35 protein-coding genes (1 of these 35 cut by a window edge) are annotated in these 57671 nt (G+C 47.1%); 21 read left to right on the top strand and 14 right to left on the bottom strand.

Annotated features, from left to right (window positions below):
- The 6 genes from HF312_13365 to ygiD all read right to left on the bottom strand — a co-directional run.
- Positions 1-172, bottom strand: the 5' portion of a protein-coding gene (locus tag HF312_13365; protein MCU7521203.1) for a hypothetical protein. Its footprint begins 113 nt before the window's first position; the window shows 172 of its 285 coding nt (coding positions 1-172); the start codon lies at positions 170-172; its stop codon lies beyond the left edge, outside the window.
- A gap of 222 nt (positions 173-394) precedes the next feature.
- Complete coding sequence (locus tag HF312_13360) at positions 395-616, bottom strand: hypothetical protein (protein MCU7521202.1); 222 nt, start codon at positions 614-616, stop codon at positions 395-397.
- A gap of 229 nt (positions 617-845) precedes the next feature.
- Positions 846-1451, bottom strand: coding sequence for a hypothetical protein (locus tag HF312_13355; protein MCU7521201.1), 606 nt, complete (start codon positions 1449-1451; stop codon positions 846-848).
- A gap of 356 nt (positions 1452-1807) precedes the next feature.
- Positions 1808-2134: a HigA family addiction module antidote protein gene (locus HF312_13350; protein ID MCU7521200.1), complete on the bottom strand. Its 327-nt coding sequence runs from the start codon at positions 2132-2134 to the stop codon at positions 1808-1810.
- A gap of 51 nt (positions 2135-2185) precedes the next feature.
- Positions 2186-2467, bottom strand: a complete 282-nt coding sequence (locus HF312_13345) for a type II toxin-antitoxin system RelE/ParE family toxin (GenBank protein ID MCU7521199.1) — start codon at positions 2465-2467, stop codon at positions 2186-2188.
- A 110-nt stretch (positions 2468-2577) separates the two neighbouring features.
- On the bottom strand, positions 2578-3426 hold the full coding sequence (ygiD, locus tag HF312_13340) for a 4,5-DOPA dioxygenase extradiol (protein MCU7521198.1): 849 nt from the start codon (positions 3424-3426) through the stop codon (positions 2578-2580).
- 136 nt (positions 3427-3562) lie between these two features.
- On the opposite strand from ygiD, the gene HF312_13335 reads away from it, so the two are divergent.
- A complete protein-coding gene (locus tag HF312_13335; protein ID MCU7521197.1) occupies positions 3563-3787 on the top strand; it encodes a hypothetical protein in 225 nt (74 codons plus the stop codon).
- A gap of 68 nt (positions 3788-3855) precedes the next feature.
- Here the strand turns inward: HF312_13335 and HF312_13330 are convergent, their stop codons facing one another.
- Positions 3856-6282, bottom strand: a complete 2427-nt coding sequence (locus HF312_13330) for a hypothetical protein (protein MCU7521196.1) — start codon at positions 6280-6282, stop codon at positions 3856-3858.
- A gap of 239 nt (positions 6283-6521) precedes the next feature.
- Between HF312_13330 and HF312_13325 the strand changes: the two genes are divergently transcribed.
- Positions 6522-7214, top strand: coding sequence for a DsbA family oxidoreductase (locus HF312_13325; protein MCU7521195.1), 693 nt, complete (start codon positions 6522-6524; stop codon positions 7212-7214).
- A 10-nt stretch (positions 7215-7224) separates the two neighbouring features.
- Here the strand turns inward: HF312_13325 and HF312_13320 are convergent, their stop codons facing one another.
- The 5 genes from HF312_13320 to HF312_13300 all read right to left on the bottom strand — a co-directional run bounded on the left by HF312_13320 (position 7225) and on the right by HF312_13300 (position 12319).
- Positions 7225-8205, bottom strand: coding sequence for a HipA domain-containing protein (locus HF312_13320; GenBank protein MCU7521194.1), 981 nt, complete (start codon positions 8203-8205; stop codon positions 7225-7227).
- Entirely contained in the window at positions 8202-8525 is a 324-nt protein-coding gene (locus tag HF312_13315; GenBank protein MCU7521193.1) for a phosphatidylinositol kinase, read from the bottom strand. Before HF312_13315 ends, HF312_13320 begins: the two co-directional genes overlap by 4 nt.
- Positions 8518-8724: a helix-turn-helix transcriptional regulator gene (locus tag HF312_13310; protein MCU7521192.1), complete on the bottom strand. Its 207-nt coding sequence runs from the start codon at positions 8722-8724 to the stop codon at positions 8518-8520. The genes HF312_13315 and HF312_13310 overlap by 8 nt, the downstream gene beginning before the upstream one ends.
- A 146-nt stretch (positions 8725-8870) precedes the next feature.
- Positions 8871-10133, bottom strand: a complete 1263-nt coding sequence (locus HF312_13305) for a T9SS type A sorting domain-containing protein (protein ID MCU7521191.1) — start codon at positions 10131-10133, stop codon at positions 8871-8873.
- Positions 10134-10759: 626 nt separating this feature from the next.
- Entirely contained in the window at positions 10760-12319 is a 1560-nt protein-coding gene (locus tag HF312_13300; GenBank protein ID MCU7521190.1) for a T9SS type A sorting domain-containing protein, read from the bottom strand.
- Positions 12320-13045: 726 nt separating this feature from the next.
- On the opposite strand from HF312_13300, the gene HF312_13295 reads away from it, so the two are divergent.
- The 17 genes from HF312_13295 to HF312_13215 all read left to right on the top strand — a co-directional run bounded on the left by HF312_13295 (position 13046) and on the right by HF312_13215 (position 50025).
- The gene (locus HF312_13295; protein ID MCU7521189.1) at positions 13046-15712 is read left to right on the top strand and encodes a TonB-dependent receptor; all 2667 of its coding nucleotides are present in this window, start codon (positions 13046-13048) and stop codon (positions 15710-15712) included.
- A gap of 49 nt (positions 15713-15761) precedes the next feature.
- A complete protein-coding gene (locus HF312_13290; protein MCU7521188.1) occupies positions 15762-18974 on the top strand; it encodes a hypothetical protein in 3213 nt (1070 codons plus the stop codon).
- 55 nt (positions 18975-19029) lie between these two features.
- Complete coding sequence (locus HF312_13285; protein MCU7521187.1) at positions 19030-20037, top strand: PorV/PorQ family protein; 1008 nt, start codon at positions 19030-19032, stop codon at positions 20035-20037.
- A gap of 109 nt (positions 20038-20146) precedes the next feature.
- The gene (locus tag HF312_13280) at positions 20147-23116 is read left to right on the top strand and encodes a T9SS type A sorting domain-containing protein (protein MCU7521186.1); all 2970 of its coding nucleotides are present in this window, start codon (positions 20147-20149) and stop codon (positions 23114-23116) included.
- A 60-nt stretch (positions 23117-23176) separates the two neighbouring features.
- Positions 23177-24343 carry a hypothetical protein gene (locus HF312_13275; GenBank protein ID MCU7521185.1) on the top strand — a complete coding sequence of 389 codons (1167 nt, stop codon included), beginning with the start codon at positions 23177-23179 and terminating at the stop codon, positions 24341-24343.
- A 79-nt stretch (positions 24344-24422) separates the two neighbouring features.
- Positions 24423-26489: a T9SS type A sorting domain-containing protein gene (locus tag HF312_13270; protein MCU7521184.1), complete on the top strand. Its 2067-nt coding sequence runs from the start codon at positions 24423-24425 to the stop codon at positions 26487-26489.
- Between the two features lie 88 nt (positions 26490-26577).
- Positions 26578-28602, top strand: a complete 2025-nt coding sequence (locus HF312_13265) for a sodium:solute symporter (GenBank protein MCU7521183.1) — start codon at positions 26578-26580, stop codon at positions 28600-28602.
- Between the two features lie 61 nt (positions 28603-28663).
- On the top strand, positions 28664-29740 hold the full coding sequence (locus tag HF312_13260; GenBank protein MCU7521182.1) for a GntR family transcriptional regulator: 1077 nt from the start codon (positions 28664-28666) through the stop codon (positions 29738-29740).
- A gap of 26 nt (positions 29741-29766) precedes the next feature.
- Positions 29767-31644: a peptidyl-prolyl cis-trans isomerase gene (locus tag HF312_13255; GenBank protein MCU7521181.1), complete on the top strand. Its 1878-nt coding sequence runs from the start codon at positions 29767-29769 to the stop codon at positions 31642-31644.
- 36 nt (positions 31645-31680) lie between these two features.
- Entirely contained in the window at positions 31681-32874 is a 1194-nt protein-coding gene (locus tag HF312_13250) for a sugar MFS transporter (protein MCU7521180.1), read from the top strand.
- Complete coding sequence (locus HF312_13245; protein MCU7521179.1) at positions 32864-33982, top strand: ROK family protein; 1119 nt, start codon at positions 32864-32866, stop codon at positions 33980-33982. Before HF312_13250 ends, HF312_13245 begins: the two co-directional genes overlap by 11 nt.
- 90 nt (positions 33983-34072) lie before the next feature.
- A complete protein-coding gene (locus HF312_13240; GenBank protein MCU7521178.1) occupies positions 34073-36349 on the top strand; it encodes a glycoside hydrolase family 92 protein in 2277 nt (758 codons plus the stop codon).
- A 133-nt stretch (positions 36350-36482) separates the two neighbouring features.
- Complete coding sequence (locus HF312_13235) at positions 36483-38612, top strand: DNRLRE domain-containing protein (GenBank protein MCU7521177.1); 2130 nt, start codon at positions 36483-36485, stop codon at positions 38610-38612.
- A gap of 43 nt (positions 38613-38655) precedes the next feature.
- Positions 38656-41133, top strand: a complete 2478-nt coding sequence (locus HF312_13230; GenBank protein ID MCU7521176.1) for a DNRLRE domain-containing protein — start codon at positions 38656-38658, stop codon at positions 41131-41133.
- 32 nt (positions 41134-41165) lie between these two features.
- Positions 41166-43730: a DNRLRE domain-containing protein gene (locus HF312_13225; protein MCU7521175.1), complete on the top strand. Its 2565-nt coding sequence runs from the start codon at positions 41166-41168 to the stop codon at positions 43728-43730.
- An 81-nt stretch (positions 43731-43811) separates the two neighbouring features.
- A complete protein-coding gene (locus tag HF312_13220) occupies positions 43812-45170 on the top strand; it encodes a sugar porter family MFS transporter (GenBank protein MCU7521174.1) in 1359 nt (452 codons plus the stop codon).
- A 352-nt stretch (positions 45171-45522) separates the two neighbouring features.
- A complete protein-coding gene (locus HF312_13215; GenBank protein ID MCU7521173.1) occupies positions 45523-50025 on the top strand; it encodes a T9SS type A sorting domain-containing protein in 4503 nt (1500 codons plus the stop codon).
- 85 nt (positions 50026-50110) lie between these two features.
- Here HF312_13215 and mgrA read toward each other — a convergent pair whose 3' ends face one another.
- Positions 50111-51103 carry an L-glyceraldehyde 3-phosphate reductase gene (mgrA, locus tag HF312_13210; GenBank protein ID MCU7521172.1) on the bottom strand — a complete coding sequence of 331 codons (993 nt, stop codon included), beginning with the start codon at positions 51101-51103 and terminating at the stop codon, positions 50111-50113.
- 384 nt (positions 51104-51487) lie between these two features.
- On the opposite strand from mgrA, the gene HF312_13205 reads away from it, so the two are divergent.
- Together HF312_13205 and HF312_13200 are read left to right on the top strand one after the other, a co-directional pair.
- Positions 51488-53767, top strand: coding sequence for a glycoside hydrolase family 92 protein (locus tag HF312_13205; GenBank protein ID MCU7521171.1), 2280 nt, complete (start codon positions 51488-51490; stop codon positions 53765-53767).
- A gap of 466 nt (positions 53768-54233) precedes the next feature.
- Complete coding sequence (locus tag HF312_13200) at positions 54234-56633, top strand: beta-glucosidase (protein ID MCU7521170.1); 2400 nt, start codon at positions 54234-54236, stop codon at positions 56631-56633.
- 127 nt (positions 56634-56760) lie between these two features.
- Here the strand turns inward: HF312_13200 and HF312_13195 are convergent.
- The coding region (locus tag HF312_13195) for a hypothetical protein (protein MCU7521169.1) at positions 56761-57671 on the bottom strand (911 nt) is incomplete at its 5' end.

Here is a 57671-nt window from a genome sequence, read left to right as displayed (position 1 = left end):
TCGCTTTGTTTGCATTTACTCCGCCTCCGAAGGCCCAGACAAATAACATCACTATGCCTACAACCGGTATGGCTGTTATCAGAATCGTTATAAACCAGTCGCCTGTGCTGATAGGATAATTTGAGGCTGAAACACCTGACTCTCTTCTTTCTTCTGTGTAAACTTCATTCATACCCATGCTCCTAAGTGTTTGTTTTATTTGATGTTAATGAAAACAAAATCTATATAAATGTTGTTATATCAGCAGAAGCGGACCTTTAGAATCGACCAGGGCAAGTTAATACATTAAATATTAAGAGTAAATGAAATGTTTGTAAGGCTAAATATTATTGAAGTATGGTATTATTGAGTGGAATTAAGAGGCGGAAACATTGTATCTCCGCCTCAGCTTATTTTACATGTCCCATGAGTAACGGTGAGTGTAGGCTTTGTATACTACGTAGGCAAGTATGCCGGCTATAACGCCAAGTATCAATACCCATATAAGCATAGCCTTAGCCCAGCTGCTCTTGTTCTCGTTCGCCCCGCCGCCAAATGCCCATACAAAAAGCATTATTAAACCGATCAGCGGTATGGCTGTTATTAATATGGTTAAAAACCAGTCTCCTGTTGTCACACTAGGATTTGCACCTGTATTACCTGCAGATGTAGCATTCGAAGCGGCAGCATTTGATGTCTCCTGTCTTTCCTGAATATCAGTATCGTTCATATCCTGTATGTCCGTATATTTGTTTTAAGTTGTCTGTGCGGTAAAAATGATAAAAATCAAAATTTACCCCGTTTAAAATAACAAAGCTCCGCGTAAAATCCTCGGAGCTTTGCCATTTTTCATCCTCCGGAACCGCTTAATACCTGCATACCTCGCCGCATAAGAACCTGTGGAAGAAATAAAACTTCACTGCGTCAAAATCATCACGGTCCAGGTAATCTATTATGCTGTAGTATATCTCCCTTATCTCAAGCTCCAGCGCCTCACGGCTCGAGGTGTATAATATGTTGGTGGGGTAGTAATTGCCCGCTACGGGATTGTATAATATGTCGTCGTACCTGTCCTTCTTCCAGATGCTTACCCCAACAACGGGCTCACTGCCGATGGCGTAAATGGACGATTCGAACGATATGTACGTGGAGGGATTTACTTCGTAACCGGGATAGCGGATCTCCCGCTCGGGATGCGTGTCGGGACAAAACCTGAACTCAATGCCACGCATGGCGTTGATGTCCCTTATCACGCTTAGGGGACCCGTGGGGTAATTGCACAGTATCTCCTTTAAGATGTTGTTCATCGCTATGTTTAAGTACCGCCTCTGCTCCGGAAGAAAGGAACATTCACGTACCATATACAATTCCAGGAATGCATTGACAAGCCGGTTCTCATCGGTTTTCATTGTGACCTCCTTTATGTTGATGTCGTAATCCATATCCAATTTTGCAGATGGCGTATTCTGCATTAATTACCCCTATAGGCAGAGCGTCCCTTCGGGACTTGCTGATTGCGTAATTAAAAATGCTCTCCCTGGCCCTGCCTTTGGGTTTTACAGTTGAACGTCGAACGTAGCACGTTGAACCTGTAGAGATTTACGATATTTTCTCTGCTCCAATTGGATTGGAATTTGAAGGTTTACATGAGGATTTTGTTCTTTGAACCATTACCATACTTCCTTATGATAAATTAAGGCTCCAATGAACACTTGCGGTAAGTGTAAGTTTGTAAATTGTTTTAATTTTTGTTGTGCTCTGGAGCAACAAAAACGTTCGATGTGCAAAGTCCAACGGGAAGAAATGGCGATAGTAAATTCTGCTTCCCTTATGATGCTTTCTGCATCCCGGAATAGGAATGAATGCTTCTCAATACATCCTGCAGCTGATCTTTCAGAACTTCAACATCATAAAGGTTCTGCAGGTTCAGCCAGAATGTCTCGGACATTCCGAAAAACTTTGCAAGCCTTAAGGAGGTATCGGGCGTAATTCCCCTTTCTCCATGCACTATCTCATTAATACGCCTTGCCGGAACATTAATCTCCTTGGCAAGCCTGTACTGTGTGATTTCCATTGGCTCCAGAAACTCTTCAAGCAGTATCTTCCCTGGATGTACCGGGGCGAATTTCTTAACTGTTTCTTTTCCGGTTTTCATATAAATAACCTTTCTTTATTATAGCAGAAAGCTTCTGCATTCTTTGCAAAACTAATGATAATCAGTTACTTCAACATCAAAGGCATTAGAATCCTGCCAGTAAAAACAAATACGGTATTTCTGATTTATTCTGATGCTGAATTGCCCTTCACGGTCCCCGCTCAGTTTTTCCAGCTTATTGCCAGGAGGAACTCTTAAATCTTCCAATCTCACAGCAGCATGAATCATTGCTAATTTTACCCATGCTTTTTCAAGGAGATTTGCCGGGACCGCCCGTGAGTGTTCCCGGTTGAATATCTTCTCGGAATCCGAGTTCTTAAATGAGCGTATCATATAATGCAATAATAACGCTTTCCGTTATTATTAGCAAGTCAATTGGAAGGGATATTTTGTAATTAAACCGGCCTTTAATCACGGTTTGTGCTTATCCGTTCCCCCTGCCTTCACTTTTTAATTTTTAATTGAGATTCTATCCTTACGCACGTCATAGTAAGCGACCCTCCCACGGGAGCGTCATTAAAGAAGGTTACGTTTTCATCCTCTTCCTTCAATGCCAGCGCGTAGAGTAACGGCAGGTAATGCTCGGGCGTGGGAACGGCCAGGTGTATTGCCGTGCCCTGCTGCTTGTAGTTTATAAGATGAGCGTGATCGCCCTGCATTATATATCCTTTCATCTTGTCACTCGCCTCCAGCGCCCAGTCGTATGCGTAGCCCGGTTGGGTCAGCTTGTCCCACGCCACCATCCCCAGGTTATGCACCATGTTGCCGCTTCCCATAATTAAAACACCCTTTTTCCTGAGCGGCGCAAGCTCTTTTGCAAGCTCGTAGTGGTACTGCGGCCCCTGATTATGATCCAGACTCAGCTGCACTACCGGAACGTCCGCTTCGGGATACATGTGCTTTACCACGCTCCAGCAGCCGTGGTCCAAACCCCATTTGCTCTCAAACTCAACATCCGTCTTTGTAATAATTTCCCTCGTGTCGTGCGCAAGGGCGGGACTCCCGGGCGCGGGATACTCCACGCTGTACAGCTCCCTGGGGAAACCCCCGAAGTCGTGTATAGTTATGGGCTTTTCCACGGCCGTTACATACGTCCCCCTCGTTTCCCAGTGCGCCGAGATGCACAGTATGGCATTGGGGCGGGGAAGCGTACGCCCGGCCTCGCGCCAGCCTTCAACAAATTCGTTCTCCTCAATTGCATTCATGGGCGATCCGTGCCCTACAAAAAGCACCGGCATCTTCTCCGTTTTCGTGAACCGGTCCGTCATTTTTATAAATTCTTTTGTATTCATGGCAATTCCCTTCAATAAGCGGCTTTATTATTATACTTATTTTTGTTAAATATGTCCTGCCGGTTTAACACGGGCCGGCAGGTCTTTATCTTAATATAACAAGTCTTACCTTAATATATAATATGAGAGGAAATCTTTGAGAAAGCCAAATAAAATTCTTAGCCTCGGCATGCTTCTGATAGGAATTACTTATATACTGAAACATTTTTACGCCGGACTGCCGGATTTTCTTGAGGGATTTATGATCGGACTGGGACTGGCGCTGGAACTGGCGGGAATTTTTGGCGCATCACCGGCCTATCCCAAGCTTCACAGCCTCAAAACCAGGCTTTTAAAAAAGCTCTTCAGGCAGAACGCCTGACAGTATGGCGGTTATAAAAAAGCCCCGGACCTTATTAAAGGCCGGGGCTTTTTTAATGCGTGAAAATCTTAGTATGTCCTTATTACAAAATCATCGAACCATGCTTCCGTAAGCGTGTTGAACGCATAGATAATCGGTCCGGCACTCCTGTCCTTTATTGCCTCAAGTGCAAATCCGGCCATTTTGCCATTAATATAGAAATACATAAGTCCGTTTACCTCGCATTCCACTTTCAGGCGGTAGATCTTTGTGCCCGGCTTTGTATCGTCTTTAAAGGGCTGAGGCTCCTTTATGTCCATTACATAATTTCCATCGGCATCAACCAGAAAGTCGCTGCCTCCTATTCTAAGCCCTGCGCCCCTGCTGTGCGCGCTGCTCATAAGGCCCACAGTAACCTCCACGCTGAAGGCTTTTGAAGGCCTTCCCTGATCGTCGAAAGAAGGAAGCACATCGTTGTTTGCCTGGTAGAAAGGCTGGTTGGGATACCTTGTGCTCGACCTTGTTTCAGTATACAGCATGTTGCCCGACGTATACTGCGACACGTCCGAGCCGGTATATGCCTGAAGCTCGGGGAAGCGGGCCGCAAGGTGAAGCTTTCCCTTGTCTGTAAGAAGGATCTGGTTTCCCGACCTGTCCATCCCCTGCAGCGAGGGTTTGTCCAGATTATAGTCTTCCTTAAAGGTTATTTTGTTTAGTTCAAATACCGGCTTCGAAACCTTAAGCTCTTTAATTGTCAGGTTCTCAATGCCTGCGGTCTGCTTGCCGAATACCAAAAGTCCCGTTGAATACCCGAAGACTCCGTAGAAGGGAAGTATATCCACAAGCTGGTTGTCTATATAATACTCCACAAAGCTTCCGCATTTTTTCACCATAAGCGTATTCTCAGTGCTCTTAAGGAACCAGGGCGCCTTCTTCCAGCCGGTTGTAATTGTATTGTCATCAATGAAGCTGATACATTTGAAATAGCCGTCGCGGCTGATCAGAAACTCATTTGCATGCTTCCAGTCCCTCTGCCCCCATACAATTCCATAACCCTGCGTGGTATCGCCGCTCACCCATTTAATTTTCTCGCTGATAATAAAATCCTCTTTGGGATCTATATAGAACTCGTCCCACACGGCATGGCCGTCACCGGTGCTGTGTGTGCATTCAAGAATGCCGGGTTTCCAGAGCTTGGTAAAGCCGTTCTGTGTGTTTTTATCGGAGAAAGGGCCCTCGTTCTTCTGCAGTGTCTCTTCGGCAGTTGTAACTTCCTGCAGCACTTTGGGATATGTTCTTGCCTGGGTTATCTTCAGGTTGTCGAATAATACCTTCTGCTTATTGTAAACTATAAATCCCGCCTCGCTGCCTGCAGGACTTATGTTTTGTGCCTTAAGGGCCAGTGTGCCGTTAACATAAAAATAAAGTGAATCCCTTACTTTTGATATCTTTATGAGGTTTTCTGCCCCGGGCTGATAACTGGCGGAGACTGCGGTTTCCTTTCCTGAAACTGCATTCAGGTAGCGGCAGCTTCCTTTTTGATTAAGAGAAAACTCCTGGTATCCTTTCCAGTTAAAGTATCCCCATAAAATGCCGTAGTAGCTGCTGTCTGTACCGCTTACCCATTTTGCAGTGCACTGTATTTCATAATCGCCGCCTTCGGAAAGGAATACGTTTTTGGAAGACTTAAAAGCATCTTTGCTTCTGCTTTCAAATGAATATACACCGTCTTTTACGCCTTTTACAGAACTGGAATCTTTATCGCTGCCGGCCCAGTTGTTCCTGTTGTCGCTGAAGTCGTCCGAAAGCAAAGTAACAAGCCTCGTCCCGGCTGCCTTCTGGTTCACCTGATCCATATACACTGCAGCGTCAGCGTCCCCAAGCTCGGTAACTACCAGCTTGTCATATTTTACCTTCATCTTTGCGTTAAGCACAAGTCCTATCTGTTTTCCTGCAAAGCCGTCCGCTCTGATGGCATCCACAAAAGAAGGAACCAGCTTATCCTTCAGGTCATCAATAAAAGTATCGTTCAGGTAAAAGCCTATCCAGTCGTTAATCTTCACGATCCTGATCTTGTTGGAATAGTCCCGTGCGTAAACGCTCTGGTTTTTTACCCATCCTGTGCTTTCAATAATGCCCTGGTAAACGTGTGTTATTTTATAGAAGCGGGTGGGAGTAACCAGAAACTGGTAATAGTTGTTCCAGTTCTTATAGCCGAAGATTATGCCGTAGCTGTAGTTGTCCTCACCCTCAACGAGCTGGCATTCGGTTTCAATGGAAAAGTTCTTTGAATAGTCGAGCGCTGTCTCCCTGAAAATCTCGGTGCCGTTATCGTTGGAAGTTTCAATTATGTAGCAGCCTTCGTCAATTGAGGTCTCAACCTTATCCTCATCAAGCATGGGCCAGTTGTTGCTGTTGTCATAAAACGATTCGTCAAGAATAACCTTTGAGCTCTGCGCGCATATTGGAGCAGAAAGGACAAGTGCAAGAAATAGCAGTCCGGAAAGTTTTTTCATTAGTATCCCCCTAATATATTTGAAATAAGAATTTGCCTTCGGGCTGGAGAGAAAGAGTAAATGTTCAGGTCCAATAATAACATAAAAAGATCTTTTTGGCCACAATTATCTTCTTCTTCCTTCAGTTTAATGAAACTATTGCTGCATTAAATCCGTTTAAGTTGAAAAGAAAAACTGCTTTAAAAAGCATTTGCTGTTAAGGATATTTTTAAGAGGATTTAATGAATACAGATAATAAAATGAAGGTGGAAGTCTGGAGCGACATAGTCTGCCCGTTCTGCTATATGGGTAAACGCAAGTTTGAAATGGCGCTTGAACAGTTCCCATATAAAGATAAGGTACAGGTGGAGTGGAAAAGCTTCCTCCTTAACCCCGATGCCAAAACCGATACTTCAATAAACGTATACGACTATCTTGCGCGCCAGAAAGGCTGGAGCATGGAAAAGGCCCGTGAGATTAACCGCCAGGTTACAGAAGCCGCCGCCGGGGTTGGACTTGAATATAATTTTGATAAGGCGGTTGTTGCAAATACGCTTAAAGCCCACGCCTTCCTGCAGTTCGCAAAGAAAAAGGGAATGCAGAATGAAGCCGGAGAAAAACTCTTTAAGGCTTATTTTACGGAAGGGAAGAATGTGGACGACATACCCGTACTGGTTGAAATAGCCGGTGAACTGGGTCTCGATACCACGGGACTTCATGAGGCACTTGAGAATGGAACCTACATGGATAATGTGCGCGCGGACCTATATGAGGCTCACCAGTTCGATATCCACAGCGTCCCTTTTTTCCTCTTCGATGAGAAGATAGGCGTAATAGGCGCCCAGCCTGCTGAGTACTTCCTGGACGTCCTCCAAAAGGTGTATAACCGCTGGATAAAGCATAACCCTGAAAGCAATAATGGCTTCAGCTGCTCCTCGGACGGAAACTGCTGAGCAATAAATTTCAGGACAGGAGCCTCTCCCTTCTTAACTCCAGGGATGCCAGATAGAGCGTCTTCATATCATCAGGAAGAAAGGACCTTTGAATCAGATCCTTAATTCCTTCTTCGTGCGAAACTATCTCTTTCAGGATTTTATCTATCCGGCTTTTGACGGGAGGGGCCATTATCTTCAGCGCAAATTCATAAAAATCAGCGCGCGTATATTTGCTTCCCGCCTCATAGGCTTCAGTTGTATAATCCCCTGAAAAAAGCTTAAGAGCTGTATCCGATTCACCAGGAACGTGAAGGGAAGTATTCATTAGGTCGTAAGCGGGCGTAAGAAGATAATCCCCGAATTCACTGTTTCTTTGGAGAGAGAAATTTTTAAGGTGTGCATCTCCGTTCGAGACGAGATAATTAAACAATACAAGCCTGAAAAATTTTTCCGCCTCAATGGCATAAGCCCCTATATGCTTTTTCATGTGAAAGGCTATATCTTCGTATGAAGACTCGTATTTGTAGTTCCGCCCATGTGTCTCCTGAGTCCTCTGCATTATCTGTGCAAAATCTTCCTGCAGAAGCCGGTGTCCGCTTTCAGTCACATCAAACCTTTTTGTAATATAGGCCATCTCGCCGTCCGAAAAAAATATTAAGGCATTGGCGGCAGTTTTGATCTTAAAGACCTGGGAGGCAGTCTGCATGGTTACATGCTCATTTGCAGGAACAGCTGAAAGGTTCAGGTATGTCCCGCGGGGAACCGGCTTAAGTATATATTCCCCCATCTCTTCAGTCAGGCTGAGCCTGTTTCCTTCCAGCCTCAGTGAATGCTTAACCTGTATGCCTGAAATTGATAGCCTTCCGCTTTGGCTGAGTTTTGCCAGATCAAAATCAGGACGGCTGAAGGGGAGGATATGGTCAACTTTCTTTCCGCCAAATAGTATCCTCCTGCATGGGCCGCAGTAGGTGGTGTGGCCTTCTCTTAAACATCCGGGACAGTAGTTCATTCCATCTCCCTTACAGTTACCGCGCCAATGGTGTCGCTGCCGGCGGTCTTAATTAAAAGTGTGAAATGATCATTTTCATCAATTTTCAACCTGCGGCATTGAATAATCTTATTTTCTCCTTCTGAAAGCAGCCCATAAAAGAAAGGGAATAGAACCTGCGCGGTAAAGGCTTCCTTTTGCTTTGGAAAACTGAGGCTTATTGCAGGAAGTCCTGCATCCTTTAGATATGTATCTTCATATTCAAAGGTATATACGTTTTCACCCTGAGTGAGCCTGCCCGCTGGAATATCATTATAATATACCAGGGCTGTTCTATCCATTGTTTACCTCCAGACTGATATGAAGACCCAGAGGCCCTAAAATTTTTTTCAGCTGCTCCAGCGTGGGATTTCCCTTACCAGTTTCAATATCCTTCAGACTGCGAATGGAAATGCCTGCTATTTCAGCAAGATCATTCTGCGAAATTCCCAGAATGCTTCGCCTGGCCTTGATGTATTTGCCTAATTCTTCTTTATCCATAGTGTATTATAATGCACTTTTAAGTAAAATTACCTCTCTTTAATGTAAAAGTCAAGGGCAAAGTGCAATATATTGCACATCCGCCAACAAAAAAGCCCCGCATCCATAAATGCCGGGGCTTTCTGTTATCTTTATATTATGTGAAACTATTTCAGCAGCAGCAGCTTTTTATATGCCGTAAACTTTCCTGCCTCCAGCCTGTAGAGGTAAATTCCGCTTGTGAGGCCTTCTGCATTGAAATTAACTGTGTGAACACTTGCAGCCTGGTATTCATCGGCAAGCACCGCTACTTCTTTTCCCAAAAGGTTGTAAACAGCCAGCCTTACGTGCCCCGCCTCGGGAAGTGAATACGTAATTGTGGTTGTGGGGTTGAAAGGATTAGGGTAATTCTGCCTTAGCTCAAACTTTTCAGGGCGCGTGCCCGCGGCGGTTTCCACATCTGTTGCTCCCAGCTCCGAAGTTGCAATCCTGTAAATGCCGTTTTTATCGGTTCCTGCGGCGTTGTTCTTTACCGCGGCAAACATGTACTTGCCGGTATTTAAAGCCTTAGTTATAATTGCCGACTGCGGCAGCCCGCTGTTCATCGGAGTAAGGGTTGTGTCTCCCAGCTTAAACCTGAAAACGCCCCACTGTTTTCCTCCATCTGCATACCCGAAGGCAAAATAATTCCCGCCTTCATAGACAATATCATTTGCAACCAGATCTTTCCTCAGTGATGGCCATGTCTGCCCGTTATCTGTGGAATAAAAAAATCCCTTTCCATATGCAAAAAGGAAAGGCAGGTTATTGCAGGATACAAGTGTGAAAACAATCGGATTGGGGTTTCCTAGCTGTACGATCTTCCACGTCTGCCCCTGATCGGAGCTGCTGTAGGCGTCCTTTAAATACTGGGCGGTATAAAGTGTATTGCCGCAGGCTATAAGCTGATTGAGCGAACTGAACTCGGCAAGTCCGCCTGTAAGCTTGGTCCAGCTGGCTCCCTTGTCGGTGGAGCGGTAGATGCCGTCGCTGAGGACCAGGGCAAAAAGGTTCCCGCCGCACAGGACCGTGGTGGAGGTATTCATTACGTTCAGGCCGTTGTTTACATCCTTCCACGTAGCACCCAGATCGGTCGTATAATGCACGCCCGCGCCGCCCACTGTGCAGAAGATCTTGCCGTCAAGAGATTCAAAGCCTCCGTATGAGAGGACCTTATGCTCCTGACACTGCGTCCACGTCATGCCGTTGTCTTTTGAAATATAGAGCCCTGAGGTTTTTGTGCCGGCAAAAACTGTGCTTCCATCAGCAAAAATATCGAGAATGTCCGCATTGGAGGGCAGATTGGTCTGCACCCACTGCGCCTGCAGTGTAAGAGGAATTAAAGTAAAAAGAATAAGAAAGCAGTTCTTAATTGTACGGAATGTTGTCATGTGTTTCCCCTCGGATGTTATTGGTTAATCCGGTGAAGCGCGGCATAGTAAATGCATGCACAGCTGTTCGGGTAAAGCTGATATTAGTAAAGCTGCTTTATGCCCTGCACCGGAGCTGGTGTTTATTTATCTGTGTAACTTTTATAAACCGAGAAACTTCAGGCGACGGGGGAGTCCGCCCTTACAAAAAGAATTGTGAATCACCGAACCAGGCCAAAAAACCGGAAAGCCTCTAAAAGAACATGATCAAGCTACAACATTAAACCGACTAAATCAAGATACCGGTGTCCTTATTATGTGCACTATATCCCCTGATTATACTCCTGCGGTGTATACACAGGAATTCAGAAAACCCGTGAAATTAAGAGCATTTAGAAAGACGCAGTTACTAAGCCCCGGATGGGGCGCTTTGTTTGTAGCCGGGGGTGACCAAATTCACCGAAGGTGAATGCGGGAACCCCCGGGGAAAACGATCCCAACCACCCCCCGGAGCCGCGGCAGCCGCGACATATTCCTCCGGGGTAAAACAGCCGGCGGGGAAGGGCTGAAAAAGCATGCCGGACAAAAAAAAGCCCCGGGATCATGCTGCCCGGGGCTTTTGATTAACTAATATTCTGTTTTTAAGATTACTTCATCAGAATAAGCTTTTTGTATGCGCTGAAATTACCCGACTCCAGCCTGTAGAGGTAAATTCCGCTTGCAAGACCGCGGCCGTCAAACTGCACTGAATACTGGCCTGCCGGCTTGTATTCGCTTACCAGGGTTGCAACTTTGCTGCCTATAAGATTATAAACCGTAAGGCTTACAAAACCTTCCTTTGCAACCGAGTACTTAATTGTTGTAACCGGGTTGAAAGGATTGGGATAGTTCTGCGAAAGCCTGAATTCTGAAGGTGCGGCAGGCGTCTCGTTGTTTACATCTGATGTTGTTGAAATACTAAGAACCAGGCCGCTCTGTCCCGGATGAGCCGTAAGCGGCGTAAAGAAGTAATTTTGTCCGCCGTTCATATAGTCAATTACCGGGTAGATAGTATAATTGAAAACTTTTGATGTGACGTTTGCTGTAAAGTTTCCCTCGTTATCTGTCAATAAATTTGTAAACAGCGAATCTGAGTTCAGGCATGATAAATTCATCATGAAGCCCGGGGCATGTCCGTCAAGTGTAACTTTGCCCTTGATTGTGGCGTTCGGCCTGAATAAAATCAGGTCGCGTGTAATGTTGTTCCCTGCAGATACGGAGCCTACCTTGGTGTAGGCATTTAAGACATTACCTTCACCGCGTGAATGGGATTCAAGCACAATAACCTCCTGCGGCACTTCGCTTGGGAGGAGCCCCAGGTGATATACCCCTGCCGTGTCAGTTGGAGCATAGCGGTAAAAAGCTCCTTCGCCGGCCACAAGGCTCACATCGCTGCCAATGACAGAGTTTCCGTTGTCGTCCTTAAGAGTTCCTGTAATTGTCGCGCTTGGTGCCGTAAAGGTAAAGTTGTTTCCTGTGTATGAGGTCTGCTTTGGTGAAATGACCAGCTGTTTCTCATTCTTGTCAAGAACGGCTGCACCCATTATGAAGGTGTTGTCCGGTCTGACAACCCAGGGGTTGCCAGATGTATCAGCGCTCATTTCAATTGTGTAGTTCCCGTTTTCATCCGTAGCGGCATCCCAGAAGAGGTTTGTCCCGTTTTCACCTTCGGCATTAAGCGAAAGAACTATGTTCTTTTTGCTCATCCCGGCAGGCACACTGACAGTCCCTGAAATCGTGTAGACGGGTGAATTCATATGGTTTACAACACCGGTGAAAGTGGTGTAGTGTCTGTGATTCCTGAAAAGCATTATGTAATGAGCAGGTGCAAGCCCAAGCGGACTTTCAAATGCCACAGACTTATTTGCCGTGTAGTCAATATCCGGGGGCCCGTTCTGCCCGCGTGAATCGCCGTCAATCTGGTTGAAGAATGTCCACAGCACATCAACTGCGGGATTAAGCACCCCGTTCTGGTCGGCATCAATCCAGATCTGTACAAGCGTCGTATCGCCCGCGTTGGGCACATTGTAGCTCCAGCCGAAATTATCACCCGATCTTACCGAAAAGCTCGCGGTGCTGCCAACGACTGTTAAGTTTGTTATCTGGCTGTATGAAGAGCTTACAAACAGAACAAACAGAAATAAGGACAAAAATAGCATTTTCTTCATAAAAACTTCCTGAAAAATAATTGTTTGAAAAGTTAATTAATTTGCAAGAAACAGTTTAATGAAATAGCCTGAAAAGGGATTTTTTTGTCGAAAATTATCTGCCGCTGCAGCGCAGTATTATAAGCAGGAATGTTGGAGAATGGTTATTGCGCTTAAGAAAATCCATATGTCAGGCCGTCTGAAAAAGATAGCTGATCTGAAAGTTTCCCCCGAAAGCAGGAACCCCCGGCTTAAATAGCCTCTGTTAAAGATTCAGCAGCAAAATAGTTTATATTATTAAAACAAGCAACCTGATTTTAGAAAAAAATGGGAGCTTCTCCTTATTAATTCCCCCCCCGGTGTTTTGAAAATATATTGTGCCCGCCTTCTGAATTTTTATGGCAGAACAATATTGGCCTGAAAATTATCTGTATATATACAATGTGGATTTTAGGCGTTTTAAGGCTGGTTCGTAGTGTATATTTTGGTACCTCTTTATCCTGTTATATTATTTTGAATTTATTTTAAAAACTATTTGCTTTTAAAAATCGGGAAATATATATTTCCGTCAACATTTTGATGCAATTGTATATATACATTGACCGTGTAAAGAAACAAAGCTTACGCTGCTCGTCTCAAGACCAAACTTTAAGTGGTTCTCTTATAATTTTATCTTCCTCCGGCTGAAAAAATTAATTTAATAGATCGGCACAGTTAAAGTTTTTAACAAATTTGAGGCACCTTTCCATGAAAAAGACAATAGTCCATTGGCTATTTGCTATTCTTTTATTCAATTCTGCACTGCAGGCCGGAACTACCGGAAAAATTTCGGGCAGACTTAAAGATGCCGACACTGGTGAGCCCTTGATCGGTGCTACAATTCTTGTGACGGGAACTGCACTCGGGGCAGTCTCCGATGCAGAAGGCTACTATTCTATCATTAATGTCCTTCCGGGTACTTGGGAGGTTAAGGCTTCCTTTATCGGCTATAATACAGTCATACAGAAAAATATATCCGTGAGCGCCGACAGAACTACGCGCCTGGACTTTAATATGAAATCTTCTCTCGTCAGCACTAACACCGTCGAGGTAATCGCTCAGAAGGATGTCATTATACACGACCTTACTTCTTCTCAGTCGGTAGTCGGTTCAGACCAGATTAAAACACTTCCTGTTGAAAATATTGGCGACATCCTCTCTCTCCAGGCCGGAATTACAACAGACGCCGGCGGCGGTATGCATATGAGAGGCGGCCGCTCTTCTGAAATTAAATACTATATAGATGGTATGGCTGTCTCTAACCCCTTCTCGGGCGGCCTCGCCGTCGACGTGCAGAACGATAACGTTCAGGAACTCCAGGTCATAAGCGGTACTTTTAACGCCGAGTACGGCCAGGCAATGTCGGGAATCGTTAATATCATGACCAAAGAGGGCGGCGACAAAACAAGCGCAACTTTCTCGGCCTACGCGGGCGACTTCCTGACGTCCCATTCCGATATGTTCCTTAATATTAATAAGATTAATCCTCTTTCACAGAAATATGTCGAAGGCTCACTTAGCGGACCCGTGCCCTTGCTGAGCAATAAAGTGCACTACTTCCTCTCCGGCAGATACCGCAACGAGGAAGGCTACCTCTACGGTCAGAGAATCCATACACCCGGCGATACGGTTTACTTCCAGGGGCAGGACGCTTCTAAATATATGGAACAGTCCTCAGGCGACAGCGCTATGGTCCCACTCAGCCCGGCTATGGCTGCCTCTTTCCAGGCAAAGATTACCTATAACCCGGTTACAAACGTTAAACTGAATTATCTTGTAATAGGCGATAACTCGGAGTATAAACCTTACAGCGGCACAAGCCACGCAAATATGTTTAACCCCGATTACCTCAGAACCGATTACCTGAAAAGCCTGAATAACCTTTTTACTATTACCCATACTATAAATCAGAATTTCTTCCACCAGCTCCAGCTTTCATACTATACAACGCGCCTGAAGATCTATGCAAATGAAAACCCTTTCGACTCCATATTTGTTGCCGGTATCCAGCCCTCACGCACCATGCCTAACAACATCTTTAACGTGGGCGGAATCGATCCTAATTTCCTCTACAGGAAAAACGATACTAAGGCAATTAAATACGAAATTACAGGACAGGTAGACCGCTATAACCTCTTTAAGGCCGGAATAGAGTACAGACAGTATCAGCTGGAAAATGAAAACTTTGCCGTACGCCGCGACGCCAATACCAACTGGCAGCTGAAGATCGACGACGTTACTGCCGCTTCGCATAACTATTATTTCAGAAAACCGGTGGAAATGGCCGCCTTCCTCCAGGATAAAATTGAAGTCGAGGACTTTATTGTAAACGTCGGCCTCAGGTTCGACTACTATAACTCTAAAAGCAAGGTCCCGGTCAATATGACCGACCCGCACAATAATCTCGGAGTGGACCAGTCGGTGGCTTACAGGGACGCTACTGCCAAAACTCAGCTGAGCCCCCGCCTGGGCCTCGCATTCCCGATCTCGGATAAAGGTAACCTGCACGTTTCATACGGACAGTTCTTCCAGATCCCGGAATCTGACAGGCTTTATGAAAACCCCGAGTTTGAAGTTGAAGGCGCCAGGTTCAGCAGCTTTATTGGAAACGCCGACCTCGAAGCACAGCGCACCACGGTCTTTGAAATAGGCCTCCAGCAGCAGGTGGCTTCCAACCTCGTGCTAAATGCTAACTGCTATTATAAGGATTACCGCGGCCTTTCAGGCACACAGTTCTTCGAAACTTACTATGCGCTCGAATACGGCCAGTATGCCAATGCCGACTTCGGCAACGTTTGGGGCACCACAATTTCCCTCGACCTGCTGAAAACCGGTATGCTCTCGGCAGCAATAGACTATACATTCCAGGTGGCAGACGGTAACGGCTCCGACCCAAAGGAAGCTTTCCGCACCGCGGGAACTGAAATGAACAAAAACTTAACCACCAAGTCTCTCATCCCCCTTAACTGGGACCAGAGGCACGTCCTCAACGCTACGGTTACAATACAGGGCGAGGACTGGGGCATTACTTCCCTTAACAAATTCAGCTCAGGCTACCCGTATAACCCGTTGACCGATTATTTCCCGGTAACTAATATTCAGCTCCAGAACCAGGGACGCTTCAAACCCGAATATTCAATGGATTTAAGAGTTTATAAGAATTTTACCCTTGCCGGTGTCGCAACCAGCCTCTTCCTTTCAGTCCAGAATGTGTTTGATTACACCAGAGTTGAAAGACTGCCGCAGATCCCTATCCGCGATCTCCTGGTGCACCAGAAATACGCAAGGTTTAATTCGCTCTATGACTACAGAATGGACCCCGGCCAGCAGCCTGCGCCAAGACTCGTTAAGTTGGGCTTCAGAGTGGAAATTTAATCTGTTTACAAAATAATTTTATCAAATAAAATTAAACTGGAATTGAATTATGAAAAAAATGTCATCTGTAATGCTCTCGGGACTTGCTGCCGCTTTCTTTCTGCTTCTGAGTGCAGACATCTTTGCTCAGACCGGCGGAGGCGTATTCCTCGACCCCGCAAAGGGCGAAAGAACTCAGAGAAAAAGACTCACGCTGGCCTCGAACCGCGTGGAATCCATAATTGAAAATAAAGGCACTTTCGGCGAGGTCGGCAATAAAACCAAATCCGGCGCCTGGCCTACCGGTTCGGGCCACAGCCACGTACACCAGATGTCTATACTCGTTGCAGCAGACGTGCCAGGCAAGGACGGACAGGAACTGCATATCGCGAGCGAATCCTATGAGGACTTTGCCGATAAATCGGCAACCAACGTGGAATATTTCTGGAACCCTCTGCCCGGTTACGCCAATGATAAAAGACGCCGCGTTAACCCCGTTACTGGCCAGATCGATACAAAAAGTGAAATTGCAAATGTAATAGACCCGACTACTTTCCCCCCCTCATGGCCCGGTAAGGATGCCTCATGGAACGGCCACTGGAACGGTTATTTTGGAAAGGACCAGGCTAGCTCCGACCAGGAATGCATGTATGTAATGGACGACTCCTATAACTCGGAGTTCCCTTATTATCCTTTTGCAAGCGATACTACGCGCCGCGGCCTGGGTCTCCAGGTTGAAACAAGAATGTTCCAGTGGGCTCACCCACTGGCTCAGGATGAGGTCTTTATACACTTCCAGGTCTCTAACGTTTCAGACAACGTCTACGACAGGAATATCTATTTCGGTGCCTTCGCCGATACTCACCCCGGTGGCCTGGGTGACGCCGACGATAACTCCGGTTACTCAAAGGGCGATAACTTCGTCTTCGCCTGGGATAACGACAACAGAACCGAGAACTGGGATAATTATAAACTTACTCTTCCGGGCTACCTCGGCTGGAAATACCTCGAAAGCCCCGGATTCCCGGACGACGGAACGGATAACGACAACGACGGACTCATTGACGAAAAAAGAAATAACGACGCCGGCGTCTATGCTATGGGCTCAATCGGTAACTACGGACCGGCTAAAATGCACTGGTCCGGCGACGAAGACGGCGACTGGATGGCGGAGGTAGATGACGTCGGAAGCGACGGCATCGGCCCCATGGACCCTAACTACACCGGACCCGATGCCGACGGAACTGAAGGCAACGGAAGGCCTGACCAGGGAGAACCTAACTTCGGTAAAACCGATAAGGATGAATCGGACCAGATAGGACTTACTTCTTTCTATTCGCCGGCCTACGGCTCTATGCATGCCGCCGACGATGAGGCAATCTGGAACTGCATCCAGCCAGGATTTTTTGAAACCCCGGCACAGAACTCAAACAATATGTGGGTATTCGCTTCCGGACCTTTTAAGCTCGACCTCAAACAGACTGAAAGATTCTCCGTCTGCTGGATTTTCGGCGAGGACAAGGTTACCATTTTCAGAAACGCACAGACGGCCCAGAAAATCTACAACAACGACTACAGGTTTACTAAGCCGCCTCTTACTCCTACTGTTCATGCAATTCCCGGCAACAAGAAGGTTACTTTATACTGGGACGACATTGCTGAAAAATCGCTCGACCCGGTCTACGGCCAGGACTTTGAAGGCTACAGGATTTACCGCGGCACTAACCCGCAGATGACCGAGGCGCAGGTAATTACTGATGCCTACGGAAGCAAAGTTTATAAAAACCCCATCGCTCAGTTCGACCTTAACGACGGCATCAAGGGAATTCACCCCGTTGCACTCGGAGCCGAACTCGGCGACCAGTACAGCGCCGGCATTCATTACAATATGGGCTACGATACCGGAATAAAACATTTCTATATCGATTCAAACAACGTACAGAACGGTGTAACTTACTATTATGCCGTGGTATCCTACGACAAGGGATATTATAAAGGCATGGATGAGCGCGGGCTTTCACCCATGACCCCTTCCGAATGCCAGATCGTGACTAACGAGGAATACGGCGAGCTTAAGGATATAAGCAAAAACGTGGCGGTGGTAATTCCTAATGCCCAGGCCACCAATTACACCCCCGGCTCCATCCAGAATTCACTGGTTAAACAGGACGTCAGCAATACAACAACAGGAAGCCTTTCTGTAACCGTAATTGACCCCGATAAGCTGCCCGAAGACCATACCTTTGAAGTAAGTTTTGAAGCAAAGGACGGCATCGAAACCGGCATCGGAATACCCTTTGCCACTTCATATTCCATACTCGACCTTACGGCCAATAAATATGAAATTCAGAACCAGCCCGTTCCATTTATGTACGCCCCGGTTGATACCGAAAGCCATCAGACCACTTACGAATGGAAAAAGTACGACACAACCTGGACAAGCGGCATCTTCAGCGGTATGGCAGTAAACTTCAAAAACGCCAAACCTTCGCTTTTTGCAATCAATACAGGCTCCGGCTGGAAACCCGGCTCAAAAGCCACAACCGAAGTCAGAATAGACTACGGCACCACGGAGCAGATCATCTTCCCCGTCAACTTCAATATCGAATTCTCGGATAGCAAAATAGGTAAGGCCTTCTCTAATGCTCAGGCAACCGCCGTTATGGATACCTACTTCAAGGTTTCTGATTCAAAGACCGGCGAGGAAGTGCCTTGCTACCTGAAGGAGACTTTGTTCACAAAGAACGGCAAGTGGGATATTAACGAACCTTTATATATTGGCACAAAGACACGCGACGGCAAATACATGTTCCCCTGGCTGCTTAATATGGTCGCTTCATCCACGGAATCTGTCAAACCGGAGCAGGGTGACGTATACCAGTTTACTTCTGAAGTGCCGTTTACAACAAAAGACAAATTCACATTTTCAACCACTGCCAGCAAACTGCTCAAACCGGGCAATAAGACAATGCTCGATAACGTTGCAGTCGTTCCCAATCCTTACATACTGGCAGCATCCTGGGAAAGGGCTACCGGCACTAACAGCCGCGGTGAACGCAAGATATCCTTTACGCATCTGCCGGCAGAATGCACAATTAAGATATTTACGCAGAACGGCGTTCTTCTTAGAACAATTGACCACAGCGGCGCAATGTCCGACGGCTCTGAGTTCTGGGACCTTACAACAGAGCAGGGACTTGAAGTCGCATTCGGAATTTATGTTTATCACATCGATGCAAAAGAGCTCGGTCAGAAAATCGGCCTCTTTGCAATCATCAATTAATCTGGGATGAGGAACGGTAAACATGACAACAAAAATATTATTCTGGAGCAGGTGCATGAAATCGAAATTATTTAGTACCATAACAATTCTGCTTGCATTAAACATCGGCACTTTTGCAGGCGACATTCAGTCCAAAAGGGGAACTACCGCAGCGCCTTTCCTTGAATTCAGCGTGGGCTCAAGGGCTACTGCAATGGGAGGCGCCTTTGCTGCAATCTCCAACGACGCTACAGCAATGTACTGGAACCCGTCCGGACTCGACCGCTTTAGTGAAAATGAAGTTAACTTCAACTATACAAAGTGGATCGCAGGCATGGATTTTATCTATGCAGGCGCTGTAGTCCATACGGGCGGGGCCGGAAGCTTCGGCCTTTCAGTAACATCCCTTTCAACTCCCGAAATGGAGTTCAGAACCGTTGAAGAACCAGAAGGCCTAGGCACAAAATTCGACGCCGCCGACGTCGCCCTCGGCCTCAGCTACGGCATAAGCCTTACAGACAGGTTCTCTTTCGGCACATCTTTCAAATATATACAGCGCAGAATCTGGCACATGAGCGCAGACGCAATTGCTATGGATTTCGGCGTCCTCTACACCCTTCCATGGGACCGCCTGCAGCTCGGAATGTCAATTTCTAACATGGGCTCCAAACTTCAGATGACCGGCGTGGACGCTATGCTCCTGACAGATATAGACCCTACTAAAGACGGCAACAACACAAGCGTGATCTCCGAACTCCATACAAAAGAATGGTCGCTGCCTATGATCCTCCGCTTCGGAGTCGCTTATCACGTCATAAAATCTGATATGAACAACCTGGTCCTTGCTGCCGATTATGTACACCCCAACGATAACTTCGAAAGCATGAACGCAGGCCTTGAATATACATTTTCTGAATTCCTCATGCTGAGGGCCGGCTACCAGTCGCTCTTCGTTAAAGACAGCGAGGAAGGCCTTACTCTCGGCGTCGGCGTTAAGCATAGCGGCATCGGCGTCGATTACTCATATGCTAAAATGAAAAATTTCGGTTCCGTGCAGCAGTTCAGCGCTAAAATCGCTTTCTAAAAAAAAATATATAAAACGGGCCCGCGGGACAACGGGCCCAGGTAAAAAAGAGTTCTTGTAAGGAGTTGTTATATTTCACTATTTTCAAACTAGTTTCAGGAGAGTCATTATGAAACAAAATTTCAAAATGTTCTTTACCGGATTGGCATTATTCATACTTCTTTTCGGTACATCTGAAATCTTTGCCCAGGGCATTTCAATCAACCTGGGAAAGAATCTGCCCGGCCGCTACATGAAGCTTGTTGCCAACGGCACAGGTGAAGACGGAGAAATTAAGGATCGAATCAAACTCGGAACAGAATACTGCTCCGAAAATGTTAAATCCGCTATGTATTTCCAGCTGGATGAATCGTTCTTCTACCAGCTGACAACAAACAAGTTCTTTATTGTCAACGTCGAATACTACGATGAACCGGGCGTTGAAATAAAACTCGTCTATGATGCTATAGGCGACGCAAATGCCAATAAGGAATATGGTACTGCAATTCAGACAACAGGTACAAACCAGTGGAAGTCTTTCGGCTTCTATCTCGATGACGCTTATTTCGGTCACCGCCAGGCTCACGGTGCCGACTTCAGGCTCGTTACCAACGGCAAGATGCACATCAACGGCCTTAGCCTTGTGCCTATCGATTATTATTTCGAATGGGGTTCGGTTAATGACTCACTTGGGCTTAACATGACTGAGCGCCCGGGTAAGGACAGCCAGAGACAGATCGTTGTAAAAGACGGCGAAGAGGCTGTTACTACACTGGTTCAGGACAACTACCTTTATATCGACGTGGCCGACTCCCTGATCTATGGAACAGACCCTGCATTGGCTCACCCGAATCTTTTTGTTTCTGTTCAGTACTGGGATGAGGATCCCACTAACAAGATCCGCCTTCAGTATGACGCTACTACAAATGCTTATAAGAGCACACCATGGGTTTATGCAAAAGGCTGGAAGAGCTGGCGCACAGTTACTTTTGAACTAAATGACGCTCAGTTTACAGGAAGGGAAAACGGCAAGGCCGACATGCGCCTCCAGATCAACCTGCCTAATACTATTGCAGTTAACCGTATTATGGTAGGCCTTCTTCCTAAGGCCCCTCTGCCGCCAATTCCTGATCCAGGTGTTTTCGCCAGCTATAAGGCTCTTGAGCCCCCGACCATCGACGGCGACCTCAAGGACTGGGCTTGGCAGAAGGTCGGCAGCAAACTCGAGACCAAAACCGACGCCCTGGGCTTCAGAACCGACGAATTCTACCGCACATGGGTTCTCGACGGCAAAAACGTCCCTGTGGCTGAAACAGGCGAACCCGGCGTTACTGACCCGGGCAAACCGGGCCTCTGGGATCCTAAGGACCTTTCGGGTGAAGTAAAATGCTTCTGGGATGATTTAAACTTCTATGTAAGCGCTAACATTACAGATAACGTCGTTAACGTTAACGGAAGCACATGGGAAGGCAAAGACGGTATCGGCCTTTATGTTGACGTATTCCATAATATTGTCGGCGGCAAACCTATACCTGAAAGAGATGATGCAACCTACGGAAAGGGCGAAAACTTCATCTTCCTCCCGGCCGACGAAGCTGCTGCAGGCCTCTGGAAACATTCAACTTCACAGACCGGCGAAGCTCTGCCGAACACTATAATTAGAAAAGTCAAAAAAACCGAAACCGGTTATGTTATTGAAGCTTCTATTCCGCTCGACCTTATTAAAGACGGCGTTACACTTAACCCCGGCGTTTATAACGATCAGGATAATTTCAACCCGCTCTTCGGTTATACTATAAACGACGCAGACGGTATTGCTGAAAACAGCGGCAGACTCTCCTTCGGCGCTCCTAATGACGACGATGAAGCCTGGGGAACTCTCAGCCTCGAACCGATTCCTCTTGTCGATAAGGGCATTATTATGGACTTCGGTCAGAAGAACTTCGAACAGTTCATAACTCAGGTTGAAAAAACCGGCGACGGCGCTGTTGATATCATTAGCAAGGGTGAAAAAAGCTGCGCCCTTCTTAAAAACAAATATGCTTATTTGGCTGTCAGCGACGACGTAATCAAAAACGGTTATCATCCTCACCTTTTCATACAGCTCGAATACTTTGATGAGCCTACAACCGGTAAGTTCAGAGTTCAGTACGATGGCAACACTAAGGCTTATACAAGCACACCATGGATCAGCCATACAGGTACCGGTACATGGAAAACCGCAATCTTTGAAATAAGAGACGCAAAGTTCAATAACGGCGAAAACGGCGGAGCCGACTTCAGGATCGAAAGCGATGAAATGAACATGATCCTCAACCAGGTCAAAGTTGGTATTGCCGACTATTATATCAACAGGGGCGATTCAACAAGCTATATGGTCTCTGCTGCCGATGCACAGTCAGATGGCATTACAAAGAGCGTATTCGTAGGCGGAAAATGGTGCTCTCAGAACTCAATCGTTGACGGCACAGGCGGTCGTTACTTCTACCATGCAATCGCCGATACTGTTATGTACCAGGGCAAACCGTCAAAAGAAGTATTTGTAACTATTGAATATTACGATACCTTAAGCTCAGGCGGCGTTGCTCTTAACTATCAGGCTACCAATAACACATGGGCAAACGGCGCAGGCGATGCAATGATCCTTGGTACCAACCAGTGGAAAATGCATACCTTCTACCTCCCGGATGCTTATTTCGCAAACGGTGAAAACGGCGGCCATGACTTCAGAGTTAGCGGCAAGGGCGACAATGCAACATTCATTAAGCACGTAATGATAGGCGTACTCGGCCTCGATTCTGCACTCATCGTAGGTGTACGCGATCCTAAGGGACCGAACGTTTACGCACTCGACCAGAATTATCCAAACCCGTTCAACCCTTCAACCACTATCAGGTACCAGCTCCCTGAAAGCGGTATCGTTACGCTGAAGGTTCTCAACATTCTGGGTCAGGAAGTTGCTACACTTGTAAATACATTCCAGACACCTGGAATGCACTCTGTTAACTTTAATGCAGAAAAACTTTCAAGCGGTATGTATATCTATACTATCCACTTCAATAATAAGGTGATTTCTAAAAAGCTGATGCTTCTTAAATAAATCACTCCTTGTGCGGGACGGGCCGAAAGGCCCGCCCTGCATTATTTAATTTGGAATTTAATGAGAACTTTACTTGCAATATTGACGCTTGGACTTTTAACAGGATTTATCTCCTGCGGGAAAAATACGCCTGCTGCTCCCGAAAAACAGGAGGAAAATGTTCAGAATGCTGAAATGAAGTTTTCCAGCTCAGATAACCGCCTCTTAATCGGCGTGTGCTACTACCCCTGGTACACAAATAAGGATCACTGGAAAGGCGATAACCTCAGGGAAAACCTTCAGCCGCAGCAGATGCCCCTGTTGGGTAAATATGACTGTATCGACCAGGATGTAATTTCCCGGCACGTTCAGTGGAGCCTTCAGGCGGGAATAGACTTCTGGATCGAAAGCTGGTGGGGACAGGGAAGCTCAACAGACAACGTGATACTTGAAGGACAGCTGAAAAATTCCGGCTTCCGGAAAAATATGGGATACTGCCTTTTATATGAACCCAAGGACGGTGTGCCGATAAATGTAAATGACACCTATATCACCCGGTTTTTAAGTAATCTGGACTATATGGCCAAAAACCACTTCAATAGCCCGAATTACTTAAAAATCGACAACAAACCGGTGCTTTATATTTATCTTACCCGCACCATGCAGGGCGACATTAAAAGACTCTTTGAAAGCGCCGACACTCTGCTTCAAAACCGCGGATTTGACGGCCTTTACGTCGTGGGCGATGAGGTATACTGGAACCAGTTCTCTGAATCGCACCTTAATTATATGGAAGCCGTTACGGCTTATAACCCGCATGTAAGCCAGAGCTGGGTGTCGAACGCAGCGGACTTTGTTAACAGAACAAAATCCGAACTCTACGACCCGTGGATGAATATTGTAAATAAGAGCTCAAAAAGTTTCTGGGTTGATGTTCTTCCGGGCTTTAACGACCTTGGAGTCAGAAAGGAAATGCAGCACCCGGTTATTCCCAGAGACAGCGTTAATACTTTTAAGAACTTTTTAAGCTCAGCTAAAACAGTGCTGAAAAATCAAACCGTTCCATTGAAAGTTCTTGTGGTAACCTCCTGGAATGAATGGCACGAGGACTCTCAGATAGAACCGGTAAGTGAATCCCCTATGCCTACGCAAAAGCCTTTTGAACTGACTAAGGGCTTTTGGTACCACGGCTACGGGACGGGATACCTGGGTATTCTTGAAAATTTCAGGAAGGATTTTCAGAATTGAAATTGAGGCGCCTGAACGGGAAATAGCGTAACTTGCAGGATTGTATAAGTCATTTTTATAATTAATACATATTTGTTTTATGAAAAATAAATTTGTTAAATATGCTTTTTTTGCCGCTTTGCTCTTATCAGCAGCGGCGGATGCAGAGGCTCAGACCCGGCCCGGGCTTTACCAGAATGCCGATGAAAAGAGCAGCTCCGGTCCTGCCCCAATTACACTCACGAATCAGGCTGAGAGCCTTACAGGCAAGATCATGTGCGGCTACCAGGGCTGGTTTGCTGTCCCCAGCGACGCCATTAAAAGGGGATGGTACCATTACACACAGACTGGCACTTTTGCACCCGGAAGCTGCAAGATAGACCTCTGGCCCGACGTAACGGACCTTGATGCCGACGAAAAATACGCCACCTCGTTTCTGCATGCCGACGGCAGCACCGCATATGTCTTCAGCTCGCAGAACAGAAAATCCGTTGTCCGCCATTTCAAATGGATGAAGGACTACGGCATCGACGGCGTTTTTATTCAGAGATTTGCGGCGGAAGTTAAATCAACAACTTCTGCAGGCTACACCCAGTTTAATAACGTGCTCCAAAGCTGCCGCGCGGGAGCTAACCAGTACGGCAGAACTTTTGCTGTAATGTACGACCTCTCAGGCCTGCAGGCAGGTCAGATGCAGTATGTTATTAACGACTGGAAAAGGCTTATAGACCAGATGAAGGTGACAAAGGACAGCTCTTACCAGTTCCATAACGGTAAACCTGTAGTTGCAGTCTGGGGCATAGGCTTTAACGACGGAAGAAAGTATTCACTCCAGGAATGCTCCACACTCATCGATTTTCTTAAGAACGATCCCGTATATGGCGGCAACACCGTTATGGTAGGCGTTCCAACTTACTGGAGAACACTTTCGCAGGACTGCCTTAACGACAGCCTCGTGCACAAGATCATACTGAAGGCCGATATCGTAAGCCCCTGGTTTGTTGGAAGATATAACTCCCCGCAGGCCGTAACGGAGTTCACGCAGAACGTTACCGCCCCCGATATAGCCTGGTGCAGTAAAAACGCAAAGGAATACCTGCCCGTCGCTTTCCCGGGCTTCAGCTGGCATAATATGAAGCCGGAATCACCTTCAAACCAGATACCGCGCCTTAAGGGGCAGTTCCTCTGGAAACAGTATTATGAAGATATAAAAGCCGGCGCTACAATGATCTATCAGGCAATGTTTGATGAAATTGACGAGGGAACCGCAATCTTTAAGGTCACGAACGATCCCCCCGTTGGCGCCAGCACCTTTGTTACTTATGAGGGGCTTGAAACGGATTTCTATATGTGGCTCGTGGGGCAGGGAAAAAAGATGCTGGATAAGGAATTCCCCTTAAGCAGCATTTTACCCGACAGGTACCCCGGATTCCTGAAGTTTATTACAAATAACTCCCAGGAAGAGCTTGACTTTCTGGTCCCCGGCCTTACAGGTACGTCCTATTCAGAGCAGAGGCGCGCCGACGAAAACCAGGTAATAGCATATAAATTCCCGAAGGATAAGCTCCTCCAGCTCTCGGGCGGCTCAGCTGACCTGATGCTGTCGCTTGAAGTAAGCAACGAATTTGTTGTGTCGGTCTCTTCTTCCATGCAGGGGCAGAGGACACAGCTCTTCCGCTGGATGCCTGGCGATATTCATATTCACGACGAGTCAAACAGACAGTCGGTTCAGATTAAAACAAAATCTTATTTCAACCAGGGATGGGATACAATTTATGTCTTCATTGAAGACGGAATAAAAACCTGCACCCCCGGGGCTTCAGTTTATTCTGTGAAGATATCCGATGCCGCTTTTTCGGGCTTGCAGGGAAGGGGTAATATTCTCCCGGAAAATTTTGAGCTGCTTCAGAATTTCCCTAATCCCTTTAACCCGACTACGGTAATCAGCTATTCCATTCCCGACAGCTATAACGTGGATCTGAGCATCTATAACATAATGGGGCAGAAGGTTAAAACACTGGTCTCCTCTTACATGAATGCCGGATCGTACCAGATTTCATGGGATGGAAAGAACAGCCAGGGAGCCGATGCCCCCAGCGGAATATATTTTTACCGCCTGCAGTACAGGGATCTGCTCCAAAGCAGAAAAATGCTCCTGCTCAGGTGAAGAACTTTTGCCGAAAATTAAATCAAAGGAAAAATAAATATTTATATGAATGGCACCATAAAAAGCCCCGGTATTAAAAGGATAAACTATGCAGCACTTGAACTCTGTTGATTTCATAGTTATATCCTTATACCTATCTGTCCTTGTGGGCCTGAGCCTTTACCTGAAAAGAAGGGCCTCGGGAAGCCTGGAGGACTACTTCCTGGGAGCAAACAAGCTCCCGTGGTGGGCTATGGGAATCTCCGGTATGTCCTCATATATAGACATGGCCGGAACCATGCTGATAGTGTCGTTCCTTTATATGCTCGGCCCGCGGGGACTCTACATAGAATTCAGGGGCGGAGCCGTTCTCGTTCTTACATTTATGCTTCTGTGGTCAGGCAAGTGGCACTACCGCTCCGGATGCATGACAGGCGCCGAATGGATGGAATTCCGCTTCGGCAACAACTGGGGAGGACGCTTTGCAAGACTCATATCGGCAATTTCGGTTATTGTTACCACAATCGGAATGCTGGCTTATCTCATTAAGGCGCTCGGAATGTTTACTTCAATGTTCCTGCCTTATTCACCGGCTGAATGCGCGCTTATGATGATAGCTGTTGCCACGGTCTATACAATGATCTCCGGGTTCTACGGCGTCGTATTTACGGACCTTTTCCAGTCCGTAATCGTTATTTCAATGATTATTCTGATATCAGTAATGGCATTCATGAAAATTTCAGACTCCGGGGCAGACCTCTCACAGCTGGCACACTCGGTAACCGGCAACAGCGAGTGGGCTAAGTCTTCGCTCAAATGGAATGTTACAATGCCAAAAGGATATGAAAATTATCAGGATCTGGCACTCTTTGCGTTCTTTTATTTACTGAGAAATGTCTTTATCGGGGCATCCACCGCAGGGGCCGACCCTAAGTATTTCGGCGCCAGAAACGAACGCGAGTGCGGCTCGCTCAGTTTCCTGTGGACTTCACTTATGATGTTCCGCTGGCCCATGATGATCGGCTTTGCGGTCCTGGGCATTTTCCTGGTCAACAGCTTCTTCCCCGACCAGGGCGTGCTTTTGCAGACCTCAGAGCTCATTAAACAGTACGTCCCCGGCATTTCGCGCGAGCACTGGTCAGATGCCCTTACAGGCATTATGAATTCGCCGGCACATTATTCACCCGAACTGATTAGCGGAATTAAAAACCTTCTGCACGACGACTGGCAGTCGAAACTGACGCTCCTGAGCTACGACGGCACAATAAATACAGAAAGAATTGTCCCTGCCGTCATATTGTTCCAGATCCCTGTGGGCATAAGGGGCTTCCTTTTCATCGCATTTATTGCGGCCGCACTTTCAGCCTTTAATTCCGGCGTAAACATGACAACGGCTTATTTTACGCGCGACATATACCAGCGCTATATGCGCCTTAAGGCCGGCAACAGGGAACTCCTTTGGGCAACTTACGCCTTTACAATAATGCTGGTCTCGGCGGGCTATGTACTTGCCTATAACGTCCACAGCATTAACCAGATCTGGGGATGGATTATTATGGGGCTGGGCGGCGGCCTGGCCGTACCCGCGCTGCTTAAATTCTACTGGTGGCGCTATAACGGAAGCGGATTTGCAATAGGAACAGCCGTCGGAATTGTAACTGCGGTACTGCAGACAAGGATCTTCCCGGGACTGCTCGAATGGCAGCAGTTCCTGATTGTCTCGGTCGTTTCACTTGCCGCTACCGTTGCGGGCACTTACCTGACTCCGCCTGCCGAGGACGCCGTGATAAATGAGTTTTACCGCAAAACAAGGCCCTTCGGGCTGTGGAAACCTTATAAGAACAGGCTTGAGGCGCCGGTAAGAAAAAAAATGGAAAAAGAACACAGGAACGACATACTTGCTGTACCTTTTACGCTGGGCTGGCAGATTACACTTTTCCTCCTGCCCATGCAGCTGATGGTACGCTCCTACAATGAATTTTTTGTTACATCTGCAATATTTGCTGTCTGCCTTTCAGGGATGTATTGGTTCTGGTACAGGAACCTCCCGAAAAAAGACAATGTATTAGCGGCTGAGAAATTAATTGAAACGGCTGCCGTAAAGGCCGCCGGGCAGATGGATTTGCAGGACTAATAAAAAAAACTTACTAAAATGAATACGGACAAAAGTAAAATAAATACTGAGGGGAATAATATTGAAAGAAAAAGCTAACTCTATGAAGAAGTACGAAGCATTGCGTGAAGAGCTGCTTGAATTTATTCAGAAGAATGGTCTCAAACAAAATGACCAATTGCCAAAGGTCAGAGACATTATCCAGAATATAGGCTACAGCTACGCAACTGTCAACCGCACGCTGATCGAAATGGAGAAGGAGGGCCTGATTACAAAACGCCAGGGCAAGGGGCTCTATGTAAACAGGATCTACCCGAAACAGAAGAACAAGCAGGTGGCGCTCATTATTCCAAAGGACTTCAGCATCCACAGAATATTTCTCGATATTCTCTCCGGCGTGCGCAAGGCCCTGGAAAAAGAGCATATCGGGCTCCTGGTCTCCATCTCCAATATGAGCCACGAGAAAGAAAAGGAAACCGTGGAAAACCTCATGTCGCACAACGTCGACGGCATGATTATATTCCTCGAGGACCACTACCGCGACGATTATTCGCACATAGTGGAACTGAAGAATAATAAGTTTCCTTTTGTGCTCATCGACCGCTTTATTGAGAACCTGGATACTGACTACGTCATAATCAATAACCGGGACGCAATGTTCAGGGTATGCTCTTACCTGAAATACAACAGGCATTGCGATAAAATTATTTTCGTCCCGGCAAACGATACTTCTGTCCTCGTTTCCTCGTCGGATGAGAAACTTATGGGCTACAAGGAAGCCCTTCACGTGCTTTACGGCAATGACCAGGGCATCATTCTGCCGTTGGAGGAGTTTATTGAAAACCTGAATGCAATAAGCTCCTCACATAAAAATATCGGCGTTTGCCTGAACCACGATACAATGATTCCCGACATGCATAAAAGACTGCAGGAACTGAATCTTAAAATACCGCCTAACTGCCACATCTTCGGCTACAACAACAGCTATGATCAGCCTTATTATCCTACTGTTGAACAGTTTAACGACCTGGCAGGAATGAAGGCCGCCGAAATCCTGATTGAAAAAATGAAAAACCCCGACGCCCCTTCGGTCAGGGTGAGATTAGAGCCCAAGTTAATACTGCCTGACCAGAAGGGCGGCTACTATATGGAAGACTAAAGTATATTAAGCAGGTGCAGGAATAAATGAAGCTTTTGAAAATATCAATACTGACGGCAATAGTTCTTTCGAATTCATGCCTCAGAGCAGCATCAGCTGAAGCCGCAGCCCCGGAATATAATCTGCCGGCTGCGGATTCCTCGGCTGCCCGCAATGAATCTGAGGATCAGGACCGCCCGGTACTCCGCATTGGTGACCTCAGTGTGGGAATGCGGGAGTTTTCTGAAAGGCTTAATTTTGCCCCTGCGCTAAGGGAGTTTTCTACGGATCTGGAAAGGAAGCAGGACCTGCTTGCTTCAATAATTGCCGGGAAAATTCTATCGGACTACGCGTCAAAAAGGGGGTTCGATACTCTCCTTAATGTCAAAAGAACCCTCAGCCAGTACGAAAAAGAAGCCGTTTATGAAAACTGGATGCAGAAGGAGATAACAGATAAGGTTAATATCACTCCCGGCGAGCTTGCAGAAGCTTATCCCAGGTTTAGAGAGGAAAGAGTTGTGGATTACCTCGTCTTCCCGGATGAGAATTCTGCCATGAAAGCTTCAGGTGAAATTAAAAAGGGAAAGAAGCCCGGTTCCTTTAAGACAAAGGATGGCAAGCCCCTCCTTGAAACCAAGGAAATTGAATTCGGCGAAGCACTTCCCAAAGTTGAAGAATTAGTTTATTCCCTTAAAAAAGGGCAGACAAGCGGCGTTGTTCCTGTAGACGGCAAATACTATATATTTAACCTGAGGAAAGCCGTTCCCCACCCTAAATATTCTTTGCAGAGCCTGAGCTACTGGACGCCCGAAATTGAAAAAATACTAAGGGAAAGAAAAACTGTATCTGAATTTAAGAACGTGATGCCCCGCCTGATGGAGCAGAGAAAGTTTACAATAAACAAAAAGGTTTACTCATTCGTCCTTAATGCGCTTTCATCCAAGCTTGAATTCAGCGAAAAGGCAAAGCTTCCTGAGGCTCTTAACCAGGAGCTCAAAGATATGCCTTCAGACATATCCGGCAGCCTCCGTGAGCCGTTCATGAAGTTTCAGGACGGGAGCCTCTGGACCGTGGGGGACTTCTGGGATAAGCTCCGCTTCGGGCCCTACCTTTTGAATTACCGCTCAAAAAAAGAATTTGAAGACGACTTTTCTTACCTCATCCGTACCGTTGTGATTACGGAAACCGTTATGAGCGACGGGTACAAAAAAGGCTGTAATAAATCAGCTTATGTGAAAGAACAGACAAGAATGTGGAAGGACGACCTGCTTTCGAAGATATATCTTCACGAACTCGGCCGGGAGACTGAAATAAGTGAGGATGAAATGAAGAACTGGTACTCTGGAAATCCTTCCATGTTCCGCCTTCCTGATCTGTGCCGCATAAGAGAAATTATTGTAGGCGATGAAAAACTGGCACAAAGCCTCTCAATGCGCATCAGCCAGGGAGAAGATATTGAAAAACTTGCAGCCGGGTATTCAAGCCAGGCCCCCCGTGGCAGCGAATCCCCCGAGGGAATTGCTGTTGCAAGAAATACGTGGGGAAAATTGGGGGAAACCGCCTTTTCAATGAAACCCGGAGAGGTTTCCGCTCCAATTAAACTGGATGACAATAAGTTCGCGGTTATTAAACTGCTCGGTTTTGAAACCGGCAGACTCAAAACTCTGGATGAGGCCCGCCAGGATATTCACGCTCAAATGCTGAAGGAAAAACTCCACTTGCAGATTCAGGAGATCATAACCGGATCACTGGGAAATTATAAAATATATATAAGCAAAGATAACTTAAAAGAAGTTGAACTCATTAAAGGCAGCATGCTCCTCAGGAAATCTCATTTTCCTAACAGGTCCGCTGTTCCCATGGCAATTGATATTAATCATGAAGAGAAATGGTTTCAGGATCTTTGGAATAGACAACGCGACTAACAACTAATTATTTCAAATATATCAGGACTTTCTAAAATGAAGTTAAAAACCTTACCAATCTTTCTGGTATTCTTCATCATGGGATTTGGAGATGCCGTTGGAGCGCTTGTCGGTTTTGTCACTAAAGAGTTCAGCCTGGCGCCTGCTGTTGCGGGACTCCTGCCTTTCTTTGGTTTTCTGGCATTCGGACTTTTTTCAGTCCCCCTCGGCATATTGGTCGATAAACTGGGACAGAAAAAATTACTCATTATGTCCTTGAGCCTTATTTTAGCAGGAGAGCTGGTTCCGGTATTCAGCACTTCAAGATACGAATATGTACTTGCCGCAATTTTCTTTATAGGACTTGGAATTACCGCCCTCCAGGTTGTAGGCAACCCGATGATGAGGGATGTTTCTGCCGAAGGCAGGTATTCCAGAAATCTCACTTTTGCGCAGTTTATTAAAAGCATCGGCTCCAACACCGCGCCTTATATTGTGCCGCTGGTTGTTGCGCTGGGATTTGTATGGCAGGGCATATTCCTTATTTACGCGGTTGTAGTTGTAATTACGCTTATAAGCGTTACAATGCTTAAGGTAAAGCCGTCAGAAAAAAGCAGCCTTCAGCCAAGGGCTAGCATTAAAAGCAGCTTTGCACTCCTGAAAAGATCCTACGTCCTTCTCATGGTCTTAGGCATTTTCTTCTACGTGGGAGCCGAGGTAGGCGTGGCCTCATGGATTGCAAAACACCTCCAGACACAGTTTAACATGGATATAGAAAAACTTGCCACCATCAGCATAGGGTTCTTTATGACCTCGCTTGCAATAGGGAGGCTTCTGGGGTCTATCATATTAAGCTACCTCTCACCCAAGAAATTCTTCGTCTGGAGCTCGGTTATAGGCGTACTTGCTCTTGCAGGCATATTTGTCCCTGTTGAGTGGTTCGTGCTCGGTTCAATCTTTGTCGCGGGACTTGCATTTGCAAACATATTCCCGCTCATATTCTCAATTCTCATAGACAGCATTCCCGAAAGAAGCAACGAGCTTTCAGGACTTCTGGTTATGGCTATTGCAGGCGGCGCAATAATACCGGCTTTAATGGGTGTTATTGCAAGCTCTTCTGTGGCGCTGGCACTCACGGTTCCGCTCCTGATATTCGTATACCTGAGCTTTTTGGCTTTCCGGTCAATGAAACAGAAACCCGCAGCCGTATCTGCAGAAAATATAAAAGAGGAGATTAAAATTGAAGCTTGAAAATGACACACGTATAGTTATGACGCTGGATGCCGGGGGTACAAATTTTGTATTCTCCGCAATCAGGTCAAATAAAGAAATTGTAAGCCCTGTAACGCTTCCATCAAACGGAAACGACCTGGGCCATTGCCTCTCTAACATTATTAACGGGTTCAGCAAAGTAAGGGAAAGCCTTCCTTATGCGCCATCGGCAATAAGTTTTGCCTTCCCCGGCCCTGCCGATTACCCGATGGGAATAATTGGCGACCTGGGCAACCTCCCGGCCTTCAGGGGCGGAATTGCTCTTGGACCCATGCTCGAAGAGCAATTTAAGCTCCCCGTTTTTATAAATAACGACGGCGACCTGTTTGTCTACGGCGAGGCCATAGCAGGATTTCTTCCCTATGTAAACTCTCTTCTTGAAGAAGCCGGAAGCCCCAAGCGCTTCAGCAATCTCTTTGGCGTAACACTGGGCACCGGATTCGGCGCAGGCATAGTCCGTAACGGCGAGCTTTTTACGGGCGATAACTCGGGCGCGGGCGAGATATGGCTTTTGAGGAATAAGATCAACCCTTCAATCAATGCCGAAGAAGGCGCAAGCATACGCGCCGTAAGAAGAGTTTACGCGGAATCGCTTCATATAGCCCCCGAAGACGCCCCCGAACCGAGGGAAATTTATGAAATTGCAGAAGGAAAAATGCCCGGCAATAAAGGCGCGGCAATATACGCTTTCAGACAGATGGCCGAGGTTGTAGGCGACGCTCTTGCAAACGCCCTTACACTCATTGACGGCCTTGCCGTAATAGGCGGCGGAATTGCAGGCGCGCATAAACTGTTCCTCCCGGCAATAGTAGAAGAGATGAACTCAAACTATCTGCTCCCTTCGGGCAAATGCTTCCCGCGCCTTGCGGTTAAAACATTTAACCTGGAAGATGAAAATGAGCTTAAAGCCTTCCTTAAGGGAGATAAAAAGGAAATTAAGGTCCCGGGCAGCAGCAGAACCGTAACATACGATCCCTTGCGCCGCCTGGGAGTCGGAATCTCAAAGATGGGTACCAGCAAAGCAGTTTCTGTAGGCGCTTACGCCTTTGCACTCAATCAGCTGGATTCAGGGCAGAAAAAATCCTGAAAAAGTTTTCATCATTGCGGCTGGATGATAAAGAAGAAATTTCATCCGATAAACAAATTTATTTTCTAATTGTATCTTGAGAGAATTATTATGCTGAGAAAAAAAATAATTACTGTACTGTTGATTATTCTGACAGGAAGTTTTTTGTACGGACAGACGCCTAAAGAGCTGGTTGATTACGTGGACCCCAATATAGGCGGCATTGGGCATATGCTTCAGCCTACGCTGCCCGTAGTACAGCTCCCGAACTGCATGATCCGTATCGCCCCGTCTAAGGGCACCTCGCTGGACAAATACCTTGCCGATAAAATAAATGAATTTCCGCTTAACATTACTTCACACAGGATTGCAGATGCCTTCGGCATTATGGCTACCTCAGGCAGCCTGAAGCTTAAAAAGTCCGATTATGCATCCATGTACGACCACGACAATGAAACGGCTACACCGTATTACTATTCGGTAGGACTGGAAGATTACGACATAAATGCTGAATACACCGTTACGGAGCACTCCGCTTTCTTCAGATTCACCTTTACAAGGCCTGAGGAGTCGCACATAATCCTGAGGGCACAGAAAAAAGGAAGAGTTGAAATACTGGATAATTCAACTATCCGCGGCTACGAGGACGATGAAGGCGTACGCTACTTCTTCTATGCTAAGTTCGACCACCCCTTCCAGTCTTCCGGAACATATACGGGTGAAACGGTAAGCAATAAAAACACTTCAGCTGAAGGCGAAAACGTAGGAACCTTTGTAAACTACACCTTCGGCAAAAGTGAGACCGTAGGCGTTAAGGTCGGCATTTCATACATAAGCCTTGATCAGGCAGAGGATAACCTGAAAAGAGAAATTCCGGCCTGGGATTTTTCTAATCTTAAAGACCGCGCGCGCACAATATGGAACAATACACTTGCAAAAATTAAAGTCGAAGGCGGCACTGAAAAACAAAAGAGAATTTTCTATACAGCCCTCTACAGGGCCCACGAAAGAATGGTTAATGTTTCTGAATACGGAAAATACTTTAGCGGCTACGACCATAAGATACACGAAGACGGCGGACACAGCTTTTATGTGGACGACTGGCTCTGGGATACTTACCGCTGCCTGCACCCCCTGCACATTTTAATCAGCCCCGAAATGCAGGTCAACAAGCTCCGCAGCTACGTTTCAATGTACGAGCAGAGCGGCTGGATGCCTTCTTTCCCCCTCTTAAGGGGCGACCACGCATGCATGATAGGGCAGCACGCGGCTTCAATTTTTGCTGACGCATACCTCAAGGGAATTAAGGATTTTGACGTTGAGAAGGCTTATGAAGGCCTGAAGAAAAATGCCTGCGAGGCAACACTGCTTCCCTGGGCTAACGGACCTAAGACAGAGCTCGACGACGTTTATCTTACAAAAGGCTTCTTCCCGGCGCTTCCCGAAGGTCAGAAGGAATGGGTTAAGGAAGTCCACCCATTTGAACGCAGGCAGGCTGTTGCCGTAACGCTTGAAAACTGCTACGACGACTGGTGCCTTGCACAGTTTGCAAAGGCCCTGGGAAAAACAGATGATTATGAGTACTTCATGAAAAGGGCCCATAACTACGCTAACCTCTACAACCCGGCTACCGGATTCATGTCGCCCAAGACGGCTGACGGCAACTGGGTGCCCAACTTCGACCCCAAACTCTCCGGCGGCCAGGGGGGACGCGCTTACTTCGCAGAGTGCAATTCATGGACTTACACCTGGAGCGTTCAGCACGACGTGGCAGGGCTTATGAACCTCATGGGCGGACGCGATAATTTCCTTAAAAGACTCGACCAGCTCTTTAACGAGCCCCTTAATACCGAGAAGTTTTTCTTCCTCGGCCAGTTCCCCGATGCCACCGGCCTTGTTGGCGAATTTGCAATGGGCGACGAGCCCAGCTTCCATATACCTTATCTTTATAACTATGCCGGCCAGCCATGGAAGACTCAGAAACGCGTCCGCGAACTCATGAACGTGTGGTACGACGACGACCCCCTCGGAATCTGCGGCGATGAAGACGGCGGCGCTCTTTCAACCTGGTATATTTTTACCGCCATGGGCTTTTATCCCGTTACACCGGGAAGGCCAACATACGACATTGGAAGCCCTCTGTTCAGTAAGGTTACACTCAATCTGGGGGACAATAAAACTTTTACTGTTGAAGCTAAAAACGTTTCGGCAAAAAATAAATACATTCAGTCGGCTCAGCTTAACGGCAGGCCTCTTACAATTCCATGGTTTGAGCACTCGGACATTAAGGACGGCGGAAGCCTCGTCCTCGAAATGGGCCCCAGGCCTAACAAGCAGTGGGGTAATACTACCGAAGCTGCAATACCATCAATGAGCACTTTGAAATAATGAATTTAACCGGGGATGGGCGATTTACTTTTGTCCTAAAGTAACAACTCCTTTTAGCAGGTACAGGTTGCCTGTTCCCGGTTAATTTTTTGCAGAAATATTTTCTGGCTGAAATACATTCTGGAGAATAATTGTGCGTAAATATTTTTTAACAGCTGCTTTATGCCTGCTATCACTGGCAAACTGCAGCCAGCTGAAAGGCCAGGCCTCAGCAGATACACTGAAGTTTGCCTTCTTCTCCGATATCCATTTCGGAAAAACTGACTATAACGGCGAGGCGCTCTATCCTGCCGACTGGATTAAGAAAGCCTTAAACGGAATCTCAAGACGGCAGGCGGACCTTATACTGGTCGGCGGCGACCTCATAGAATCCAGCGGAAACACAGGACAGTTCGACATGTTCGACCAGGCTATGATTACCGCTATCCCGTGGTACCCCATGCCGGGCAACCACGACATCGGAACCACACCGGCCTCGGTTACAATGACTTCAATTAATAAGTGGCTTGCGCACAATTACGGCAGGGGCCCCGCTAAAAGGGAATACTACGGCTTTACGTATAAAAACCTGGCCGCTTTTTACGTGCTTAACACCCAGGCATATATTGCAGACGACCCGCTTGCAAAGGCACGCTCCATGAACCAGCTGGCCGAAATGGACTCTTTCTTTACCGCCAACAAAGATTTCCCCATTAAAATTGTAACGGCACACGTGCCCGTCTTTGAGGCAAGACAGAACGAGGACAGCCTTTACTTTAATATAGGCCCTTCATACAGATCTAAAGTGCTTGACCTGATGAACAGGCACAACGTAAAGTACTACGTTGCGGGCCACCAGCACGTAAACGGCCAGGCAATGGATAAAGGAATTCTGGTATATTTTAATACCGCCCTCAGCTTCCAGCTGGGATCCGGCAACACGCGCGGATATTACGTCTATACAGTAACTAAAGATACTGTCCTAAGATCCTTCTACCCGCTTTCAAGCGAAAACCAGTACGAACTGAAGGTAGACCCGGGCAGCCATGGCACAATAAACCTCAGCCCTTCAAAAGCTTTTTACGATTCTGCCGAAGTTGTGCAGGTTACAGCTATCCCCAATAACGGCTTGAAATTCCTCAGGTGGTATGGCAGCTTAAGCGGCAGCAGTAATCCCGATACAATTATTATGAACTACGATAAATCTATTACTGCAATTTATGGCGAGACTAACCCTACGTGCGATATTATTACGGGCAAAAGCGGTTTGGGACAGGTAATTCTCGATCCTCCGGGGGGAGTGTATAACGAGAATACGGTAGTTAAAATTTCCGCTCAGCCCCAGGAGGGATGGGAACTGCAGGAGTGGACGGGAGAAAAAAACGGAAGCTTTATTGAAGATACCCTTATTATGGACCGCGACTGCGAAGTTAAGGCACTCTTCAAAAAAAAAGATGAGGCTCCCGTAAGCCTTAAGGCAATTGAGGATAGCTACGTAAGGGGAGGGCTCATGTACTCAAGCAAAAACATGGGCAAGGAAACTGTCTTAAAAGTGCTTGAGGGAACGAGCGACTCCTACAGGTGCAGATCGTACATTAAGTTTAATATTAAAAGCCTTAAGGCAGACCCTCTTTCTGTAACGCTTAAAATGAAGGCGGGCAGCCTTCCCGACGGGAACCGCGCAAGAGCTTTTGTCTACTTTCTTTCAGGCGGCAGCTGGAAAGAATACGATATACAGTGGCGGAATGTCCCCTCTGTAACAGAAAGCCTCATGGATTCATGCATGACAATAAATAAAACCGGGAATTATTACTCCTGGAACCTGACAGAAAAAGTAAAACAGGCTGTTGCCTCGGGCGACACAGTCATTAGCCTGCTGATAAAGGACAAATCTGCCTTTAACCGCACGGTCGACTTCTTCTCCCGCGAAAGCTCCGATATGCCGGAACTGATTGTGGTTGAGAATAATACTTCCGGGGTTGTAAATGGCGGCAATACAGTCCCGGCGCAATATAAGCTGGAACAAAACTACCCCAACCCCTTTAACCCGGCTACGGAAATTACTTACAGCACACCCGGGGCCGGACACGTAAGCCTTAAGGTCTATGACATAATGGGTAGGGAAATCTCTGTCCTTGAAGACTCGTTTAAGCCCTCGGGCACTTACCGGTTTACATGGAATGCTAAGGATAAGGCAGGACGCGCACTCCCGAGCGGAATATACATACTTACAATGAAGGCCCCCGACTATTTGAGCTCAATTAAAATGAACCTGCTCAAATGACGCTGAAATTTATAAAAATCATCTGGTGGAAAAGGAAGAAGTTATGAAGAAAAAGCTGTTGGATTTTATCCCTAAAAAGTTAAGCTGCAAATTACTGCTCTTAACAATAATGCTGCTTTCTATTGCTGAAGTTAATGCACAGACAACAAAGTGGAAATGGATCTGCTACGGCGATACACGCACCAACGACGATGCCCACCGCTCAGTGCTTCAGGCAATAATGAAAAATACTCCCGACTATAAATTCATGATTAACGTTGGCGACGTGGTTGAAGACGGACGCTCAACTACCCTCTGGGATACGTGGCAGAAATCCTGCAATGAAATTCTGGGCGGCACAGGGCAGGACCAGTTTCCCCCAAAATACATGGCTGTCTCTGGAAACCACGACGAACTGATGTCTACAGGCCTTGCCAACTGGAACAAGTACCTCCCCGGCCAGGCCAAAATGGGCAATGACGGAAAATATTTCTATTTCGATTATGAGAATGCCAGGTTCGTCCTGATGAATACGGAGGACTCATACACCGGCCCGCAGAAACAGGTGCTTCTGGATGCAATTGAGAACAACCCCAAACCGTGGCTTTTTGTAATATGGCATAAACCGATATTTAATTTCGGCGCAAAGGTCTACGAGGACGTAATACACAAGGAATGGGGAGTGCCTTTGTACAAGTACGGATGCGACGTGATCTTTAACGGCCACGCCCATATATACGTCAGAACCAAGAAAATGAATATGAACGGGCAGATGAACCCCCCGGTTGACCCCGAAAACGGCGTGACAACCGTCGTTACAGGTAACAGCGGCGCCCCTTTGATGAGCGTTGACGAGAATAAGGACGGAAACGCCTACCTGGTAGACTATTCTTTCGATCAGGCACAATCGGGCTACTACGGCTATACAGAGCTCGAAATGGACGGCAATACAATGTACCTTAAACACATACGCGCAAGCGACAGCAGGGTGATGGACCAGACAACTTTTAAGGCAAACTTCAAGATCTCTAACCTCTATGCCAGCCTTAAACGCTTTAAGATAAATCAGACTATTGTTGGACAGGGAACGGTTTATGAAACCCCCGACGATACGGTGCACTTTAAGGACAGCCTGGTTACCCTTACGGCCAAAGGAGCCCTGGGATGGAAGTTCGACAGCTGGTCAGGAGACGTGACCGGTACCCAAAATCCCACAGTAATTAAAGTCGATACCACAAAATACATAACCGCAAAGTTCGTCCCGGTTGAGGGAAAGTTCGAGTTGAGGGCTGAAACGGAAGGAAAAGGTGAGATCATACTCGACCCCCCGGGACCATATTACGACGCGGGTACAGTGGTAAAGGTTAAAGCCGTGCCCGGTGACTCACTGACTAAACTGGACAAATGGGAAGACGCTTCTTTAGGGCACGCACTGGAATTTACCGTTACAATGAATGCCCACAAAAGCTTAAAGGCATATTTCAGAAATTTAATTGAGTTCAACCCCCGCCTGAGGGGAACACTCCACGGATCCGTAAACTCAGACGCCGCGGACGATGAGGTCCTGGAAGGAACGGTGCTTACTATCAATGCGGTGCCGGAAGATGGATATGAGTTCCTTGAATGGACGGGCGACAAATCGGGCAGCAAAAACCCCGATACACTCCTTATAAATTGTGCAAAGGACGCAAGAGCGGTTTTTAAGAAGTCGGGCGGAACGGTGCTTAAACTAAAGCCGGCTGAGGACAGTTACGTAAGAGGCGGCCTCATCTATTCCGGTAAGAATTTTAACGCCGATACACTCCTTAGAGTTTATGAGGGAACTTCCGACAGCTACAGGTGCCGCTCATTTCTGAAATTTAACATTAAGGGAATTAAGGGGAATATACTCTCGGCAATCCTGAAGATCAAAGTAAAACCCAACGGACTCCCGAACGGCGCACCCGTTATGGCAAACGCTTTCTATATGTCAAACGACACCTGGGCCGAAGTCGCACTGAAATGGACGGGCACCGCGCAGACCGGAACGGAACTGGACTCATATTCAATTATTAACCAGACCAATATGACCTATTCATGGGACGTTACCGGTATGGTTAAACAGGAAGCCGCAGCCGACTCTCTTATAACATTTATGATCAAAGATAACGAGTCCACAAACCGCATAATTGATTTTTACAGCAGGGAGACCTCAGGCTCGCCTGAACTGCTGATTATAACGGACGAAACTTCAGGCGTTCAGGAAAACGGCAAAAAAATCCCCCTGGAATACGGCCTGCAGCAGAATTACCCCAACCCCTTCAACCCGGCAACTGAAATTAAATACAGCCTTGCAAAGCCGGGTAACGTTAAACTTAAGGTTTACGACATCAGGGGCAGGGAAATAGCTGTGCTGTTTGAAGGCTACCGCCCGGCAGGCTTCTACAGCCAGACGTGGACGGCTAAGGATAAAACAGGCCGCGCACTTTCAAGCGGCGTTTATATCTGCTCAATTGAAAGCGCCGGGTTTTCAAAATCCATAAAGATGATGCTCCTGCAGTAATTTAATAACAGAGTTTTATAAAAAGGAATTACATGAAGAAAATTATACTACATAAAATTGCTTTGACGGGCCTTTTTTTGATGGCTTTCCTGACCGGCCTCAATGCACAAACTCCCGGCGAAAAAAGCTTTATTATAATGGGCGACACCCACTTCGACTGGTGGGAAGACCACGATTCCACGTGGCTTGCGGCACAGGGCGACGACTACCGCCAGGTTACCCAGGAATACGTTCCTAATACAAGAAATAACCACGACGATTTCATCTCGGAAATCCTTGCAATGTCGCAGAAGCCTGAGCTGAACGTCCAGGGCGTTATTCAGCTGGGCGACCTGATGGAAGGCCTGGCAGGAAGAGCCGACCTGGCGCTTAATATGGCACGCCACGCAACCGGAGGCCTCAGGGCACCGGAATTCTCGGTGCCGTGGCTTATTACAAGGGGCAACCACGACCAGACCGGCCCCGGGCAGGCTGAGGCCTACATGCAGGTTGTGCCCCCATTTATTACAAACGAGATTGGTAAATCTGTTACAAGTAAATTTTACACCTATACCACGGGCGACGTTAAGATAATAAGCATTGACTGCTACGACACGGGAAACCTGATCCCGTTCCTTGAGCAGGAACTGACCAACACAACTGCAAAATTTAAGATTGTTGCAACGCACATGCCCATTGTTCCTGTCTCGGGCAGGCTGTGGAACATTTTTGAGAAGGATTCACTTAAGCGCGACGAGCTAATGAACCTGATCGCAAAAAACAACGCCATAGTACTTGCGGGCCACCTGCATAAGTATTCCGTCCTGAGGCGCCAGACGCCCTATGGGCCTTTCATACAGATAGCGGTCAACAGCGTTATAAGCAACAGAAATAAAAATACACCGTCGGCCTATACCACCACATACGGATCTAACCTTGTTGACATGGAACCGGGCTTTGACCCCTCGGGCGCGTACTCAAGAAAAAGATACCTGGATTTTGAAGCCGGGTTTGTCTCCGATTTCCGCATGGCCGATATGCCCGGCTACGCAGTCCTTTTACTCAACAGCACAACCGGAATGATAAAGCTTCAGGCTTACTGCGGACTTGGACAGAAAATGTCGGAAGAGGTTCTGCTTACTTCATACGACCTGAACGTAAATAAAACGGGCAGCGGAACTGTAACTAAAACTCCCGAGGCCCCCAACTACCTCGCGGGCTCAACGGTTACACTTAAAGCCGAAGGAGACCTGGGCTGGAAATTCGAAGGCTGGACGGGCGGCCTCTCCGGAAACCAGAACCCTGTTTCCATTCTGATGGACGGAAATAAAACCGTTACGGCATTATTTACAGAAATTCAGGGGCAGTTTGAACTGAGAACTGAAGCCCTTGGAAACGGTACGCTTGAAGTTACACCCGCGGGACCCTACTACGCTGCCGGAACAACCGTTACCGTTAAGGCTCACCCCAAAACGGGCTACAAGCTTGAAAGCTGGACCGAAGGCGCCACGGGAAAAGACACAGTAATTACACTTACCATGAATTCTCACATAAAACTTACAGCCCTCTTCAGTAAAATTAATACCTATAAACTGAAAACGGGAAAAGCTGAACACGGAACAATTACCGTGACCCCGCAGGGAAGTGAATTTTATGAGTTTACGAACGTTAAAGTTAGCGCGGTGCCCGAGACAGGCTGGGAACTGCTTGAATGGACGGGCGCTCTGAACGGAAAATCCTTAAACGAAACATTGTATATGAACGGCAATAAGGAAGTAAAGGCAATTTTTAAGAAAACCGACGGCTCAGTTCAAACCATAAAACCTGCAGAAGACGGCTACGTCAGAGGCGGAATGATGTATGCCGACAAACTCTTCGGCGCTGATACGTGTCTGCGCGTCCTGGAAGGAACCTCAGACACATACAGATGCAGGTCCTTCATCAAATTTCCTATGAAGGATATTAAAGGCAACATACTGTCCGCCACGCTGAAACTGAAGGTGAGGCCTAAAAGCCTCACCTCAGGCACTCAGGCAAGGGCAGACCTTTATGAGGCCTCCGGCGACGCCTGGCATGAGTCTGACCTCAGGTGGAAGGCTTCACCAATAATAGGCCTGACTTCCCTCGACTCCTGCACCGTAATAGACAGCGAAACCGTTACAGGCTCGTGGGACGTAACAGCCCTTGCAATCCAGGAGCAGAAGAACGATTCAACGCTCAGCATCGCACTGAAGGATAAGTCGGGATCCAATGTAAGCGTGGACTTTTATTCGAGGGAAACCATAAATTCACCGGAGCTCTTAATAGTTACAGACAACACAAGCGCTGTTTCTGAATCCGGAGGCGAAAGGCCCCGTAACTTTGCGCTCAGGCAGAACTATCCTAATCCCTTCAACCCGTCGTCTAAAATTACTTTTTCCGTCCCCGTGGCAGGGCACGTAAAGTTAAAAGTGTTTAATATCCTCGGCAATGAAGTTGCTGTGCTTGTAAATGGTTACAAGGCCGCGGGCAGCTATACAGTTGAATTTAACGGGGCGGGACTTCCTAGCGGCGTTTATTTCTACAGGATGGAAGCAGGCAGGTTTACAGATACCAGGAAACTCATCCTTGCAAAATAAAGAACGTTTTTTCCTGCGCACTCCTTCCGGCACCGCAGTCCCAAAGAAAATCCAATAATTAAACAAACTACCGGAGAAATTATGAAAGAAAGAAAAACCGTATTCTTTGCCGCCGCCGCCGCTTCACTGGGCGGATTCCTTTTCGGCTTCGATACGGCCGTTATATCGGGAGCTGAAAAAGCCATTCAGCAGCTTTTCCAGCTGGACAGCTTCTGGCACGGGTTTACCATTGCAATAGCCCTTATAGGCACTGTAATCGGCGCACTCTCGGCCGGCAAACCTGCCGACCTGTACGGCAGAAAGGCCTCACTTATAGTAATTGCCCTCTTCTTCTGCATCTCTGCAGTAGGGAGCGGACTTGCAAACAGCTGGGAGATGTTCCTTGTATTCAGGTTTATAGGAGGACTCGGCATAGGGGCTTCTTCCGTTGTGGGGCCAATGTACATTTCTGAAATATCCCCCTCGCACTTAAGAGGCCGCCTGGTGGCGTTTTTCCAGCTTAATATCGTTATCGGCATACTGGTCTCATTCTTTTCAAACTATCTTTTTTCAGCCCTTGGCGAAGGCTCATGGCGCTGGATGCTTGGCGTGGCGTTCTTCCCGGGAATAATCTTCCTTTCACTCATATTCTTTATACCCAACAGCCCCAGGTGGCTCGTTAAGCGCGGCCGCATTTCAGAGGCAAGGGATATACTTAAGAAAATAGGGGAGAAGAATGCCGAGGGTGAAATTAAAGAAATTACAGAATCCTTAAGAAGTGAAGCCGGGGCAAAGAAGGAAAAACTCCTATCGTCTGAATATAAAAAACCTGTTGCATATGCCATGCTGCTTGCAATATTCAACCAGTTCTCGGGCATAAATGCAATTTTATATTTCTCCCCCCGCATTTTTGAAATGGCGGGCTTCCAGCAGGGAACGGCAATGCTGCAGAGCGTGAGCATTGGACTTACAAATTTCCTTTTTACAATTATCGCCATGACGATAATTGACCGCTTCGGAAGGCGCACACTTCTTATTGTGGGCTCGCTTGGAATGATAGTTTCACTTGGAATGGTGTCTTTTACATTCTTTACAAAAAATTTCGGCAGCTACAACATGCTCGTTTATCTCATAAGCTTTATTGCGTTCTTTGCCTTTTCGCAGGGAGCGGTAATATGGGTGTTTATTTCTGAGATATTCCCGAATAAGGTAAGAGCCAAAGGCCAGACGCTGGGAAGCTCTACGCACTGGATAGTAGCTACAATAATTTCATGGACGTTCCCCTTTGTTGCTGAAAACCCCGCAATTGGCGGAGGCCCGTCGTTCCTCTTCTTTGCCTTAATGATGCTCCTGCAGTTATTGTTTGTCCTTAAGTACCTGCCCGAGACCAAAGGCAAATCCTTAGAGCAGATAGAGCGCGACCTCCAGGCGGTGCCTTTGGAGGCTGAAGAGCTGAACTAAGCGGAATAAAATGGATGGACCGGAAAAGTAAAAGCCTGCGGTAAAATGCAGGCTTTTTAATCTCTCTTCACCTTCATTAATAACTCCTGCTTCCGTATTCCATTCTCTGATTGTATATATACAATTCTGCCGCAATCCCCAAATGGGCTATACAATTCAGAAATAAATTAACAAACTCTTGAAACTGAATATATAATGTTATAGCTTTGACTTGGTCATTCCACTCGCTGGGAGCTTTGAAGCTCCGGTTGCGAAAAAGGTTAGTTTGTTCGTTCGCTTGGCTCTGTTCACTTTTCGTTTTCGTCTTTTTCTTTAATTCATCTTATTTTTTTAATTACTTCAGGGAGTCCAAATGAAGAAAACTTTTTCAATTGTGGGATTATTCCTGGTACTATTTACATGTAGTATCTTTGGACAGTTTAATTACAAGTTCTCCGCGGGTTCAGGAACGTTTACTGCTCTTTCGGGAGCGACACAGTTCACCTGGGCCACAGGAGCCACAGCCGATGAGGGTTACACTAATGCAACCGATATCGGCTTTACTTTTAAATATGCAGGAACTGACTATACCCAGTTCCAGGTTTCAACCAACGGTTTCCTGAGGTTTGGCACCGGCCTTGCCAGTGCAACCTCGGCAGATGCTCTCGATGGAGTGTTAAGGCAGATTGCCGCTCCTTTGTGGAATGATTTAGCTGTCGGCGCAACATCAGACATCAGCTATCTCATTGAAGGAAACGCTCCAAACCGCACACTTACTGTTGAATGGAAAAATGTAAAGTGGAGCAAATCAGCCACATCAAACAATTCAGAATTCCAGGTGAAGCTTTATGAAACGAGCAATAAAATAGAATTTGTCTACGGCAATATGCTCGGCTCAAACGGAGGCAGCGCCTCAATAGGATTGGCCGATAATACGGTGATTACTAAGGCCGGCTCTGCAACCGGTAAATTCTTAAGCATCAACGTCGGCGGAACTGCAGCTCCAAGAGTATACCACCAGTCAATGGGTAATACCTTTAACAATATAATATCTGCTCCTGATCCAAATACGGTATTTACCTTTGAAGCCGTTACACCAGCTCCAATTCCTGCCGGCACATACAGCATCGGCGGATCAAGTCCTGACTATAAGTCCTTAAGCGATGCAGCCATGGCGCTGAACGTAAATGGCATAGCAGGACCTGTCACATTTAAGGTTCGCGATGGCATTTACGACGACGTATTCCATCTTATTGATGTTGCCGGAACTTCTGATGCCAATACCATCACACTCATGAATGAAAGCGGCACAGTTGTGCTTTCGCCAATGAATGGCAGCGTCAACAGCACTTCAGGTCCTTACACTGCCGATGCTATTGTGCGCCTCGACGGAACCCAGCATGCTACAATCCAGGGCCTTACCTTAAATGACAACGGACTGGCAAATAACACATTAAAGTTCGAGTTTGGTGTTTGCCTTGGCAACTCCCAGTTAAATGGTAAAATGGTTAAGGGGGGAAGATTTAATCATTTAAGAAATCTTAAAATTGATATGAAGTCTACCGCCGGAGCGGTAAACCACGCAGGTTCAATTGGCATCCGTTTCTATACGCAGTGGACCGCAAGCACCAATGAAACAGATACCAGCATGACAACCAGCTATAACACAATAGAAAACTGTAACATTACAGGCTTCTGGCGCTCAGCAATTAAAACATTTGGTATAAACGGTGTAAATCCCGACCGCGGAAACGTTATAACAGGAAACACAATTGGAAACGTTTTAATTCCGGCACCGGGTATAGGCTCCGACATCCGCGCATTGGAAATGGATTGCCAGAGTAATATTATCATAGAGAAAAACAAGATCCAGAATATTGAAGCTGATATAATGACTACAAACAATGTTTATGGAATCTGGTTTAATCCTTCTTCAAGCGGAACCAACTTAAGCGGCGGTACAATAACTATCCGTAACAATGAAATCAGTTCACTTTACAATGCCGGCGATCAGGTAACAACAGGCGTGGCAAGTGCAATTGCCTGCAACAACGTTGCAAATAACACTGAAGTTCAGGTTTATGGAAATAAGATCTATGACCTCGTTACCAGCGGTATCAATACCGGTACGGGTAATGCCAGAGTAGAGGGAATTTATCTGAATATGGCAACCGGAACCCCGGTAACTGTAAAGATATATAACAACATGATCTATGACCTGAGGGCGCCATATTCAGCTTCCACCGGTGCTCCAAACGTAAGAGGATTAGCTCTTGTAAATACAGGCACAAACGGCACATTCAAAGTCTATAATAACACCGTTTATCTCGATAACTCGGTTCCTCCTGCGGTGACAAAAGGAACAAACGTAGGCTATCGTTCAGCATGTCTGTATCTTCAGTCATTCCAGACTGCCACACTTGATCTTAAGAATAACGCGTTTGTAAACACAATGGGTACAAGCGCAGTCGGAACCGGCGTCTCTGCCTCATCCTGCTTCAATACTACCGGTTCGGAATGGTTTGTAAGAATGACAGAAAACAGCGATAACAACTTATACTTTGCTGATACAGCTAAAGGAAATTGCGGAATCGCTTTCAACAACTCAGTAGCATTTAAGTCGATGGCTTCATACCGTGCCATTGCCAACATGGGATCAAGAGAAAGCAATTCATTCTTTGCTGATCCTACAACATCTTTTGTAAGCGCAGCAAGCCCTTATGACCTCCACATCAGACCATCTTCATGGCTCGTGAAGGCACAGGGATCACCGCTTGCACAGGTGACAACAGATATCGACGGTGATAAAAGAAGTACAGATTTAACTTCGGGCCCTGTCTCAGTTGGCGCAGATGAATACGCCGCTACAGGCAAGCCTTCTGTTACATCAACAGGCACAATAGCCGACAGCATGACTACTGTATTTACAGGCGTTGACGGCAAAAAAGTTGGTGAACTGACCTGGCACAAGGGAAAAGGCACTCTTCCTGATTCAGTTGCCCTGTCTTATAATCCGGGAAGCCAGCTGACTACACCAGCAGGAAGTTCAATCTACAAGAACTACTCTGTTGCAACTTTTGGCGGTGTAAAGGGCTGGAACGCTGACCTTAAGCTCTATTATAATCCCACTACAGAGTTAAACGGAATAACTGAAACAGCATTAAAGATGCACCAGAAGTCAAGTGAAGTCTGGAGCCAGCTCCCGACCTCTATTGACACTGTAAAACACTTTGCACAGGTAAACATCATCTCTGGCGCCGACTTTACAATGGGTAAAGAGGCCCCTGTTCAGGCTCCTACAGTTGCAGAGGCAAGAGAAGACCTGAATACAGATTTAGTTCCTGACAGAATAGGCCAGACATTTAAGTTAACAGCTGTTGTAGTTACAAACAACCTCTCGGCCAGTGACACAGGAAGCGTATACTTCTTAAACGACAAGACGGCAGGTATTGTTCTTTCCTCAACAAAGAAGTTCTCCAGGGAACTCTCTATGGGAGACAGCCTTCAGGTTACAGGCGTAATCAGCCAGTTTAACGGCCAGACTGAAATCACCCCTGCTGATACCGTTATTGGCGACCAGGGAAGCATGGTTGTTCTTAAAGCAAATGCTTCTGTCCCTGCTCCGGTGGTCATTACTGTAAAAGACCTTAAGTCTGAACAGTATGAAGGTAATCTTGTTGTTGTAAGAGGCCTTTCAAAAATGACTTCAAGCGTGCCATGGCCGGTTTCAAACGACACAACTTTGACTGTCGGCACTAGTACAGATTCTTTGTCACTCTTTATTGATCACGACACAAAGCTGCCGGGAACAAGTGAACCTGAATGGCCGCTGGATATCATTGGCGTGGTCGGACAGAATTCGCAGACCCTCAGTGACGGTTACATACTTATACCGAGAAATACAACAGACGTAACTGTACCGGTTCTTTCTCTGGCAACGGCAAGAGAAGACTTGAACACCGACTTTATACCCGACAGAAAGGGACAGACACTTAAGGCTAAAGGCATTGTTGTTTCACCCGACTTTACCGCAAGTGCCGGTGGAAATAACTACTATATTACTGACGGAACTGCAGGTGTACTGCTCTATTCAGCCAAGAAACTTTCAGCCGCGCTGAACATTGGCGACAGCATACTTGTAAAAGGCAAGATCGATCAGTATAAGGGTGCAACTGAATTTGTTCCTCTTACAACTGAAGTAGGTGAAAAAGGAAGCGTTACGGTACTCAAGACAAATGCAAGAGTTCCTGCTCCGATTGAAATATCCCTGAAGGATGTCAATTCAGAAAAATATGAAGGAAGCCTTGTAAGAGTTAAAAACGTCAGCAAGAAGTCTACAGGCACTAATGTTTGGCCTGAAGCCGGTAAGTATGCCAATATCATGGTTGAAGCCGATCAGGATTCGGCAATCGTGTTTATCGATAATGATACCGATATAGACGGAACAAAAGAAATCAGGTGGCCTGCTAACATTACGGGTGTCATCAGCCAGTACACTTCTTCTGCTACTCCTAACGACGGCTATGAACTGCTTCCTAGAAGCACGGCTGATCTGGATATGATCGACGGAGTTCAGGAAAATTCCAGGATTCCTGCAACATATGCTCTGAATCAGAATTATCCTAACCCGTTTAACCCTTCAACTACCATCAGCTTTGACCTTAGGACAAATGCAAACGTAACATTGAAGATCTATAGTGTTCTTGGAGAGGAAGTCTTAACACTTATGAATGGCAGCTTAATGCCTGCCGGCCATAAGATACTTTCATTCAATGCGTCTAACCTGCCAAGCGGAATGTATATTTACAGGCTGGAAGCAAAGGGGATTGACGGATCCAACTTTACGGGCATTAAGAAAATGATGCTCCTCAAGTAAGACTCCTCTAAATCCTGAAACAAGAAAAGCCGGTTCCTTGCGGGACCGGCTTTTTTTTGGGGTGCATAGACATTCCCCCAAAAAATCAGAGGCTGTACAAAATAGAATCTATCCTCTTAATCTCCTCTTCGCTGAACGAGGTGTTCTTAAGGAGGGCGATGGCGTCGTTTATGTGCTCAACACGGCTTGCGCCTATTAGCGTTGAAGTTACACCCGGAAGCCTCATAGTCCATGCAAGCGCCATCTGCGCCAGAGTCTGGTTGCGCTCTTTTGCCATATTGTTCAGGTCGTTCAGCTTTCTAACCTTGTCGTCTGTAATCTGGTCCTTAAGCGAGCTGTAGCTTTTTGACGCGCGTGAGCCTTCGGGTATGCCTTTGAGGTACTTATCTGTAAGGAGTCCCTGCGCCAGCGGGGAGAACACAATGCATCCCATGCCGTTTTTATCCAGCACATCCAACAGTCCGTCCTCAATCCAGCGGTTGAACATGTTATACTTTGCCTGGTGGATAATAAATGGCGTCTTGAGCTCCTTCATAATCTCAACCGCCTTTTTTGTCTGCTCGGCACTGTAATTTGAAATGCCCGCATAAAGAGCCTTGCCTGAACGGACTATCTGGTCCAGCGCCATCATGGATTCCTCAACGGGAGTCTCGGGATCGGGCCTGTGGTGGTAGAAAATATCCACATAATCCAGCTTCATTCTCTTCAGGCTCTGGTCGAGGCTTGAAATGATGTACTTCCTCGATCCCCAGTTGCCGTATGGACCCGGCCACATATCGTAGCCCGCTTTGGTCGATATTACAAGCTCATCGCGGTAAGGCCTGAGGTCGCGTTCCATAACGCTGCCGAAAGTTTCCTCGGCGCTGCCGTAGGGAGGTCCGTAGTTATTTGCCAGGTCGAAATGTGTAATTCCAAGGTCGAAAGCCCTGAATAGCATACTGCGGCTGTTTTCATAGATATTCACGCCGCCGAAATTCATCCAGAGTCCCAGCGATATAAGAGGAAGCTTAAGGCCGCTCTTGCCGCATCTTTTATACGTCATGCCCTCATATCTGGAGGCAGATGGCAGGTAAGTCATTTAATAATTCCTGTATTTAATTTGAAAAATATTCCGGATTAATGATCCAAATATAAGAATAATAGATCAAAGTTCGAGGTTCCCGAAGCGCAGGATTCGAGGTTTTTGAGCCCTCCTCGGAGGGCTTTCTTATTTTTTTGAATAGCCACGAGCTTTAGCTCGTGGAACCGGAAATTCCCCCTCTCCCCAAATGGGCTTTAGCCCCAGATTTCCCATCGCAATGCGGGATTTTCCCCGAATGATCGGGGGCTAAAGCCCGAGGGTGTGGGTGCGTATTGATCCACCCCGACCTAAAGGTCAGGGCTATTCATAAAACCCATGCACACAAATTCCCGCAAATTTCATTACATTTGTAAAACTATTTTCACACATACCGGGAGTATTATGAAAAGAATCCTGATGACTGTTTTACTGCTTACTGCAATTGTCTCCGCCGGAGATAAGGGCGCAAAAAAAATTAACCCGGCTGGCCTGGTTAACCCGCTCGTCGGCACGGACTCGGATTATAAACTCTCCAACGGCAACACTTACCCTGCCATTGCTCTTCCCTGGGCTATGAACTTCTGGTCGCCACAGACGGGCAAAATGGGCAGCGGCTGGATGTATACATACGATGAATATAAAATTAAAGGCTTCCGCCAGACCCACCAGCCCTCACCGTGGATTGGCGACTACGGCAGCTTCTCTATTATGCCCATTACCGGCACGCTTAAATTTCCTGAGGACGAACGCGCCTCCTGGTTCAGCCATAAAAGGGAAATTGCAAAGCCTTACTACTATCAGGTATACCTGGGCGACTATAACGTCTCGGTTGAAATAACCCCCACCGAACGCGCAGCGCAGTTCCGGGTAAAGTATCCCAAGACGGATAACTCCTACCTACTTATAGATGCCTTCAACAAAGGCTCATATATAAAGGTCATTCCAAAAGAAAAAAAACTAATAGGCTACTGCCGCAACAACAAAGGCGGCGTCCCGGAAAACTTTCATAACTACTTCGTCGTTTATTTTGATAAGGAAATAGATTCAGTCTGTACATGGAGCGAAAAGGGAATATTCCCCGGCAGAACAGAAGAAACAGCAGATCACGTAATGGCCGCGGTAAAATTCAAAACTAATGAAAATGAAACAGTCCACATCCGTACCGCTTCATCTTTTATAAGCTTTGATCAGGCGGAGCTGAACCTGAAAAGGGAAATAGGAAACGATTCATTTACCGAAACCATGACTAAAGCTGAAAAAGTGTGGAATGACGGCTTGTCCAGAATTGAAATTGAAGGCGGCACCGAAAGCCAGATGAAAACCTTCTACACTGCGCTCTACAGAACCATGCTTTTTCCAAGGGGACTTTATGAAATGGATAAGGATAATAAAGTTGTCCACTACAGCCCCTACGACGGTGTGGTTCATCCGGGCTACATGTTTACAGATAACGGCTTCTGGGACACCTTCCGCGCGGCTTTCCCGCTACTAACAATAATGCAGCCCGGACTATGCAGCCATATTATGGAGGGACTTGTAAATACCTACAACGAAAGCGGATGGCTACCCGAATGGGCAAGCCCCGGCCACCGCGACTGCATGATAGGCTCCAACTCGGCTTCCGTTATTGCAGGCACATACCTTAACGGCATAAGGGGATACGACATAAATAAACTTTATGAAGCCATACTGAAGAACTCCGAAAATGAAGGCCCGCTTGAATCCGTAGGCCGCCGCGGCGTAAAGTATTACAATTCGCTTGGCTACGTGCCTTACGACGTCAAAATCAATGAAAACGCCGCCCGCACGCTTGAATACAGCTACGACGACTTTGCAATATGGAAGCTCGCACAGGCGCTCGGCCGCCCCAAAGATGAAACAGACCGCTTTGCCAGACGCTCCATGAACTACAAAAACGTCTTTGACAAGTCCACTGGCTTCATGCGCGGAAGAAACAGCAGCGGCACATTCCAGAGCCCCTTCAGGCCCGACAAATGGGGCGACGCCTTTACTGAAGGATGCGCCTGGCATTACACATGGGCCGTATTTCATGACCCCGCGGGACTGATGAACCTCATGGGCGGAAGGGAGAAATTTACGGCAAAGCTCGACTCTTTATTTACCTCAGCCCCCACGTTCGACTATTCATATTACGGAGTGCAGATACACGAGATTACGGAAATGGTAATTGCGGGCATGGGTCAGTACGCTCACGGCAACCAGCCCGTTCAGCACGCAATATACCTTTACAACTACGCGGGCGAGCCCTGGAAGGCTCAGGCGCACGCGCGTGAGGCAATGGACGTACTTTACACTCCCGAGCCCGACGGCCTCTGCGGCGACGAGGATAACGGTCAGACAAGCGCGTGGTATGTACTTTCAGCCTTGGGCATGTACTCCGTATGCCCCGCGGCAGGGGAGTACGTATTCGGATCCCCCTTATTCAGCAAAGCCGTGCTCCACCTCGAAAACGGAAAAACCTTTACCATTGAAGCCAGTGACAATTCGCATGAGAACATCTATATCGATAAAGCATCACTTAACGGCAAAGACTACACCAAAAATTTCCTGACGCACCAGGACCTGATACAAGGCGGCAGCCTTGAATTCCGCATGAGCAGTAAACCCAACAAAAGCAGGGGAACGGCGAAGGGCGATATGCCGTATTCGTTCTCGGAATGATCCAGCGTTCAGCCTTTTTGAGCCCTCCTTGGAGGGCTTTCTCATTTTTTTGACTAGCCCGTACCTTTAGGTACGGGGGCCGATAATCCAACCCCCCCCCCCCGGCCTTTAGGCCACAATCCCGGACGGATAATCGGGGGCTAAAGCCCCGGGGGGACGGATAATCGGGGGCTAAAGCCCCGGGGGGGAGAGAGAATCGCCCCCGACCACGGCCTGAAGTCCGTGGCAATTCATAATATCTGTGGCTAAAGCCCATTTATTTTTTTCCTGTTAACCGGACGGATAATCGGGGGCTAAAGCCCAGAGAGGGAAATGGTGAATATCCGTTCCCCGTACCTAAAGGTACGGGCTAGTCATATATTAGAATCCCGTACCCAATCCGCACATACACCGTTGGACATTTGCATCTCGTTTTTCTATCTTACCCCAGCAAAAATTTCCATGAAATTATTTAACCGGAAACATCATGAAAAAAATCTCCTTCCTGCAGATTGTTACCTTATTATCCCTTACCTGCCTCGTGCAGGCACAGGGCAGCCGGCCTGAAAAATTAAATATCTACCACACTGACTGGATAGACCTGAATAAAAACGGCGTGATGGACCCTTATGAAAACTCCAAACTTGATATTGAGGAAAGGGTAAAGGACCTCATAGGCCGCATGACGCTTGAGGAAAAAACCTGCCAGACCGCAACACTCTACGGCTTCGGCCGCGTGCTTAAGGACGAGCTCCCGAACGAAAGCTGGCTTAGTAGCATCTGGAAAGACGGCATTGCAAACATTGACGAACATCTTAACGGCTACGACGGCCGCCACGAGGGCAAAAACGCCGATACGCAATACTCCTGGCCGCCATCCAAACACGCCTCGGCAATTAATACCGTCCAGAAATTCTTTATAGAACAAACGCGCCTGGGCATACCGGTCGATTTTACTAACGAGGGCATACGCGGCGTCTGCCACCAGGGAGGAACCCTTTTCCCCGCCGATATAGCAACCGGAAGCTCATGGGACGTTGACCTGGTCTCAAAAATAGGCCATATCACGGGCCGTGAAGCCCGCATACTAGGCTATACAAACATATATTCACCCATACTCGACCTTGCGCGCGATCCCCGCTGGGGCCGCACGGTGGAAACTTACGGCGAGGACCCCTACCTGGTCTCGCGCATCGGAATCTCCCAGGTAAAGGCGCTTCAAGAGGAGGGCGTTGTCTCAACTCCCAAACACTTCGCGGTCTACAGCGTACCCAAAGGGGGACGCGACGGCGCATCCAGGACCGATCCCCACGTAACCCCGCGTGAAGTTGAGGAAATCTACCTCGCCCCATTCAAAGCCGCATTTACCGAGGGCCATGCAATGGGCACAATGAGCTCGTACAACGATTATAACGGAATTCCCGTTACAGGCAGCAGCGAATTCCTTACAAAGAAACTGAGGGATGAATGGGGCTTCAAAGGCTATGTGGTATCCGACAGCAGGGCGGTGGAGTACATCTTCAACAAGCACCACGTGGCTAAGGACGCCAAGGACGCAGTCAGGCAGTCGGTAGAGGCGGGACTTAATGTAAGAACCGACTTTACGCTCCCGGAAGATTTCATACTGCCTTTGCGCGAACTGGTCCAGGAAGGCACAATACCCATAAGCACGCTGGATAAAAGAGTAAGCGACGTACTGAGGGTAAAGTTCTGGCTCGGACTCTTCGATCACCCCTACGTCGAAAATCCATCCCTTGCCGATAAAATAGTATCATCGGAAGAGCACCTGAAAGTCGCGAAGGAAGCCTCATACAAATCGATGGTGCTCCTTAAAAACGCAAACGGCACACTCCCGTTAAAGAAAAATATAAAATCAATTCTTGTAGCAGGCCCCAACGCCGATGCTGAAAAGCCGAATATCTGCCGCTACGGTCCCAGCAGAGTTGACGTTGTAACCGTGCTTGAAGGCCTGAGGGAAAAGCTTCCCGATGTGGAAATAAAATACACCAGGGGCTGCGCCGTGGTGGATAGCGCCTGGCCCGAAAGCGAAATAATGCCGCGCGAATTAAAGGGCAAGGACAAGGAAGAAATAGATAAAGCCGTGGAGATGGCCAAAGGCGTTGACGCGGCAATTGTTGTCCTTGGCGAGGATGAGAAGCTTACAGGGGAGTTCCATTCAAGAACGAGCCTCGACCTTCCGGGCTACCAGCTGGATCTTGTAAAAGCCATTTATGAGACCGGCACGCCTGTAATTGCGGTTCTTATGAACGGAAGGCCGCTTTCAATTAACTGGGTGGATAAGTACGTGCCCGCCATAATTGAAACCTGGTTCCCGGGCAAGTTCGGCGGATCGGCCGTGGCCGATATAATCTTCGGCGATTACAATCCCGGCGGAAAGCTCCCCATTACATTCCCAAAAACAGTAGGACAGCTGCCAATGGATTTCCCGTTCAAGCCCGCATCGGACATAAGCGATCCCACGGGCATACAGGGAGTCTTGTATCCCTTCGGGCACGGACTGAGCTACACAACATTTAAGTACAGCAATCTGAAAGTAAGTCCGGAAGAGCAGAGTGCGGACGGTGAAATAAAAGTAACATTTGAAATAGAGAACACGGGCAAACTTGCGGGCGATGAAGTGCCGCAGCTTTACATTAACGCCGAAGTAAGCAGTGTAACAACGTACGTAAAGAACCTGCGCGGATTTAAGAGGATACATCTTCTGCCCGGGGAAAAGAGGCTTGTGGAATTTACATTAAAGCCCGGTGACCTGAGCATACTGGACCGCGATATGAAGCGCACCGTAGAGCCCGGCAGATTCAGCGTAATGCTAGGCAGCTCCTCGGAGGACATAAGATTAAACGGAAGCTTCACAATTAAACATTAACCTGTAGGGGCGCGCGGCGGCGCGCCCTTCTTTCAGCGTTGGCAGGAACCACTGTCAGTGTTGTCAGGAACCACTTCCTGACAACACTCATGCCGAAGGCATGCCTCATTGCATCGGTATGCCACTCTCAGACAATTATCCTCTCAAACAGATTACTTCTTTTAACCGTGCCAATGTTTTCAAACATTTCAAAACCGGGTTCCCCGCCCGGCAGTTTCAAATCCATATCAAGATTGGCCAGGCCGAACCACAGGCAGAACCTTTCAAAAAACCTGACCTCAAGGCAGTCCATTCTTTCCTCCTCGGGATCCGGAACGTACTCCGCCTCAAACTCATCCTCCTCTTCGTCCACGTCCTCCTCATGGTCAGAATACTCCATCTTATCGTCATCATCCTCGTCATCATCCTCATCGTCATCCTCTTCCACAGTGAGCATAGGGAAGGCGCGGAAGTACTTCTCCTCATAAAAAGCGGGATTGCGCGGAGTGCCGCCGTACTTTTTAAGGAGGTAGAGCATAAACATAAAGCCCACCTGGCCAATTTCCTCCGATGGATAATAGTCGGTGCTGGCCCATCCGAGGCCGAGGCAGAAAGCCTTAAGGAGTTCCATATAGATTGTATAATCCGCTTTATGCTCAAAAAGGTCCGCGCCGTGTTTAGTAAGCAGGAGTGTATTATTCTTAATCTCGGCCAGTTCCGTAATCAGAAGAAGGTGTCTTACAACAAAGAGCAGCAGCCAGTCATATTCAGAGCGGAATTCGATATCGCCGTCCTCAATTAAGTCATCCGTCAGGTAGCCCTTATCATAGATGGATTTAACAAGTTTAAAAGGCATATATCCCTTAGAAGAGAGCTTAACGCCGTTCTTTTCGGAGAGAGTGGAAAGCAGGTCCCAGGCGATCAGGAAAAGTGGGGATTCGGCAACGATGCCGGGTATAGCCTTCTTAGCGAATTTGATGACAGTATTATTCTCAAAAGGGCGGTAGAGGATCTGTTCCATCTGGTTAGGAGTAAGCCCGTCGAAGTCATCCAGGGGGG

Source organism: Ignavibacteria bacterium (assembly GCA_025612375.1).
Taxonomy (GTDB): Bacteria; Bacteroidota; Ignavibacteria; order Ignavibacteriales; family SURF-24; genus JAAXKN01.
Note: the sequence above shows the minus strand (reverse complement) of the source record. Positions and strands in the feature narration are given on the sequence as shown.

Coding starts and splice junctions, on each gene's coding strand:
- HF312_13285 (MCU7521187.1), top strand. CDS start 19,030: ATGAAATCGAAATTATTTAGTACCATAACAATTCTGCTTGCATTAAAC.
- HF312_13320 (MCU7521194.1), bottom strand. CDS start 8,205: ATGAACTACTGTCCCGGATGTTTAAGAGAAGGCCACACCACCTACTGC.
- HF312_13290 (MCU7521188.1), top strand. CDS start 15,762: ATGAAAAAAATGTCATCTGTAATGCTCTCGGGACTTGCTGCCGCTTTC.
- HF312_13255 (MCU7521181.1), top strand. CDS start 29,767: ATGAAGCTTTTGAAAATATCAATACTGACGGCAATAGTTCTTTCGAAT.
- HF312_13270 (MCU7521184.1), top strand. CDS start 24,423: ATGAAAAATAAATTTGTTAAATATGCTTTTTTTGCCGCTTTGCTCTTA.
- HF312_13215 (MCU7521173.1), top strand. CDS start 45,523: ATGAAGAAAACTTTTTCAATTGTGGGATTATTCCTGGTACTATTTACA.
- HF312_13225 (MCU7521175.1), top strand. CDS start 41,166: ATGAAGAAAATTATACTACATAAAATTGCTTTGACGGGCCTTTTTTTG.
- HF312_13265 (MCU7521183.1), top strand. CDS start 26,578: ATGCAGCACTTGAACTCTGTTGATTTCATAGTTATATCCTTATACCTA.
- HF312_13275 (MCU7521185.1), top strand. CDS start 23,177: ATGAGAACTTTACTTGCAATATTGACGCTTGGACTTTTAACAGGATTT.
- HF312_13250 (MCU7521180.1), top strand. CDS start 31,681: ATGAAGTTAAAAACCTTACCAATCTTTCTGGTATTCTTCATCATGGGA.
- HF312_13330 (MCU7521196.1), bottom strand. CDS start 6,282: ATGAAAAAACTTTCCGGACTGCTATTTCTTGCACTTGTCCTTTCTGCT.
- HF312_13300 (MCU7521190.1), bottom strand. CDS start 12,319: ATGAAGAAAATGCTATTTTTGTCCTTATTTCTGTTTGTTCTGTTTGTA.
- HF312_13305 (MCU7521191.1), bottom strand. CDS start 10,133: ATGACAACATTCCGTACAATTAAGAACTGCTTTCTTATTCTTTTTACT.
- HF312_13205 (MCU7521171.1), top strand. CDS start 51,488: ATGAAAAGAATCCTGATGACTGTTTTACTGCTTACTGCAATTGTCTCC.
- HF312_13325 (MCU7521195.1), top strand. CDS start 6,522: ATGAAGGTGGAAGTCTGGAGCGACATAGTCTGCCCGTTCTGCTATATG.
- HF312_13220 (MCU7521174.1), top strand. CDS start 43,812: ATGAAAGAAAGAAAAACCGTATTCTTTGCCGCCGCCGCCGCTTCACTG.
- HF312_13295 (MCU7521189.1), top strand. CDS start 13,046: ATGAAAAAGACAATAGTCCATTGGCTATTTGCTATTCTTTTATTCAAT.
- HF312_13315 (MCU7521193.1), bottom strand. CDS start 8,525: ATGGATAGAACAGCCCTGGTATATTATAATGATATTCCAGCGGGCAGG.
- HF312_13350 (MCU7521200.1), bottom strand. CDS start 2,134: ATGAAAACCGGAAAAGAAACAGTTAAGAAATTCGCCCCGGTACATCCA.
- HF312_13345 (MCU7521199.1), bottom strand. CDS start 2,467: ATGATACGCTCATTTAAGAACTCGGATTCCGAGAAGATATTCAACCGG.
- HF312_13200 (MCU7521170.1), top strand. CDS start 54,234: ATGAAAAAAATCTCCTTCCTGCAGATTGTTACCTTATTATCCCTTACC.
- HF312_13355 (MCU7521201.1), bottom strand. CDS start 1,451: ATGCAGAATACGCCATCTGCAAAATTGGATATGGATTACGACATCAAC.
- HF312_13230 (MCU7521176.1), top strand. CDS start 38,656: ATGAAGAAAAAGCTGTTGGATTTTATCCCTAAAAAGTTAAGCTGCAAA.
- HF312_13310 (MCU7521192.1), bottom strand. CDS start 8,724: ATGGATAAAGAAGAATTAGGCAAATACATCAAGGCCAGGCGAAGCATT.
- mgrA (MCU7521172.1), bottom strand. CDS start 51,103: ATGACTTACCTGCCATCTGCCTCCAGATATGAGGGCATGACGTATAAA.
- ygiD (MCU7521198.1), bottom strand. CDS start 3,426: ATGAATACAAAAGAATTTATAAAAATGACGGACCGGTTCACGAAAACG.
- HF312_13280 (MCU7521186.1), top strand. CDS start 20,147: ATGAAACAAAATTTCAAAATGTTCTTTACCGGATTGGCATTATTCATA.
- HF312_13240 (MCU7521178.1), top strand. CDS start 34,073: ATGCTGAGAAAAAAAATAATTACTGTACTGTTGATTATTCTGACAGGA.